The 57,671-nt window shown below is 69.8% G+C and carries 51 protein-coding genes and 1 pseudogene (2 of these 52 only partly in view); 38 read left to right on the top strand and 14 right to left on the bottom strand.

The features are described from left to right. A protein-coding gene (locus ACZ6JY_RS29715) for an ABC transporter ATP-binding protein (RefSeq protein ID WP_469200653.1) crosses the window boundary here: on the top strand, nt 1–284 show its 3' end. Its footprint begins 529 nt before the window's first position; the window shows 284 of its 813 coding nt (coding positions 530–813); the start codon falls outside the window, past its left edge; its stop codon occupies nt 282–284. Nucleotides 285–1,072: 788 nt separating this feature from the next. On the opposite strand, the gene ACZ6JY_RS29710 is transcribed toward ACZ6JY_RS29715, so the two are convergent. Next, on the bottom strand, nt 1,073–1,276 hold the full coding sequence (locus tag ACZ6JY_RS29710; protein ID WP_006138897.1) for a cold-shock protein: 204 nt from the start codon (nt 1,274–1,276) through the stop codon (nt 1,073–1,075). 336 nt (nt 1,277–1,612) lie between these two features. Here ACZ6JY_RS29710 and ACZ6JY_RS29705 point away from each other — a divergent pair, with 336 nt between their 5' ends. The 3 genes from ACZ6JY_RS29705 (at nt 1,613) to ACZ6JY_RS29695 (ending at nt 4,962) form a co-directional block, all read left to right on the top strand. Next, the gene (locus ACZ6JY_RS29705) at nt 1,613–2,467 is read left to right on the top strand and encodes a menaquinone biosynthetic enzyme MqnA/MqnD family protein (RefSeq protein ID WP_469200846.1); all 855 of its coding nucleotides are present in this window, start codon (nt 1,613–1,615) and stop codon (nt 2,465–2,467) included. A 383-nt stretch (nt 2,468–2,850) separates the two neighbouring features. Further along, entirely contained in the window at nt 2,851–4,521 is a 1,671-nt protein-coding gene (locus ACZ6JY_RS29700; protein WP_469200650.1) for a serine/threonine-protein kinase, read from the top strand. Nucleotides 4,522–4,686: 165 nt separating this feature from the next. Next, nucleotides 4,687–4,962 (top strand): WXG100 family type VII secretion target, encoded by a 276-nt coding sequence (locus tag ACZ6JY_RS29695; RefSeq protein ID WP_469200648.1) that lies wholly within the window; start codon nt 4,687–4,689, stop codon nt 4,960–4,962. A 64-nt stretch (nt 4,963–5,026) separates the two neighbouring features. On the opposite strand, the gene ACZ6JY_RS29690 is transcribed toward ACZ6JY_RS29695, so the two are convergent. The 5 genes from ACZ6JY_RS29690 to ACZ6JY_RS29670 all read right to left on the bottom strand — a co-directional run bounded on the left by ACZ6JY_RS29690 (nt 5,027) and on the right by ACZ6JY_RS29670 (nt 12,328). Continuing rightward, nucleotides 5,027–9,502, bottom strand: a complete 4,476-nt coding sequence (locus tag ACZ6JY_RS29690; protein ID WP_469200646.1) for an FtsK/SpoIIIE domain-containing protein — start codon at nt 9,500–9,502, stop codon at nt 5,027–5,029. A 51-nt stretch (nt 9,503–9,553) separates the two neighbouring features. Next, nucleotides 9,554–10,006, bottom strand: a complete 453-nt coding sequence (locus ACZ6JY_RS29685; RefSeq protein WP_469200644.1) for a hypothetical protein — start codon at nt 10,004–10,006, stop codon at nt 9,554–9,556. 47 nt (nt 10,007–10,053) lie between these two features. Beyond that, entirely contained in the window at nt 10,054–10,317 is a 264-nt protein-coding gene (locus ACZ6JY_RS29680) for a hypothetical protein (protein ID WP_469200642.1), read from the bottom strand. 30 nt (nt 10,318–10,347) lie between these two features. Next, the gene (locus ACZ6JY_RS29675; RefSeq protein WP_469200640.1) at nt 10,348–11,190 is read right to left on the bottom strand and encodes a hypothetical protein; all 843 of its coding nucleotides are present in this window, start codon (nt 11,188–11,190) and stop codon (nt 10,348–10,350) included. A gap of 79 nt (nt 11,191–11,269) precedes the next feature. Then, the gene (locus tag ACZ6JY_RS29670) at nt 11,270–12,328 is read right to left on the bottom strand and encodes a hypothetical protein (RefSeq protein WP_469200638.1); all 1,059 of its coding nucleotides are present in this window, start codon (nt 12,326–12,328) and stop codon (nt 11,270–11,272) included. A gap of 323 nt (nt 12,329–12,651) precedes the next feature. Here ACZ6JY_RS29670 and ACZ6JY_RS29665 point away from each other — a divergent pair, with 323 nt between their 5' ends. Beyond that, the gene (locus tag ACZ6JY_RS29665; RefSeq protein WP_469200636.1) at nt 12,652–13,239 is read left to right on the top strand and encodes a hypothetical protein; all 588 of its coding nucleotides are present in this window, start codon (nt 12,652–12,654) and stop codon (nt 13,237–13,239) included. Between the two features lie 66 nt (nt 13,240–13,305). On the opposite strand, the gene ACZ6JY_RS29660 is transcribed toward ACZ6JY_RS29665, so the two are convergent. From ACZ6JY_RS29660 to ACZ6JY_RS29640, 5 genes are all read right to left on the bottom strand, one after another. Continuing rightward, nucleotides 13,306–13,560 carry a hypothetical protein gene (locus tag ACZ6JY_RS29660; protein WP_469200634.1) on the bottom strand — a complete coding sequence of 85 codons (255 nt, stop codon included), beginning with the start codon at nt 13,558–13,560 and terminating at the stop codon, nt 13,306–13,308. A gap of 87 nt (nt 13,561–13,647) precedes the next feature. Further along, nucleotides 13,648–14,232 (bottom strand): hypothetical protein, encoded by a 585-nt coding sequence (locus ACZ6JY_RS29655; RefSeq protein ID WP_469200632.1) that lies wholly within the window; start codon nt 14,230–14,232, stop codon nt 13,648–13,650. Between the two features lie 17 nt (nt 14,233–14,249). After that, the gene (locus ACZ6JY_RS29650; protein WP_469200630.1) at nt 14,250–15,074 is read right to left on the bottom strand and encodes a hypothetical protein; all 825 of its coding nucleotides are present in this window, start codon (nt 15,072–15,074) and stop codon (nt 14,250–14,252) included. Between the two features lie 264 nt (nt 15,075–15,338). Beyond that, nucleotides 15,339–16,379 carry a hypothetical protein gene (locus ACZ6JY_RS29645; RefSeq protein WP_469200628.1) on the bottom strand — a complete coding sequence of 347 codons (1,041 nt, stop codon included), beginning with the start codon at nt 16,377–16,379 and terminating at the stop codon, nt 15,339–15,341. Continuing rightward, the gene (locus ACZ6JY_RS29640; RefSeq protein WP_469200626.1) at nt 16,376–17,050 is read right to left on the bottom strand and encodes a hypothetical protein; all 675 of its coding nucleotides are present in this window, start codon (nt 17,048–17,050) and stop codon (nt 16,376–16,378) included. Before ACZ6JY_RS29640 ends, ACZ6JY_RS29645 begins: the two co-directional genes overlap by 4 nt. Before the next feature lie 605 nt (nt 17,051–17,655). Between ACZ6JY_RS29640 and ACZ6JY_RS29635 the strand changes: the two genes are divergently transcribed. From ACZ6JY_RS29635 to ACZ6JY_RS29560, 16 genes and pseudogenes are all read left to right on the top strand, one after another. Continuing rightward, nucleotides 17,656–18,378: a CpaB family protein gene (locus ACZ6JY_RS29635; protein ID WP_469200624.1), complete on the top strand. Its 723-nt coding sequence runs from the start codon at nt 17,656–17,658 to the stop codon at nt 18,376–18,378. Between the two features lie 17 nt (nt 18,379–18,395). Next, nucleotides 18,396–19,232 (top strand): hypothetical protein, encoded by an 837-nt coding sequence (locus ACZ6JY_RS29630; RefSeq protein ID WP_469200622.1) that lies wholly within the window; start codon nt 18,396–18,398, stop codon nt 19,230–19,232. After that, nucleotides 19,229–20,539, top strand: coding sequence for a CpaF family protein (locus ACZ6JY_RS29625; RefSeq protein ID WP_469200620.1), 1,311 nt, complete (start codon nt 19,229–19,231; stop codon nt 20,537–20,539). The genes ACZ6JY_RS29630 and ACZ6JY_RS29625 overlap by 4 nt, the downstream gene beginning before the upstream one ends. Nucleotides 20,540–20,696: 157 nt before the next feature. After that, nucleotides 20,697–21,692: a type II secretion system F family protein gene (locus tag ACZ6JY_RS29620; RefSeq protein WP_469200844.1), complete on the top strand. Its 996-nt coding sequence runs from the start codon at nt 20,697–20,699 to the stop codon at nt 21,690–21,692. Further along, entirely contained in the window at nt 21,689–22,618 is a 930-nt protein-coding gene (locus ACZ6JY_RS29615; protein ID WP_469200617.1) for a type II secretion system F family protein, read from the top strand. The genes ACZ6JY_RS29620 and ACZ6JY_RS29615 overlap by 4 nt, the downstream gene beginning before the upstream one ends. Before the next feature lie 108 nt (nt 22,619–22,726). Continuing rightward, the gene (locus ACZ6JY_RS29610) at nt 22,727–22,978 is read left to right on the top strand and encodes a hypothetical protein (RefSeq protein WP_447042037.1); all 252 of its coding nucleotides are present in this window, start codon (nt 22,727–22,729) and stop codon (nt 22,976–22,978) included. 139 nt (nt 22,979–23,117) lie between these two features. Next, entirely contained in the window at nt 23,118–23,495 is a 378-nt protein-coding gene (locus ACZ6JY_RS29605; RefSeq protein WP_469200615.1) for a TadE family protein, read from the top strand. Then, complete coding sequence (locus ACZ6JY_RS29600; protein WP_469200613.1) at nt 23,495–23,938, top strand: TadE/TadG family type IV pilus assembly protein; 444 nt, start codon at nt 23,495–23,497, stop codon at nt 23,936–23,938. Before ACZ6JY_RS29605 ends, ACZ6JY_RS29600 begins: the two co-directional genes overlap by 1 nt. After that, entirely contained in the window at nt 23,935–24,399 is a 465-nt protein-coding gene (locus ACZ6JY_RS29595; protein ID WP_469200611.1) for a TadE/TadG family type IV pilus assembly protein, read from the top strand. The genes ACZ6JY_RS29600 and ACZ6JY_RS29595 overlap by 4 nt, the downstream gene beginning before the upstream one ends. A gap of 139 nt (nt 24,400–24,538) precedes the next feature. Further along, the gene (locus ACZ6JY_RS29590) at nt 24,539–27,550 is read left to right on the top strand and encodes a BTAD domain-containing putative transcriptional regulator (protein WP_469200609.1); all 3,012 of its coding nucleotides are present in this window, start codon (nt 24,539–24,541) and stop codon (nt 27,548–27,550) included. Nucleotides 27,551–27,622: 72 nt separating this feature from the next. Further along, nucleotides 27,623–28,351: a prepilin peptidase gene (locus ACZ6JY_RS29585; protein WP_469200607.1), complete on the top strand. Its 729-nt coding sequence runs from the start codon at nt 27,623–27,625 to the stop codon at nt 28,349–28,351. Nucleotides 28,352–28,422: 71 nt separating this feature from the next. Further along, nucleotides 28,423–29,622 (top strand): cyclic dehypoxanthinyl futalosine synthase, encoded by a 1,200-nt coding sequence (mqnC, locus tag ACZ6JY_RS29580; RefSeq protein WP_469200605.1) that lies wholly within the window; start codon nt 28,423–28,425, stop codon nt 29,620–29,622. A gap of 7 nt (nt 29,623–29,629) precedes the next feature. Next, the gene (locus ACZ6JY_RS29575) at nt 29,630–30,229 is read left to right on the top strand and encodes an imidazolonepropionase-like domain-containing protein (RefSeq protein ID WP_469200603.1); all 600 of its coding nucleotides are present in this window, start codon (nt 29,630–29,632) and stop codon (nt 30,227–30,229) included. A 233-nt stretch (nt 30,230–30,462) separates the two neighbouring features. Further along, nucleotides 30,463–31,158 (top strand): demethylmenaquinone methyltransferase, encoded by a 696-nt coding sequence (locus tag ACZ6JY_RS29570; protein ID WP_469200601.1) that lies wholly within the window; start codon nt 30,463–30,465, stop codon nt 31,156–31,158. 208 nt (nt 31,159–31,366) lie between these two features. Then, nucleotides 31,367–31,435 (top strand): annotated as a pseudogene (locus ACZ6JY_RS29565) (zinc-ribbon domain-containing protein); the annotation flags it as partial. A 216-nt stretch (nt 31,436–31,651) separates the two neighbouring features. After that, entirely contained in the window at nt 31,652–33,967 is a 2,316-nt protein-coding gene (locus tag ACZ6JY_RS29560; protein WP_469200855.1) for a hypothetical protein, read from the top strand. Between the two features lie 27 nt (nt 33,968–33,994). Here the strand turns inward: ACZ6JY_RS29560 and ACZ6JY_RS29555 are convergent, their stop codons facing one another. Then, nucleotides 33,995–34,543, bottom strand: coding sequence for a GNAT family N-acetyltransferase (locus ACZ6JY_RS29555; RefSeq protein WP_469200599.1), 549 nt, complete (start codon nt 34,541–34,543; stop codon nt 33,995–33,997). Nucleotides 34,544–34,639: 96 nt separating this feature from the next. Here ACZ6JY_RS29555 and ACZ6JY_RS29550 point away from each other — a divergent pair, with 96 nt between their 5' ends. Together ACZ6JY_RS29550 and ACZ6JY_RS29545 are read left to right on the top strand one after the other, a co-directional pair. Continuing rightward, the gene (locus ACZ6JY_RS29550) at nt 34,640–35,923 is read left to right on the top strand and encodes a geranylgeranyl reductase family protein (protein WP_469200597.1); all 1,284 of its coding nucleotides are present in this window, start codon (nt 34,640–34,642) and stop codon (nt 35,921–35,923) included. 69 nt (nt 35,924–35,992) lie between these two features. After that, nucleotides 35,993–36,319 (top strand): putative quinol monooxygenase, encoded by a 327-nt coding sequence (locus ACZ6JY_RS29545; protein WP_469200595.1) that lies wholly within the window; start codon nt 35,993–35,995, stop codon nt 36,317–36,319. Between the two features lie 113 nt (nt 36,320–36,432). Here ACZ6JY_RS29545 and ACZ6JY_RS29540 read toward each other — a convergent pair whose 3' ends face one another. Continuing rightward, a complete protein-coding gene (locus ACZ6JY_RS29540) occupies nt 36,433–37,260 on the bottom strand; it encodes a C40 family peptidase (RefSeq protein ID WP_469200593.1) in 828 nt (275 codons plus the stop codon). 806 nt (nt 37,261–38,066) lie between these two features. Between ACZ6JY_RS29540 and ACZ6JY_RS29535 the strand changes: the two genes are divergently transcribed. The 15 genes from ACZ6JY_RS29535 to recQ all read left to right on the top strand — a co-directional run bounded on the left by ACZ6JY_RS29535 (nt 38,067) and on the right by recQ (nt 56,466). Further along, on the top strand, nt 38,067–38,426 hold the full coding sequence (locus ACZ6JY_RS29535; protein WP_003992243.1) for an NADH-quinone oxidoreductase subunit A: 360 nt from the start codon (nt 38,067–38,069) through the stop codon (nt 38,424–38,426). 21 nt (nt 38,427–38,447) lie between these two features. Beyond that, on the top strand, nt 38,448–39,002 hold the full coding sequence (locus tag ACZ6JY_RS29530; protein WP_106412977.1) for a NuoB/complex I 20 kDa subunit family protein: 555 nt from the start codon (nt 38,448–38,450) through the stop codon (nt 39,000–39,002). Next, nucleotides 38,999–39,718, top strand: a complete 720-nt coding sequence (locus ACZ6JY_RS29525; RefSeq protein ID WP_469200590.1) for an NADH-quinone oxidoreductase subunit C — start codon at nt 38,999–39,001, stop codon at nt 39,716–39,718. Before ACZ6JY_RS29530 ends, ACZ6JY_RS29525 begins: the two co-directional genes overlap by 4 nt. Beyond that, complete coding sequence (locus tag ACZ6JY_RS29520) at nt 39,718–41,064, top strand: NADH-quinone oxidoreductase subunit D (RefSeq protein ID WP_469200588.1); 1,347 nt, start codon at nt 39,718–39,720, stop codon at nt 41,062–41,064. Before ACZ6JY_RS29525 ends, ACZ6JY_RS29520 begins: the two co-directional genes overlap by 1 nt. Before the next feature lie 44 nt (nt 41,065–41,108). Continuing rightward, nucleotides 41,109–41,915 carry an NADH-quinone oxidoreductase subunit NuoE gene (gene nuoE / locus ACZ6JY_RS29515; RefSeq protein ID WP_469200842.1) on the top strand — a complete coding sequence of 269 codons (807 nt, stop codon included), beginning with the start codon at nt 41,109–41,111 and terminating at the stop codon, nt 41,913–41,915. Beyond that, nucleotides 41,915–43,276, top strand: a complete 1,362-nt coding sequence (nuoF, locus tag ACZ6JY_RS29510) for an NADH-quinone oxidoreductase subunit NuoF (RefSeq protein ID WP_469200585.1) — start codon at nt 41,915–41,917, stop codon at nt 43,274–43,276. Before nuoE ends, nuoF begins: the two co-directional genes overlap by 1 nt. Further along, the gene (locus ACZ6JY_RS29505) at nt 43,273–45,786 is read left to right on the top strand and encodes an NADH-quinone oxidoreductase subunit G (RefSeq protein WP_469200583.1); all 2,514 of its coding nucleotides are present in this window, start codon (nt 43,273–43,275) and stop codon (nt 45,784–45,786) included. The genes nuoF and ACZ6JY_RS29505 overlap by 4 nt, the downstream gene beginning before the upstream one ends. Next, on the top strand, nt 45,786–47,159 hold the full coding sequence (nuoH, locus tag ACZ6JY_RS29500; protein ID WP_469200840.1) for an NADH-quinone oxidoreductase subunit NuoH: 1,374 nt from the start codon (nt 45,786–45,788) through the stop codon (nt 47,157–47,159). Before ACZ6JY_RS29505 ends, nuoH begins: the two co-directional genes overlap by 1 nt. After that, nucleotides 47,152–47,835, top strand: coding sequence for an NADH-quinone oxidoreductase subunit NuoI (gene nuoI, locus ACZ6JY_RS29495; protein WP_469200581.1), 684 nt, complete (start codon nt 47,152–47,154; stop codon nt 47,833–47,835). The genes nuoH and nuoI overlap by 8 nt, the downstream gene beginning before the upstream one ends. Then, nucleotides 47,832–48,701, top strand: a complete 870-nt coding sequence (locus ACZ6JY_RS29490; protein WP_469200579.1) for an NADH-quinone oxidoreductase subunit J — start codon at nt 47,832–47,834, stop codon at nt 48,699–48,701. Before nuoI ends, ACZ6JY_RS29490 begins: the two co-directional genes overlap by 4 nt. After that, nucleotides 48,698–48,997: an NADH-quinone oxidoreductase subunit NuoK gene (nuoK, locus tag ACZ6JY_RS29485; RefSeq protein WP_469200577.1), complete on the top strand. Its 300-nt coding sequence runs from the start codon at nt 48,698–48,700 to the stop codon at nt 48,995–48,997. Before ACZ6JY_RS29490 ends, nuoK begins: the two co-directional genes overlap by 4 nt. Before the next feature lie 13 nt (nt 48,998–49,010). Next, on the top strand, nt 49,011–50,957 hold the full coding sequence (gene nuoL, locus ACZ6JY_RS29480) for an NADH-quinone oxidoreductase subunit L (protein WP_469200575.1): 1,947 nt from the start codon (nt 49,011–49,013) through the stop codon (nt 50,955–50,957). A gap of 5 nt (nt 50,958–50,962) precedes the next feature. Then, the gene (locus ACZ6JY_RS29475; RefSeq protein WP_469200573.1) at nt 50,963–52,534 is read left to right on the top strand and encodes an NADH-quinone oxidoreductase subunit M; all 1,572 of its coding nucleotides are present in this window, start codon (nt 50,963–50,965) and stop codon (nt 52,532–52,534) included. After that, nucleotides 52,531–54,180 carry an NADH-quinone oxidoreductase subunit NuoN gene (gene nuoN, locus ACZ6JY_RS29470; RefSeq protein ID WP_469200571.1) on the top strand — a complete coding sequence of 550 codons (1,650 nt, stop codon included), beginning with the start codon at nt 52,531–52,533 and terminating at the stop codon, nt 54,178–54,180. Before ACZ6JY_RS29475 ends, nuoN begins: the two co-directional genes overlap by 4 nt. Nucleotides 54,181–54,369: 189 nt before the next feature. Then, the gene (gene recQ, locus ACZ6JY_RS29465; protein WP_469200839.1) at nt 54,370–56,466 is read left to right on the top strand and encodes a DNA helicase RecQ; all 2,097 of its coding nucleotides are present in this window, start codon (nt 54,370–54,372) and stop codon (nt 56,464–56,466) included. Nucleotides 56,467–56,619: 153 nt separating this feature from the next. On the opposite strand, the gene fahA is transcribed toward recQ, so the two are convergent. Beyond that, a protein-coding gene (gene fahA, locus ACZ6JY_RS29460) for a fumarylacetoacetase (RefSeq protein ID WP_469200568.1) crosses the window boundary here: on the bottom strand, nt 56,620–57,671 show its 3' portion. The gene runs 265 nt beyond the window's last position; the window shows 1,052 of its 1,317 coding nt (coding positions 266–1,317); the start codon falls outside the window, past its right edge; it ends in the stop codon at nt 56,620–56,622.

Below are 57,671 nucleotides of genomic sequence, written 5' to 3'. Positions count from 1 at the left end.
CACTGGACGTGTCGATCCAGGCGCAGATCCTGAAGCTGCTGGACGAGATCCGCGGGGACACCGCGGTGGCGCTGGTCTTCGTCAGCCACGACCTGGCCGTGGTCCAGCACGTGACGGACGAGGTGCTGGTGATGCGCAGGGGCAAGGTGGTGGAGCAGGGCCCGACGAACGAGGTCCTGGCCTCACCGAAGGACCCCTACACAAAGCTGCTCCTGGCCTCGGTCCCCGGCGAGGGCTGGAACCCCGCAGACGCAACAAAAGCAAGACAGAACCTGCCGACCTGACGCCCCCCCGAAGCCGCCCCCGGCCAAGCGCGGACTCCACAACCCCGACAGACACCAACCAGCGCACCGGCCCGCCAGCCAAGACGGGCCACAGACCAAGGGGGGCCGCAGCCTCAGGCGGACCATCGGCCAAAGCGGCCCGCAGGCCAAAGCGGGCCGCAGAGGCGAGGCTGGGCCGCCAGCCAGGGTGGGCCGCAGCCCCAGGCTGGCCGCGGAGGCGAGGTTGGGCCCGCGGCCAAGGCGGGCCGGAGCCCCCAGGCCGGCCGCAGCCCCAGGCAAGCCGCAGCCCCAAGCGGGTCGCAGCCTCAGGCGGGCCGCAGGCCTAGGCGGGCCGCAGAGGGTATGGCTGGCCGCAGAGGCGAGGCTGGGCCACCGGCCTAGGCGGGCCGCAGCCTCAGGTGGGCCGCAGCCCCAGGCAGGCCGCAGGCCAAAGCGGGCCGCAGCCCCCGGGCGGGCCGCAGGCCCAGGCGGGCCACAGAGGACAAGGCTGGCCGTCGGTCAAGGCGGGCCGCAGAGGCGAGGCTGGGCCGCAGCCCCAGGCAGGCCGCAGGCCAAGGCGGCCCGCAGGCCAAAGCGGGCCGCAGGCCCAAGCGGGCCGCAGGTCCAGGCCAGCCGCGGAGGCAAGGCCGGCCGCAGGCCTAGGTGGGCAGGTAGGCCCAGGGGCCAGGAAAAGGCAGGAGCCCCGCTTCCCCCGTTCGCACGGAGGAGCAGGGCTCCTTGGGTACTGCATCCATGTCCGGATCAAGTCACCGGAGGAATCACACGCCCCACTCACGTGGGACGTCCGATCACATCGGGGTGACGTTCTCCGCCTGCGGACCCTTCGGGCCCTGCGTCACGTCGAAGGAAACGGCCTGGTTCTCCTCAAGGGAGCGGAAGCCGTTCGCGTTGATCGCGGAGTAGTGGACGAAGACGTCCGGGCCGCCGCCTTCCTGGGCGATAAAGCCAAAGCCCTTTTCAGCGTTGAACCACTTCACGGTTCCGGTAGCCATAAGCCCTCCTTGGGCCAAAGGGTTGCCCTGCTCCAGAACCAGCGATTGTTTAAACAACTGCATAAGTCTGAAAACGACGAGAGCCCACGGAGTTACATGCTCCGCAGGCTCTGTACTGCAAGGGAAACCAAACTGCAACTTGCGGCGAGCTTAGCACGCAGACCGGGGAATGCAATAGGGGGCAAGATCACGTCACCCGGATGTTTGACAGGACTCCCAGCAGTGTTGACGAGACCCGCGAGGGACCCGGCGGCCACCCCGTACCGCAGTGGGGCTAGCCTCCCCGATGTGGACAATTCTCCCCTGGACGCCTTTGCGGGGGCAGGCGCCGAACAGCTGCCCGACTCCCGCCGCACCCCTCGGCCGCGCGTCGGCCACATCCAGTTCCTGAACTGCATGCCCCTCTACTGGGGGCTCGCACGGACCGGAACCCTACTCGACTTCGAGCTGACGAAGGACACCCCCGAGAAGCTCAGCGAACAGCTGGTGCGCGGCGAGCTCGACATCGCTCCCGTCACCCTGGTCGAGTTCCTGAAGGCCGCCGACGACCTGGTCGCCTTCCCCGACCTGGCGGTCGGCTGCGACGGCCCCGTCATGTCGTGCGTGATCGTCTCGCAGGTCCCCCTCGACCAGCTCGACGGCGCCCGCGTCGCGCTCGGCTCGACCTCGCGCACCTCGGTCCGGCTCGCGCAGCTCCTGCTCGCCGAGCGGTACGGCGTGCGGCCCGACTACTACACCTGCCCCCCTGACCTGGGCCTGATGATGCAGGAGGCGGACGCGGCCGTCCTGATCGGGGACGCGGCACTGCGCGCGAACCTCATCGACGCCCCGCGCCTCGGCCTGGACGTCTACGACCTGGGCGCCATGTGGAAGGAGTGGACGGGCCTGCCGTTCGTCTTCGCGGTCTGGGCCGCGCGGCGCGATTACACGGCGCGTGAGCCGGAGGTGGTGCGCCAGGTGCACCAGGCCTTCCTCTCGTCCCGTGATCTCTCGCTGGCGGAGGTCACGAAGGTCGCCGAGCAGGCCGCGCGCTGGGAGGCCTTCGACGCGGAGATCCTGGAGCGGTACTTCACGACGCTGGACTTCCGCTTCGGCCCGGCGCAACTGGAGGGCGTCACGGAGTTCGCCCGCCGGGTGGGGCCGACGACGGGCTTCCCCGCGGACGTACATGTGGAGCTGCTGGGCTCCTGAGGCCCGCTCGACCCCTTCTCGGAACCCGTTGTTCCGTTATGCCCGGCCGCGGCTCTCACCGAATTGAGGCGACGGCCCGGGGATATCGCGATAACCCTTCGGGCGTAATAGTTCTCGGCGTCCGTATTGCGTACGAACGTCATCACGGTGAACGGCAGCCACTCCCGAATTGCGCGCCCTGCTGCAAGGCGAATACCGGCCCGCTATTGGCGCCCCCGGAAGGCGACGGACCGGTGGGCGGACGGGCGGCAAGGACCACCCCGCGCACCGGTTCCGCACTACGCTGATCCGCAGGGGTCCGCAGGGGTCCGCAGGGGTCCGCAGGGGTCCGCAGGGGTACGACGCGCCGGTGGCCCGAGGCGCGTCCGGGGGAGGCCAACGTCATGCGTCCGCTCGAAGCCGACGAGCCCACCACGATCGGTCCCTACCGCCTGCTCGGCCTGCTCGGCGCCGGCGGCATGGGCCGGGTCTACCTCGGCCGCAACGAGGGCGGCCGTACGGTCGCGGTGAAGATCGTGCATCCGCACTTCGCGCTCGACGAGGAGTTCCGCGCCCGCTTCCGCCGAGAGGTGGACGCGGCGCGGCGGGTCGGCGGCGACTGGACGGCGCCCGTGCTTGACGCGGACCCGGACGCCGCCGTTCCGTGGGTCGCCACGGGGTACGCGGTCGGCCCCTCGCTCACCGAGGCGGTGCGGGAGAGCGGTCCGCTGCCCGCCCACTCCGTACGCGTACTGGGCGCGGGCCTCGCCGAGGCGCTGGCGCACGTACACGCCCTGGGCCTGGTGCACCGTGACGTGAAGCCGTCGAACGTCCTGCTCACCCTCGACGGGCCGCGCCTCATCGACTTCGGCATCGCGCGCGCCACGGACGGCACGGCATCGCTGACCGCCACGGGCTCCTCCATCGGCTCGCCCGGCTACATGGCGCCGGAGCAGGTCCTCGGCAAGGGCGTCACGGGAGCGGCGGACGTCTTCTCGCTGGGGGCGGTCCTCGTCCACGGGGCGACGGGGGAGTCGCCCTTCCCCGGTGACTCGTCGGCCGCGCTGCTCTACAAGGTCGTCCACGAGGAGCCCGACCTGGGGGCGCTCAGCGGTGACCTGCGGGACCTCGCGGCAGCGTGCCTCGCGAAGGACCCGGCCCTGCGGCCCGCCCCGGGGGAGGTGGCCCGCCGCCTGGCCCCCGGGGGCGCGGCGGCCCTGGTGGCGGCGGGGTGGCTGCCGGGCCCCGTGGTGGAACGGGTGAGCCGCGGCGCGGTGCGGCTCCTGGACCTGGAAACGGGGACGGGCGCCGCCGCCGGTACGGGCGCCGGTATGGGCGCGGGAACGGCTTCGGCGGACGCGCCGTCGGGTCCCGTGGCCTTCGACGCCCCGTCGGTGGAGGGCACGTTCGGGCCCCCGGACCCCTCGTACGCCGCTCGCCCGGAGCACGCACCCGCCGCCGCTCACGAACAACCCACCCGCGAACCCGGCAGGCTCTCGGTCTCCGTGGCCGCGACCTCCGTGCCGGAGGGCCCGAACGGCCGCGGCCGCAGGGTGAGCTGCACGGTCGCGCTCGCCGTGGCGGGAGCGCTGGCCGCCGTCACGGTGGGTTCGGCGTTCGTCTTCGACCTGCTGCCGAAGAACGACGACAAGGCGGCCGGAAACGACGGACAGCCTCCCGCGGCGACGGGCGCCCCCGAGCCCACCGACGGGGCGGACTCCGGCAAGGTCCCCGCGGCCTACCTCGGCAAGTGGAGCGGCAAGGCGGACGCGAACGGCGGCACGGTCCCGCTGGGCACCTTCGAGGTGACCCTGCACCAGGCGAAGCCGGGCGCCCGCCTCGGCAAGGTCGTACAGCACGACCCGATCGGCAACACCTGCACCGACGTACTCACCCTCAAGTCGGCGACCCCCCAGCGCCTCGTCGCCACGGGCAAGGGCGCCGACACGAACGGCGCCCAGTGCGCCCAGACCCCCCACACGATCTACCTCACCCCCTCGGGCAACCACCTCACCTACACATCGAAGGACCCGTCGGCGGGCAACCCGAAGGCACGGCTTTCGCGGGTGAAGTGACGGCGTGGAACGGGGCGTTCGCGTCGCCCGTGAGCTGGGGCCATTGCCGCTCGCATCGTTGCAAGGGTGCGACAAAGGAACCACTTTCCGCGGCCGGATCCGGTGCGGTAGCGTCCCGTGTGACACATGAGTCTGTTTGCGTTAGCGACACGGGGAGGAAGCCAGATGGCGGACATCGACCGCGGTGCAAAACTTGAGAAGCTTCAGAAGCTCTACGAAGCCTTCCAGAAGAAGGAGACCGAGGTCCGCGACCTGATCTCGCTTCTGGACGGTCAGGCCAACGACAGCCACGGCTTCTGGGCGGGCCCCGGCGCCAACCGGTTCCGTGACGAATGGCGTGACTTCAAGCCGCAGGTCAACAAGCTGGCTGACTCGCTGCACGACGCGTACAAGTCGGCCAAGAACAGCCACGACAGGATCGAACAGGCCACGAACGTCTGATTCTTGCGTGCGTGTGAGCCGGTGCGACCGTTGATCGGTCGCACCGGCTCCTCTTTGTGCCGGGTCAGTCGTCGAGAATCGCCTGGACCGGCGTCATCTGGCCGCTCTGGATGAGGAGTCCACGGCCCACGGGACCGCCGCCGTCGATGGAGAGACGTACGTTGAACAGCTCTCCGTCCGAGGCGCTCTGCGGGGCCAGGATCATGCCCTGGCGCGAACGCCTGGCCTCCACGACGAACCCCCGGTACTGGGAGCTCAGCGTGTCCGTGGCGCCGGCCACGACGATGCCGATGCCGCCGTCCCTGCCGCTCTGCGCGACCTCCTCCAGCGCGCGGTCCAGCGACGTGTCGTAGAGCATGTCGGCGTCGTCCGCCACCACGGCGTACTTTCCGCCCTCCGCGCCCTCGATCAACTCGGTCAGCTCACGCTCGGAGCTGTCCGCGTTGAGCACGCCGAGGACGCCCGGCTCACCCTCCAGATCGCGCAGGGGCGAGCGCCGGGGGGTGACGAGGACCAGCGGCACCTGGTTGGCCAGCAGGCTTCGCGCGGCGACCACCAGGGCCGTCGAGCGACCGGACTTGGGCGGCCCCGCGATGACGAAGCCGGGCCCCGACTCGTCCAGATCGACACCGATCGGCGTCAGTTCGTCGCCACCGACGCAGAGCAGCGTCCACAGCGGGGACGGCGGTGTGAACGTGGGGTCGAGCGCGCGGGCCTGGCTCGCGGTCACCCGCATCGGCAGTTCGTCCACCCGCAGCGGTCGGCGGTTGCGCGGCGGAACCGGATGACGGCTGCGCGCCTCCTCCGCGATCCTGCGCAGCGCGGCCACCTGCGCCTGACCGGAGGGGTCGGCATCGAGCAGCGCGATCTGACTCTCCTGCGCACCCGCGTCCGTGATCCGCAGCGCACGCCCGGCGGGCATCGTCTTCGGCACATCGCGGGCGGAGAGCCCTGCCAGCGAGTACTCATTGGCATCCGTGAGCCGCAGAATCAGCTTGTCGGCGAAGGACGGCGATACCTGGCCGCTGAACCCGCTCCGGTCCGCCGTCATGACGACCTTCAGGCCGACCGCGGCGCCTTCCCTGAAGATCTTGACGATCATCTCGACGAGACGGCCGTAGTCGATGCCTTCGAGAGCCGACGTGTAACCCTCCCAGCCGTCGAGAAGGAGCACCATCCAGGGCAGCCGGTCCTCCGGCGCGGCCGTGGCGCGCTGCTCCGTGGCGCTGGACAACCCCTCCATGGCCAGCATTTGCTGACGGCGTGAGACCTCGGCCGCCAGCCGGTCAAGCAGGCGGCGCACCCGGTCCGGCTGGTCCCGGGTGACCACGGCCCCGCAGTGCGGGAGGTTGGTCAGGGGCAGCAGGGCGTTGGCACCGCAGTCGATGCCGTACAGGTGCACGTCAGCGGGGGAGGTGCTGCTCGCCAGTGCGCCCGCGAGGGTGCGCAAGGCGGTCGAACGGCCGGAGCGGGGACCGCCCGCCAGCATGATGTGATCGCCGTGCACCAGGTCGAGAGCCAGTGGCGCGCGGCTCTGCCGGGCGGGGAGGTCGGTGAGGCCGATGTGGATCGGTGCGACCTCGTCGGCCGTCGGCGGCACGGGGTCCGGCAGATCGGCGACCGACAGCGAATCGGTCAGCGGCTCCAGCCAGGGGCTTCGCTGAGGCCCGAACCGCATCAGTTCCGCCCCTTCGCGGATGGCGCCGACGAGGACGCTGAGGTCGGTCACCAGCGTCCCGTCATCACCGTCCTCCGCGACGCGGGGGGCCGGTCGGCCGTACGAACCCCAGGACACGGGAGTCGCGACGGCCCGGGGGCGGTGGGAACCGACGCTGGGCCGGCGTCCGCCGATGCGCGCCGACTGCACGGCGACGAGCGACTGCGCGCCCGAGCGGACGTAGGCGCGTCCGGGCGTCGACTTCGCGATGGAACCGGCGTCGGGCGCGTCGATGACGTCCGAGGACTCGGATCCGTCCGTGACGCGCAGGGCGATACGGAGGTTGGTGTTGGCCCGGATGTCCGCGCTCACCACACCGGCGGGGCGCTGGGTGGCGAGGATGAGGTGGACCCCCAGGGAGCGGCCTCGCCGCGCGATGTCCACGAGGCCCGCGATGAAGTCCGGAAGCTCCGCGACGAGGGAGGCGAACTCGTCGATGACCAGCACGAGCCGGGGCATGGGCGCCAGTTCGGGCCGCACCTTCCTCGTGTCGTTGTAGTCCTCGATGTCCTTCGCGGCCGTGTCGAAGAGGATCTCCTCCCGCCGCTTGAGTTCGGCGGCGAGTGACGCGAGTGCCCGCTCCGTGAGGTGGGCGTCGAGGTCGCTGACCATGCCGACGGTGTGCGGCAGTTGCGCGCAGTCCAGGAACGCGCTGCCGCCCTTGTAGTCGATGAGGACGAAGTTGAGGGCGTCCGGACGGTTGGCGAGAGCCAGCGAGGTGATGATGGTCTGGAGCAACTCGGACTTACCGGCGCCGGTCGTACCGGCGATCAGCGCGTGCGGACCGTCCCTGCGGATGTCCAGCAGGAAGGCTCCGTCACCGGCGATGCCGATCGGTACTTCCGTGGTGGAGCCGCCCCGCTGCCAGATGCCGGCGACGTCGGCGCCCGTGGGGTCCGGCATGTCCAGGAGGGACAGCAGCCGCGCGGACGTGGGCAGCGCGGCGTCGGCGTCATCCAGGCTCACATCGCGTACGGGAGCGAGCGAACGGGCCACCAGTTCACACCAGCCGGGTGACACCTGGTCGGCGAGGACGTCTCCGACCGACTCGAGACCGCCACCCCCGATCCCGACGTGGTTCGGCCGGTCGGCGAGGCCACTGATCGCGGCCTTGCACTCCTCGGGCAGGAGCCGCTCGTCCTCGTCGATACAGATGGCGAAGATGCCGTGGCCGGGGCCTTCCTGGAGCAGTTGGGGAACACCGGGCATGCGCCGCAGCAGCCGGGCGCCGTCCAGGACGATCAGGGTGAAGGGGTCGGGGCGCAGGGTCTTGGACGCCCCGAAGTCCTTGGCGCCGGCCTTCCTGCGTTCCAGCTCGGTGAGGAGCTCGTGGACGCGGCGGCCCACGACCTCCGGTTCCGACCCGATCAACGAGATGCAGTCCTGGCCAAGCTGCGGGACCGTGTGCGGAAGCCAGTGGGCCCAGTCCCAGGCGGCCTGGGCGTCACCGGCCGATGACAGGACCACGAGAGACAGGTCCCGCGGACTGTGCAGCACCGTCGCCTGCGTGACCAGCCAGTGGGCCATGGCCAGGCTCATCCGCCGGTTGCCGGCCACACCGATGACGCCCAGCTCGGCCAGGGGGACCACGGCCGGGACGTCGGACACCACGGGGGGCTCCGGCGGATCGTCGAAGGCGCCGGTCTTGACGGCACGCATCTCGACGTCGACGGGCAGGTCCGCCATTCCGACGCGCAACTGAAGCACGTCGGGATCGACGAGTCTGCGCTCCCACAGGCGACGGCGCGGACCGGTGGCGAAGAGGAGCACCTGCGCCGGATCGGGATGCGCCTCACGCCGGGCCAGCTGGTCGGCCTTGGCCAACTCGACCAGCTTGACGTCGTATTCGACGAGCGCCTTCTTGTACTCCTTGACGGCCTTCTTGTGCCGCTTGCGCTCGTGCCGCGCCTCGCTCACCCAGTAGCCGATCATCATCAGCGGGCTCATGGCGCAGAAGAGCAGCGTGTAGATCTGCTTGGTCATGAAGTACATGCCCAGGCCGAAGACCGCCGGGATGAAGGAGGCGAGCAGCTGAAGGCGGGGGCCTTCTCCCTTGACCGGCTCGGCGGGCAGAACGAGGCGGGGCCGCTGCCGCAGCGGTGACAGCCGCGGCGGCCGGTTGTACGCGTAGCCACCGTCGTCCGTGGCCGCCAGGTGGGCGTCGGGTTCTTCCGCCTCGCGAAGGACGATCAGTGAGTCGCCGGCCTTGAGGAAGGCGCCGACAGGCCAGGCGCCATCCGATTCGACGGGCTCCTCATTGAGCGTCAGAGGTCCGGCTCCGGGCTGCGGATGGAGCGTCACGCTGCCGTCGACGTTGACGGAGAGCTTGGCGGCAAGCGGGGCAAGGGCCGAGTCGGCGACGGTGAGGGAGCAGGCCGGACCGGACCCGAGGGTCGCCACGCCGACCTGCACACGGGCGATCCGCCCGGCGTCGGGCCCCCCGCAGACCCGCAGCTCGAACCGGCCCGTCGGCTCTCCGGCCCGCATGAACGGCCCGATGGCCTCATCGGTGGTGACGCGCACGCCGTCGCGGAGGACGGATGAGGCGGGGGCCGAGGGGTCGCAGCGCCGTCCGTCGACCCAGAGGGAGGAGGCGGCGGTGGCCTGCGGGAAGGGGGACTTCGAAGCGGCGAAGCCTGCTCCGGCTGCGGCGGCGGACCGGATCGCGGAGGGCAGCCGCCCGACCGCGAGGTGGGGCGAGGAGGCCAGGCTCGCGCCGGCCAGACAACCCGCCACGTCACCGGCCGTAGCCCCTTCCTCCAGGGTGACCACGACGTCCTGCGGGGCTATGCCCTCCCGCACGACTGTCACCAGGACTCGCATCGTTGTCTTCCTTCCGACCCGCGTGGGGCGATCTCGAATCGCTGAGGTTTGCTACTGATCCGTCTGTTGATAGACCAGCACGGGAACGTCGGGCGCGAACGCGTCGACCGCTGCTAGGACCTTCTCGTGGTCAACACGCCAGAGATTAATCGGTCGACTGTCGAGGAGAAGGTCGTATTCCACATGTGGGGCGACTCGTGCGGCTGATTGCGGCGTCATATTTCTGTTTGGCCCAGCGAGTCGAGGAGCCCCCGGTCGCCGTCGGAGGCCGACGTGATTAATCCCTTGAGCAGACGTTTTCTGATGCCAGAAAACCACGGAACGAATATCTTCCCACGGGGCAAAGGCTGTTTGCTTGTAGTATTGAGCCGGGGCGCCGCCGAGCAGCACGCCTTCGCTGTCCACGCGGAGGGCCACCAGTTTCTTCCATCCTGCACCCGAGAGCAGTTGGAAAGGGGTGCGAAGGAAGTTCGCTTCGTATACTCGCGGATCACTGTCAGGCATGGGAATCCAATCGGTATGGTGCCGGGTGGGCGGTGCGTATCCACCGCCTACTTGTTATTGGATTTCTTTTTTGCCTCTTCCTCCTGGACGCGTTGAAGGATTTTTGTGCGCTGTCCCCGCGCGGCGTCGAGGGCGTCGTGCAGCTTCTTGCGCTTCCGCCCCCACTCTTCCCGGAAGTTGTCGGCCGCCGGTCCCTTCCACACGTCATGACCGGAGGTTGCGTCAACAGCATCCAGGGTCCGGTCGATCTCGTCGGCGAACCGCTTCAGGTTCACCAGGTCTCTTCTGCATTCTTCGACGCGGTCGCTCATGAGTGGTCCCCCTTTATGGTTTTCGAGACGTTACTGGGTCTGCATCGTAATCAGATGAGTGATCTCGGAATTGAGGGAACGTTCACTGATGGACCTTGCCTGCACACCGGTTGGCGCCTGAGGCTTGTCGACACGCACAGTCCACACGGCGTTCTCGGTCGCATACGTGGTCACCAGCGGCCCGGGTTCGTCTCCGAGTACGATCAACTGGCTCACCACCAAGGCGTTGTTGATCGCCTCGCCGAGTGGACCGTCCACCTGACCGCTTGTCATGGCCGTCGCGTCGAGCTGTCGCGTCTTGCTGTCCTTGTCCGCGACGCCGAACGGGTCGACCAGGACCTGCATCATCTTCGCGGCGTCCGCCGCCGAGTCGGCAAGGGTGAAGATGTGCATGCCTCCACCGGTGACCTGCTCGATGAGCATGAGCTCCGGGGAGTGCACATAGACGAATCCATGCACGCTTCCCCTGGACGTCTGCTGTTCAACGGCGAGGACGCTGTTCGCGGTTCGCCGTAGAACCAGAGCCAGGTCGACATCAGGGCTGATCCTCATGTCGACATCCGCTGTGCCTCCCTTCTCGAACTGCCCCTCGGACCGCATCAGAGCGTCGAGTTCAGGGATATTGGCGATCTCTATGGCGCCGCGGGAGGAGAGCGAGCGAATAGCGGTCGCGAGCACCCATTCGCGCTGTTCGGCCTCCAGGGTGGCCAAATGAGGTGTGGGCGCTACGACCTCGTCCAGTGCGCTCGGGTCCAATACGGCCAGCTCTTCGTCCGTAAGCTGGATCAGAGGCTGGGTCCCTCCTTCGGACAGGGCCTCTCCGAGGAACTCGCGGAATTTCTCCAGCTCGATCCCCAACTCAGGATGCGGCACTCGGTACTCCTAGCATTCTGTTCAACAGGCGAATGATGACGGTCGGGATTCTCGCAACATGACGACGTGCGGGTACTGCTCACCAGAAACCAAATTTTCTCACGGTACTGGGTACGAGATTCGTCACGGCATGTTTGGCGCCGTTCACGATTTCCTTACCCTTGTCCACTGAGTCCCCAGCCCACTTCTTCGTTGCGTTCCAGGCTTTCTTCGTGTTCCTCTTGATGGCTTCCCTGTTGTCGTAGGCGTAGGTTCCAAGGAAATAGGCCCCTGCCACGCCTAGGGCTACCCAACCGACTACGGGCACGGCAGCGGCAACGCTCGCACTCGCGCCGAGAGCGAGTGCAGTTCCTTGGCCCGCCATGACGGCGCCCGCACCGGCCAGCTCCAGGCCGCCCATTCCGCGATCGAATCCTCCCAGGACGCCCTTGTGGCTGGGGAGGATGAGCTGCTTCGTGCCATGAAGGGCAGCCAAGGGGAGGCTTACCCGGTCCAGGATGCTGAGCCCTGGTGCCTGGTTGAGCAGCGTTGCGGGGAGAGGGATCTTCAGTTTCGTCGTGATGAATGTCCGGGCCACTTGCTGCCACTTCCATGGCTGCTGGTACAGACCCTCGATGCGCTTGAGCTTGAGAACCTCTCGAATATACTCGATATTCTTCAGTTTCAGTCGATCGCCCGTTACACCGAAGTACTTGTTCAAATCGAGAACAGCTTTTGCGGCTTGGACGTTCTTTCCCTGCTGCCATCGCTGGAAGAGCTGTAGCGAGGCTTCAATGCCGGATGCGATTTTGGTGAGCTTGAGGGGAGCGGTGACGTGCGCCTTCAGCTCATTGAGTTCGTCGACGTACTCGCCGACTTCCCCCTTCTTGTCCTTCACGCTCTGCCAGGTGTCAAGGACTCCGGTCATGCCGATGAGCATGAGCTCGGCCTTGGGATCGGAATCCAGGATGCCGATACGTCGCCGGATGTCCTTCGCCTGGTCCTGCGACCAAGTGGATTGTGTCGGGAACTTCCCGAGGTCCCCTTGATCCCCGTCCCACTTGGCGAGGATGCCGGAGACGAGAGGGCCCTGGATGGAGAGGGCGCCACCCGCGACATCAAGCGCGGCTGCGAGTTTGCGCGCCTTCTCCTTCTTCATTCCTCGGAATTCGTCCGCCATATGATTCCCCCGTTGCAAGCGATTGCCGTACTGGTGTGCTCAGATCCCGCCCGGGACAGCTCGCCGCCGTCACCGGCTCTGGCCGTCAGACTACGTATACAAGGTTGACGCTATCGACGAGGCTCTTGGTTCGCCAGTGCGAAGCGGCCTGCTGGATAGGGCATTTGCTTCGATAGATCGACGAACCGGATGTATGGATCGTCACGTCCAGCTCAAGCCCGCCCCCTCCGGCCGGCAGGGCGGTGGTGAGAAGCTCTGGGGCGACCTGAACCCATGCGGACGGCGAGGCGATAGGAACAGATATGCAGAGTCGGACCTTCGAGCTTCACCACAGGCACTCCACCGGGCATGTGCACCCCGGAGACCGCATCTCCTTCTGGGGCGGCGAGGTGGGCGGCCTGGGCATCGTGGAGCTTGTCCTCCCCGCACTGGAGGTCGTTCCCGTCCGCGACCGCGGAACCCACATCGGCGCGATGGTCACGGGTGAGAGCATCCCGCCGTCGACGTTCAAGGGCTGGCCCTACTCCGGCAGACCGCGACTCGCCGAAGGCGAACTGACTGTCGCTGGGCAGCAGGCCGCCTTCTCGCGAAGCTCTTGGAGGGCGAGTAAGGGGGAACGCGCGCTTCGCATCAGGGCCGTTGGGCGCGAGTACACCTACCGGGAGGGCCAGAGCAAACTGCATCACGCGCTGGCGCGCAACGGCGCGGCCGTCATGACGCAGCGGTCCGGATGGCGAGAGCCGAGGGTCATCTCCGGGCGCACGGACGGTGCGGTCGACTCGGTGGACATGAGCCTCGCCATCCTGTTCGCGGGCGTCTACACGCGCGATCTCTCACTTCGCGGGGCGCTGCTGTCGGCTCCCGGCAGGTTCATGGACCGACTGAGCTGAGCGATCACCGATCACCGGTCGACGAGGAACACGAGGGCGCAAGGAGGCGGGGAAGCTGCCTGCGGGCTAGGGCTTCTTGGCGTCCTTGACCGTCTTGTCGCACTCGCGAGCTTCCTTGCGGAGTTCCTCCGCCACGGTGTGGCATTTCGTCTGCCACTTCTTCAGCTCGCCACGCGTGTGATCCGCGTGCGGGCCCGCCCACTTCTTCATGGTGACGGTGGCGTACTTGTGGGGAGAGTCCGCGAGACCGTCGATGTGGTCCGCCAGGCCTCGAAGTTGAGTAGCCCGCTTGCTGAGCGCTTGCAGCTCGGGGTCCGCCACGTCCGCTGTCCCTCCGTCTCGCCGGTGCCGCACGACGTCCTACGGGTACGGCCGGTGATATGAGCGTACTCAGAGACGTGGGCCCGGTCATTCCGTGGGGGTTTCGTTCGCGCGGGGGTTGAGGATTCTGTTCAAGGCGTGGGATGCCGCCCCGGATGTAGTCAACTCGACGGTGTCCACTTCCTCGAACAGGATGGAAAGTGCGATCGCGACGGGGTCTGCGTCACCGGTGACGATGCCGACCGTGCTCATGCCCTTTCCAGTGCTGTTCTTCCTGCGGGTGAGGGAGACGACGGTGCCGGGGCCGTGCAGGACGGCGCCCTTGTCGAACCCCGTCACCGTGTACTCGTAGGACTGGTCCTGGTGCCTGAGCTGTAGCGCCCGCGAGGCGTTGCTGATCCCTCGGCCGTTGAATCCGAGCTGGACCGCTTGGCCGTCGACGGCCAGGGTGGCGTTCCGCAGCGTGGGTCGCCCTGGCCCGATCGTCCGGTATACGACCCCCGGCACTCGCTCACCTTGCAGGCGTACTTCGAGCTGTCGGCTTGCCGTCCTGATGGACCGCTTCCTGTACTCAGCCTCGACGGTGACGTTGCCGAGCGCACCCACGACACCCTGGCGTCCGCGCCTCGACTTCTGGAACAGGGGGCTGAGCTCGAACTCGAATTCCGTCATGACTCCCTCCGGCGGCCTCACATGTGGAACATCTCTTCCTTGTCCGGGAGCAAGTCCGTGATCTTCTCCCAGATCTTCCCGGTCCGCGTGCGTACGAGGACCAGTTCGCTGTCGGGTCCGACCTGGCCCTCCGCGATGGGCTCCTCGGGCTTCTCCCTGACCCAGTAGCCGCGCGGGCCGCAGTCCCATACAGCCAGGGCTCGGACCATGCCCGCCCGCTCTCCCTCGTGCTTGCCGTCCCAGGCGGTGGTGATGCGCCACATCGCGTTCATGGCCAGGACCAGCTCGGTGAGTTCGGTCAGCTCCGGTTCCTCGGGCGTGCCTGCCTCGGTCAGAGCCTTGCGGACGAGTTCCCTGGTCGTGGTCTCGTCGCCCTGGCCCTGGTCGAGTGCGGAGAGAGCCGCGTCGAGCGCACCCATGGTCGTCCCGATACGGGCGACCTCCGAGTCCGCCTCGTCGTCGGCCTGCAAGTTGACGGTGCGAGCCAGCTCCCAGACCAGACTGTGCGGGGCGATCGGGGTGTACTCCGACTCCTCCTCGCCGGGCCAGGCCGAATGCGCGATCATGGCGTCCTGGCCGACGATGACGCCGTGGTTGAGCGTTCCGTGCTCACCGGTGACCTCCACGGTCACCAGCAGCAGCGGGGCGGCCAGAGCGCCGAGGAGGTCCCGGAGGACCGGCGCCAGCTCACCCTCCTCGCCGACCAGGCCGATCTGCATGAGGTCGCCCAGCGAGGGCCAGAGCTCGTCGGGCGGGTTCTCACCGTCCAGGAGGTGGGCGAGCACGGCGATGTGGCGATCGGCCAGCCGGAACCGCGCCCGCGAGCTGTCGTAGGAAGGCATGGAAGGTGAATACCTCAGTCTTTCGTGGCGACGGGGCCGACGGGGGCCACCGGAACGAACTCCGCCGGTACGCCGGTACGGCGGTACGGCGGTGCGGCGGTACCTGGTCGGCGCCGCGCAGTGGCGACTGATCTGGTCAGTCGTGTGCCTGACCTGCTCGGCCGTGAGGCTGACTCGTTCAGTCCTGGGGCTCACAAGCGCAGCGCCGTAGCCACCGTATGGCACGTCGAATCCGGGGCCTCAGGGAGCAGCAGCGTTGCCTGCTCAACGGTTGATGGACTGGATCTCCTCCACCTTCACCGGCTGGTCGTTGCCGTACTCGCCGTTCGGCAGCGTGCCCTGCGCTCCGCCCGTGCCCTCCCAGGTGATTTCCCAGGTCGCGGTGGCCTGGAGGTCGTATGTGCCCTGGCCCGATGAGCGCTCGTAGACGACTCCGCACGCCGGCGTCCGGCCGGCCTTGCCCTTCGCGTACGGTTCGCCGATCGAACCGTCGTCGTTGATCTCGCACGTGCCGGAAGCGGGCAGCAGCTTGGCGTCGTCGGTGCCCGGTTTGATCGTGAGCGATACGGGCTTCGCGGTCGTGGTCGCCTCGATGTGCAGCCCCGGAGCGTCCAGGGAGGCCGTGACGGACACGGGCTTGAACTCCCCCTTGTCGAGCCAGGCCCAGGTGGGGAGGTTCACCTTGGAGGCGCCTTCGGGGGCGAGGCTGACCTTGGTGCCGGGGACGGTGATCTGGTTGTAGGCGAGGCCCGCGAGGATCTCGGGGCTGATGACGTTCGGGACGTCAGGGGTCTCGCCGTTCTCGACCCAGAAAGCGGGCTTGTTGCACTCCTGCTGTTCCTCGAGTGTGGCGTCGGGACTGAACTGGGCGTCCCACCACATCCCGTCCTTTTCCTTGTCTATGTTGTAGTCGTCCTCGGCGTATTTCCGGTTCTCGTCCGACATGTCCTTCAGTGCGTCGCCCGGGGCGTCGGGGTCGTGCCGGGCGGTGAAGTACATCCGGTTGCGGAAGTCGCGGAACTCGGTGGCCTTCCATTCCGGTGCGTACCAGCACGGCGGCGGCTTCCAGTTGGGGTCGACGGACGTGATGGTGCCGGCGCCCGCCCCGCCCTTCCCCGACGACGTGTAGCTGACCTTCGCCACGGCGCCGATGGCGTTGCCCTTCTTCGTGGCCGACGTACTGCTGTCGCTGATCCCGGGGTCCTCACCGGCCGACGCCGGGCTCACGGACGCGAACAGCAGAGCCGTGCCGACGCCCAACAGGACGGATGTCCGACGCGTCGTCGCCGCTACTCGTGTGGTCACCGGCATTCCTGCGCCTTCTCCTTCACCTGGACCTTCTGGGCCCGCCAAAGACCCTCAGCGTTCTTCGAGGGCTTCATGAGTACTTGCCAGGAGTAGTAGTCGCTCAGGCTCGGTTCCGTGTGGTGGACCTTCTCGGTCTTCACTTCCTTGCTGTAGAGCTTCGTGCTGTCGGAACAGAAGCTGACGACGGCCGACTCCTTGTTCTCCGCCGACGTCACCTTGGTCCGCGAGAACCGCATCGTTCCGCTGATCGTCAGGCCCCTGTCGACCCGCTGCTCGATCTGGTCCTTCGCGTACACCTGAGCCTGGCTCTTGAACTCCGAGTAGAACTTGTACGCCGCGTCGTTCACGTCCTGCTCGACGATCCCGTACCGGATGGCCCGTACGAAGTTCTGCGCGTCACCCATGGCGGCGGCCTGATCCGGGTCGGACACGTTGGCATCGGCGAAGGCGAGGTCGACGTCCGAGGGGAACGTCATCTTGGGGCGGTCGATGCCGTCGGGGGCCTTGCTCTTCTCGCCTGCCGGTGACGCGCTCTTCTTGCCGCCCTCGTCGGCGCCCGCGATCTTGTCCTTCTCCGAGCCGCCGTCGTCACCTCCGCACGCCGTGAGCAAGAGGGTGGCGGCGACCGTGAGCGAGACGGCTACGGGCCGGATGTACCTGCGGTTCACGTGTGACTCCCGGTGGGACGACGGTTCCTCAAGCCATCAGAAGGTACTGAAGCGCGCAATGCGTTCGCCAGGGACATGTCCGGCGAGTGGTGAACGCCTCGCCGGATCTACGTCGCTGGTGCCCCGATGCGGAGGAGTCGGTAGAGAGTCGCCGCAGGCGGGAACCGGCCATGCCTGCCGTGGCGTCGTCCTGGGGGCCGGCGGGTCATGGTGCGGCTGTTGCGGGGGCGGCATGTGAACCCCACCGCCCCGCCCTGCCAAGCCCGTTGCAAGGCGCCGCCATGTTCCCGTACTCGGTCAATGCGTTCGCGTACGCACATAAATGTCCGTCACCGTGGCCCGGCCGAGAGGGGGGAACGGTGGCGGAACCGAGGGGTGTGGATTGCGCGTGGATAACGATGGGGCGCAGGGGCTTCGCGATTTTTGACGCGCCTTGAGGGGCTTATGTGCTGCTGATACGGTGCGATGGCTTGACACTGCGCCTGTGGCTGATTAGGCGGGAAACTGTCGCTGATGGGCCGGGGGCTGGGCGGGGCGAACGAGTCGCGCGTGTCACGAATGACGAAAATTGACCGAATCTTCTTGGGTGTGCGGGGAGCAGTTGCGTGAAGATCCAGGAGCGTATGGGGGCGGGCAGCAACCGTTCCGCCGCGCCGGCTCAGCCAGGCGTCGGTGAGCGCCTTCCCTCACCGCCTCGCGAGCGCAAACCGGCACTGGCCGCACTGGCCGTCCTGCTGATCCTGGTGGGCGCCCTCGGCGCCACCGTGCTCGTGCTGCGCGCGGGTGACCGCATCGAGGTCGTCAAGGTGACGAAGGAGATCCCCGCCGGGGAGGCCGTCACCGACGACAACCACACGACCGTGATGGTCAACGACGACAGCTCCGCCCACTTCATCAAGAAGGACCAGCTCGGCCAGCTCAAGACCCTCAAAGCCAAGAGCACCATCTACCCGGGCACCGTCGTCGTCGGCGAGATGTTCGGCGCCAAGGCCTCGCTGCCCGCGGGCAAGGCCTCCGTCGGGCTCTCCCTCAAGGAGGGGCAGTACCCCTCCGACGTGAAGTCCGGTGACACCGTCGCCGCCTACCCCGTCGTCTCGGGCACCTCCTCCGGCAAGGGCTCCACCGGCAGCGGCGGCAGCTCCACGGGCGGTACGCCGCTCGTCGCCGCGGCCAAGGTGAGCACGGTCGCCGCCGACAGCGACGCCACTGTCAGCACCGGCAACCAGAACGTCACCCTGCTCGTCCCGCAGGAGGATGTCGCGGGCCTGGCCAGCGCGGCCTCCGAGGGCAAGGTCGTCATCGTCCGCGTCCCGTCCAACGGCAACTAGAGGCGAGTAGAAGAGACATGGCGCTCATCGCTCTCGCCGCCGACAAAGGGTCGCCCGGCGTCACCACCGCTGCCGTGGCGCTCGCCGCCGTCTGGCCGCGCCGGGTCCTGGTCGCGGAGACCGACCCCGCGGGGGGCGACCTGGTCTACCGCAGCGCCGCCGCGCACGGTGGTCCGCTCAACCCCAACACCGGCATGCTGTCCATCGCCGCCACCGCGCGGCGTGGCCTCGTACCGGACCAACTCTGGGACCACACCCAGCCGTTGAGCGGCGGGCTCGAAGTGCTCGTCGGGCTCGGGGTCGCCGAGCAGGCCGCCGGGCTCGCCGGGTTGTGGCCCACCCTCGGCCGCGCCTTCTCCCAGCTCGCCGACTCGCCGCACGCGCCCGCCGACGTCATAGCCGACTGCGGGCGCATCAGTGGGGACACCCCCGCCGTCGAACTCTTTCCGCAGGCCGCCCTCGTCCTGCTCGTCGCGCGCACGGAGCCGGAAGGCATCGCCCGCGTGCGTGACCGCGCCGCCGCCCTCGCCGCCAAGCTGCACGGCGGCGCGCGGGGCGCCGCCTCGCTCGCGACGCCGCTCATCGGCGTACTGCTCATCGCGGACCCCTCGACATCGGCCAAGCTCGTCAATCAGGTCAACGACATGCTGATGGCCGCGCAGACCGGCGCCCGCGTCGTGGGCACCCTCGCCGACGACCCGGCGGGCGCCGACCAGTTGGCCGGACGCAGGCGCGGACGGCTCGACAAGTCGCTGCTCATCCGGTCCGCGCGCAAGGTGACCGTCGACCTGTACCAGCAGTACGGCGCCGCCTGGGCCAACCCCGTCGCGCAGCATCCCGGGGCGGGCCGATGAGCACGCCCGTCGATCACCAGCTCGTGAAGCGGTTCCGGCAGGACGCCGGTGACCGCATCGCCGAGCAGCGCCGCGTCGACCAGGTCTCCGGCGTCACCCCGATGTCGGGCGAGGACGAGCGGCACTACGCCCGCGCCGTCATCGCGCAGATCCTGGAGGACTACGCACGCGCGGAGATCAACGCCGGGCGCACCCCCCTCGACGCGGAGACCGAGGAGCAGTACGCGGCCGCCGTGCACGCCGCGCTCTTCGGTGTCGGACGGCTTCAGCCGCTGCTCGACGACCCCGAGGTCGAGAACATCGACATCAACGGCTGCGACCAGGTCTTCGTCGGATACGCCGACGGCCGCGAGGCCAAGGCCGACCCGGTGGCCGAGACCGACGAGGAGCTCGTCGAGCTCATCCAGGTGCTCGGCGCCTACTCGGGCCTGTCATCGCGCCCGTTCGACTCCGCCAACCCGCAGCTCGACCTGCGGCTGCCCGACGGCTCACGTCTGTCGGCGGTCATGGACGTCACGCGCCGCCCCGCCCTCTCCATCCGCCGCGCCCGCATGGGCAAGGTCTTCATGTCCGACCTCGTCGGCAACGGCACGATCACCCCGGAGATCGGCCACTTCCTGGCGTGCGCGGTCCGGGCCCGCAAGAACATCATGATCGCGGGCGCGACCAACGCCGGCAAGACCACGCTGCTCAGGGCCCTCGCCAACGAGATCCCGCCGCACGAGCGCCTGGTGACCGTCGAGCGTGCCCTTGAGCTCGGCCTCGACCAGTTCGCCGACCTGCACCCGAACGTCGTCGCCTTCGAGGAGCGCCTGCCCAACTCCGAGGGCCAGGGCGAGATCTCGATGGCCGAGCTGGTCCGGCGTTCGCTGCGCATGAACCCCTCCCGCGTCATCGTCGGTGAGGTTCTCGGCGACGAGATCGTGACGATGCTGAACGCGATGTCGCAGGGCAACGACGGCTCGCTCTCCACGATCCACGCCAACAGCTCCAGCGAGGTCTTCAACCGTATTTCCACCTACGCGCTCCAGGCCGCCGAACGCCTCCCCATAGAGGCGAGCCAGATGCTGGTCGCGGGCGCGGTCAACTTCGTCGTCTTCATCCAGCGGCGCAACAACTACCAGTCCGGCGGCAAGCTCCAGCGCATGGTGACCTCGGTCCGCGAGGTCAACGGCGTCGACGGACGCGTCCTGTCCAGCGAGGTCTTCGCGGAGGCCGCCGACGGGCGGATCGTCGCGCACGCGCCGATCGCCTGCATGGACGACCTGGCCGCGTTCGGCTACCGCCCCGCCGGGCAATGGGGGTGAGCACGACATGAACGCACCGATACCGGTATCAGCGGCCTCGCGGCACGACGTGGCCTCGTACGACACGGTCGCGCACGGCCTGGCCTCGCACGGCACAGTGGCGCACGACGTCGCCTCGTACGACGCCGTCCCGCTCGCCGTGGGTGACCTCGGCTCGATGGGCGGGCTCTTCTCGATGCCCGTCCTGTACGCGCTGGGCTGCGGCATCGCCGCGGGCGGCGGTCTCGCGCTCCTCGTACTCGCGATCCGCGGGCTGCCCGTCAAGCCCGCGCACGAGAAGCACCGGGCGAGCGAGCGGGCCAGTGAGTTCATCCGGTTCGTGGGGCAGCGCGGTTCGCTCGCCGCGGGCGTCGGTCTCGTCGTCCTGCTCCTGACCCGCTGGGCGGTGGCGGGCATCGCCGCCGGCATCCTCGTCTTCTTCTGGGACAAGCTCTTCGGCGGCGCCGCCGAGGAACGCGCGCAGATGAAGCGCGTCGAGGCACTCGCCGCCTGGACGGAGTCGCTGCGCGACACCATCGCGGGCGCGGTCGGCCTCGAACAGGCCATCCCCGCGTCGGCGCGCGCCGCCGCCCCGGTCCTGCGCCCGCACCTGGACGCCCTGGTGGACCGGCTGCGCGCGCGTACGCCGCTCCCCGAGGCGCTACAGATCCTCGCCGACGAGATCGACGACGCGTCGGCGGACATCATCGTCGCCGCGCTCATCCTCAACTCCAAGCTGCGCGGCCCCGGCCTGCGGCAGGTGCTCGGGGCGCTCGCGAAGTCCGCGCGCGAGGAGGTCGACATGCGCCAGCGCGTCATGTCGCAGCGCGCCTCGACCCGCCGCTCGGTGCAGATCGTGGTGGCGGTCTCGGTCGCCTTCGTGCTCGGTCTGGCCATCTTCAACCGCGAGTTCGTCGAGCCCTACGGCACACCGGTCGGCCAGTTGGTGCTCGCCATGGTCTGCGCCCTGTTCGCGCTGGGCTTCTGGTGGCTGCGGAAGCTGTCGACGGTGGAGACGCCGGACCGCTTCCTGGTCAGGGACGAGCCGGGCGTGCAGTTCGTGCGCCCGCGCGGCCCGGCCGCCCCTGCCCCGATGCAACAGGGCCAGCAGGGTCAGCACACCCAGCAGGGCCTGCCCGGGTACGCCAGCCCGACCGAGGGGGTACGTCGATGAACCTGACGATGCCGATAGTGATCGGCGCGGCGTTCGGGCTCGGCGTCTTCGCCCTCGTACGCGCCCTGATGCCGTCCAAGCGCAGCGCGATCGCCACGGTCGCGCGGATCGACGCGATGCGGGCACGCGGAGCGGCGTACGAGTCGCATCGGGTGTCCTCGGACACGGAGAAGCCCGGCCGCATCGGTTCCCTGCGGACCCGCGTGGGCATGCGCGTCGCCGACTTGTACCTCCAGCAGGGCTGGGAGCTGCGGTCGCTCCGCGCGGACCTGGCGGTGCTCGACCGGAGCTGGGAGAAGTTCCTGGCGACGAAGGTGCTGCTCGCCGGGGCGGGGGTGTTCTTCGGGCCGTTCCTCTTCGCCATCATCTGGACGCTCGGCGTCGGCCGCAGCCCGATCATCCCGGTCTGGCTGGCGCTGATGTTCGGCGCGCTCTTCTTCTTCCTGCCGGACCTGGAGGTGCGCAGAGACGCGGCGGACAAGCGGCGCGACCTGCGCCGCGTCATCGGCGCCTATCTGGACCTGGTGTCGATGAGCCTCGCGGGCGGCCGCGGCCTCCCCGAGGCGCTCATGGCGGCGGCGGAGGTCTCCGACGGCTGGGCGACGCAGCGCATCCGCAGCGCGCTGGCGGACGCCCGCATCACCGGTGTCAGCCAGTGGCAGGCGCTCGGCGCGCTCGGCGAGGAGCTGGGCGTCGAGGAGCTGAAGGACCTGTCGGCGTCCTTGGCGCTGGTCGCGGACGACGGCGCGAAGGTGCGCGAGTCCCTCGCCTCCCGCGCGGAGACGATGCGGCACCGTGAACTCGCCGAGATCGAGGGCAGCGCGGGCGAGAAGTCGCAGTCGATGCTGGTCGCGCAGCTCCTGCTGTGCGCGGGTTTCCTGGTCTTCCTCATCTTCCCGGCGGCGATGCGCGTGTTCCAGGTCTAGCGGCAGCGGCCCCACGACGACGGTGCCGGACATACGGGGCCCGGCACCCCTCCCCCCACCACTCCTGAGAGGACAACCATCATGAACGGACCGAACGGCCTGAACGACCTGAACCGGCGGGACTTCAGCACCGGTAACGCGGGCCTGGACTTCGTCATCACCTTCCTTCAGGGCCGCGTTCAGCGCGCCCGCTCCGGTGAGCTCGACCGCGGTGCGTCGGCGGTCGAGTGGGTCATCATCTCGGCGGTCGTCGTGGCGATCGTGGGTGTGGTGGCCGCGGTCATCAACGCCGCGCTGAAGGGCGGCGCGGACAAGGTCGGCAAGTGCATCGAGGGCGCCGACGCGGGCAAGACCTGCTGACGCCCGGCGACGGCAGCGGGGGACGGGCGAGGCATACGGCGGCGTGAGGGGCGACGGGGTGCGGGTGCGAGGGACGCGGGGGACGCGGGGATTCGTGCGCCGCCGGGTGGAGGCCGCCTCCACCCGCGGTGAATCCGGCATGACCGCGATCGAGTTCGTGCTGCTCACCCCGGTGCTGTTCTTCATGATCTTCGCGACGGTGCAGTTCGCGCTGTACTTCTTCGCGGACCACGTGGCCCAGGCGGCGGCGCAGGCGGGCGCGCGCAAGGCCCGCGCCACGGCCGACGAGAACGCGGGCGGCTGGCGCGGAGAGGCCCGTGACGTCGCCGACGCCTACATCCGCCAGCTCGGCCCGCAGCTCGTGATCGACCCGGACGTGCGGACGATCCAGCCCGAGCCGACCACCGTCGGCGTGGAGATCACCGCGAAGGTGCCGATGGTCTTCCCCGGGATGAACTTCACCGTGCACGCCCAGTCGTCGGGGCCCGTGGAGCGGTTCGTCGAGGAGAACGAGTGATGCGGACGCTGCGGTTGCTGCGAATGCCGCGGACGCTGCGGATGGCCGGCGACCGCGGGCTTTCGACCATCGAGGTCGTGATCCTCGCCCCGGTGATGATCCTGTTCATCCTGGTGCTGGTGGCCTTCGGCCAGCTCGTCGACGGCCGGGGGGCCATCGACGGGGCGGCGCGGGACGCGGCGCGCGCGGGGTCGATCCAGAAGGAGCACGGCACGGCGCTGGCCGAGGCGGAGAAGGCGGCGAGGGCCGACCTCGCGGACGTCTGCTCGGGCCCCGTTTCGGTGGTCCAGAAGAGCACCGGCTTCGACGAGGACGTCGACCCGTTCTTCACCGTGGAAGTGAGCTGTCAGGTGAAGGGGTTGGCGATGCTCGGCCTGGACGTCCCGACGACACTGAAGGCCAGCTTCAGCTCGCCGCTCGACCCGTACCGGAGGTCGGCGTGAGACGTCACCCCTCGCCGCGCGCGTGGCTCGCGTCCCGCCGCGAGCGCCTGGACGACCGGGGCTCGGGCGCGGGCGCCGTCATCATCTTCGCGATCGTCTTCCTCACGCTCTCGGCGTTCGTCATCGACGGCGGGCTCTCCATCTCCAAGCGGGAGCGCGCCGCGGACATCGCGGAACAGGCCGCCCGTTACGCGGCGCAGGACCTCGACACCGAGGGCCTCTACGAAGGTGCCGAGGGCGCTCCCATCAACTACGAGAACTGCGGCGCGAGGGCCCAGGCGTTCGTCCGCGAGGCGGGCCTCACCGGCGCGGACGCCACGGCGACGCGCTGCGTGACCGCGAACGCCCAGCAGGTGGAGGTCGAGGTGCAGATGACCTACAGCCCCGTCTTCACCGGCATGTTCTACGGCGGCGACGTCACGGTGACGGGCACCGCGATCGCGGAGAACCAGGTCGGCTGACGGGCGGCCGTCCGGGCGGATTCCCTGTCTGCGCTCCGGCACCTTCCGTACCATCACCTCAGTGGCCTCGGGATCAACTCCCGCAGCCACGACGACCCGCCCACCCACTCCCTTCCCACAGGACACCAGGACACCCGCCATGGCGCGCACCACCTCACGCTCGACGAGCCCGCCGAACCCGCAGCCGCCGCGGAACCGTACGCCGCAGGCGCTGCCCGGGCGCCGGCGTACCGTCGGAGACTTCGTCAAGGCCTTCCTCGCCTTCGCCGCCCTGGCCGTGCTCCTGGTCGGTGTGCCCGGCGCGCTCGTCGTCTTCGTGGGGTGGCCGCTGCCGGGCGGCGCGCCTTCGCTGAGCTGGTTGCAGCAGGAGATCACCGTCAGCACGTTCATCAACGTGCTGACCGTCGTCGTCTGGTTCGCCTGGGCCCAGTTCACCGCCTGTGTGCTCGTCGAGATGAAGGCCGCGCTCTCCGGCGTCGGCATCCCGGGGCGCGTGCCCGGCGCGGGCGGCAGCCAGATGCTCGCCCGTCAGCTCGTGGCCGCACTGCTCCTGGTGGGCGCCACCGCGGCCAGCTTCGCGCCAGGGCTCTCGCAGTTCGGGCAGTCCCTCGAAGGCAACGAGAAGCCGTCGTCCGCCGCGAGCGCCCAGCAGACGCCCGGCCTCTTCGGCCCCGAGCGGCAGGCGGCCGGTGCCGCCGACGCCCTCGCCATGCAGGCCGATCAGGCCGCGGCGCACGCGGGGGGCGCCGAGGACGGGGACACGAAGTTCTACCGGATCCAGCCCCCTGAGGGGCGCCACCACGACTCGCTCTGGGAGGTCGCCGAGCGGCACCTGGGCGACGGGCGGCGGTACAAGGAGATCTACCAGCTCAACAAGGACCGCGAGCAGCCCGACGGCTCCAAGCTCTCCGAGGCGAGCCTCATCAGGCCCGGCTGGATCATGGAGATGCCCGGCGACGCGCACGGCGGCGAGCTGGTCGAGATGCCCGACGAGGCACCGAAGATCTCGCAGGACGTCAAGGAGCAGATCTCCGACTACGCCAAGACCGGCGACCACCGGCAGGGCGGCGGTCAGCAGGGCAGCGGCCGGCAGGGGGGCGGTCAGCAGGGCGGCGGCCACTCCGTGGACCGCGACACCGCCCACATCACCCTCCCCGAACAGCGCCCCGGCACCCCCGCGATGCCCATCGCCCCCGACGCCCCGCAGACGCCCGCCGCCACCGAGGGCGAGACCTCCGACAGCTCCGGCTTCGGGCTGCCCGAGGCGCTCATCGGCGCGCCCCTGCTGGCCGCCGGGCTGCTCGGCGCGCTCGGCCGCCGCCGCAGGCAGGCCCTGTGGCAGTCGGCCATGGGCGCGGTCACGGGCCGCCGCGGCATGCAGCTGCCGACGCCGACCGGGGACGCCGCCGACGTGCACGACGCGCTCCTCGTGGGCGCCGACCCCGAGGGCGTACGCCTGCTCGACCTCGCGCTGCGCGGCCTCGCCGCCTCGCTGGCCGAGGAGAACCGCGCGCTGCCGACCGTGTACGCGGCCTGGCTGACCAACGGCGACCTGCACCTCCAGCTCGCCACGCCCGCGGGCCGCCCGCCGGCGCCCTGGCAGCCCGGGCAGGACCAGACGTTCTGGGTCCTCGCCCGCACCGACGCCGAGCGGTACGAGGACGTGGACACCGCCGCGCCCTACCCCGGCCTCGTCAGCCTCGGCACCCTCGACGACTCACGGCTCCTGCTCAACCTGGAGTCGGTGCCGGGCATCGTCTCGCTGAGCGGCAGCGAGGCCGACCGCGCCGCCGTCTTCGCCTCGGTCGCCGCCGAACTCGCCACCAACGGCTGGTCGGACCGCATGACCATCACCCTCGTCGGCTTCGGCGAGGACCTCACCCCGCTCGCGCCCAACCGGCTGCGGCACCTGGAGGACGTGGACGCCCTCCTGGAGACCATGGAGGCCGAGACCCGGCAGCGGCGCGGCGCGCTCGGCGCCGCAGGGCACGACTCCGTGCTCACCGGCCGCACAGGACCCGCCCAGCACACCCGCTGGGCCCCGCACCTGGTGCTGCTCGCCGCCCAGCCGAGCGGCGAGGACGCCGTCAAGCTCGCCGAGCTGGCGTCCGACGCCGGGCGCCTCGGCATCGGCTACCTCGTCGGTACGGACTCCGGTGACCTGCCCGGCGCCGCCTGGGAGATGGAGATCACCCGCGAGGGCACACTGCTCGCCCCGCTGCTCGGCCTGGAACTGGCGGCCCAGACGCTGCCCGAGGCGCAGCGGCGGGCCGTGGTCCGCCTCTTCACCGAGGCCGACCCGGACGGTGAGGACGGCCCGGGGCCCGACGACGGCTCCGCCGCCGCGGCACCGCCGTTCCTCGTCGACGTCACCGAGCAGGGGCGGCCCGCGGTCTACGCCCGCCTCGTCGGCACGTACGAGATCATCGGCCTCGACACGCCCGACGGCGAGCGCAGCCCGCTGATGCACGAGGCCCTCGCCCTGCTGCTCCTGCACCGTGAGGGTGTGCACCCCCGGGTGCTCGCCTCCGCGCTCTGGCCGCGCGGCGTCACCGAGGACGTACGGGACGCGCTCGTCGACCGGCTGCGCGAGTGGCTCGGCACCGACCCCGACGGGTCGCCGCGGCTGCGGGCCGACGGGAACGGACGGCTCACCCTCGCCAAGTCCGTCGTCTCCGACCTCGACGTGCTGCGCTCGCTCTACCACGAGGCGACGCAGGGCCGCGGCGCGGGCAACCGCGCGGTGCGCGGCCGGATGCTGACCGACGCGCTGGTGCTCGTACGGGGGCCGCTGCTCGCCGACCGCCAGCAGGGCCGTTACGCGTGGCTCACGCACGAGATCATCGACGCGCAGCTGCCGCTCCTGGTCGCCGACATCGGGCTCGCCCTGTCGGAGTTCCACCTGGAGAAGGGGCGGGCGGAGAAGGCGATCGAGGCGCTGAACGCGGCGCTCGGCTCCGCGCCGCGCGATGAGCGGCTCTGGAACGAACTGCTGCGGGCGACGCACGCGCTGGACGACCCGGCCCGGCTTCAGCGGGTCGCCGCGGACCTCCTGGCCCGGAGCGGGGCCCGGGGGCTGCCGCCGCGGACCGAGGCCCTGCTGGACGAGTTGCTGCCCGCCTGGCGGGAGGGGCTCTCCGCCGCGGGGTGACCCTCCTTGCCGCACCGCCGCTTCCCGGCGGATGCCTCCCGCCCACCCGTCCATTTCCCCGCATCGCAGGAGGTGACCGTGATCCCTGTCCTCGCCCTCATCGGCGCCCTCTGGGGCGCCCTCGCCGGACTCCTCGTGCCGCGCGCCGCCTACCGGCTCTCCGTGCCGCCCGAGGAGAGCTGGCGGGCCGAGAGCCCCGAGGGGCATCCCCTGGGGAGCTGGCTGGGGCTCGCGCGGGCCGGCGGGGACGGGCGCTGGTTCGGGCCGCGGACCTGGGTGGTCGTCCCTGCCGCCGCCCTCGTCTGCGCGGCCCTCGCCGCCGCCACCGGGGCACGGCCCGAGCTCGGCGTCTGGCTGCTGCTCGCGCCCTTCGGGGTGCTGCTCGCCGTCGTCGACTTCACCGTGCACCGGCTGCCCGACGTGCTGACGCTGCCGCTCGGCGGGGCCGCGCTCGTGCTGCTCGGGGGCGCCGCGCTGCTGCCCGAGCACGGCGGCTCGTGGTTCGGGGCGCTGTACGGGGCGTTCGCGCTGGCCGGGGCGTACTTCGTGCTGTTCCTCATCAGCCCCGACGGCATGGGCTTCGGTGACGTGAAGCTCGCGCTGTCGCTGGGGGCGGTGCTCGGCTGGTACGGGTGGGGCGTGCTGCTGCTCGGGGCCTTCGCCGGGTTCGTGCTCGCCTCGGTGTACGGGGTGGGGCTCGTCATCGCCCGCCGCGCGGGCCGCAGGACGGCGATCCCCTTCGGGCCCTTCCTGATCGGCGGCGCCTTCGTGGGGCTCGTGCTCGGGGCGTACTCCGCCTGACGTCGGGGCTTCCGGGGGGCTGGCGTACGCTGGCTTGGTCCGTCCACAACCCTTACGAAAGGGACGCCCCGGTGACCGAGAAGGCCGAGCTTCAGTCCGTCCTCGACCGCGCCGCCGCAGGTGGCCGGATCACTCCGGAAGAGGCGCTCGTCCTCTACCGCGACGCCCCGCTGCACGCGCTCGGCGCCGCCGCCGACGCCGTGCGCCGACGCCGCTACGCGGGTACGGAGCACATCGCGACGTACATCATCGAGCGGAACATCAACTACACGAACGTCTGCGTGACGGCGTGCAAGTTCTGCGCCTTCTACGCCGCCCCGAAGGACACCAAGAAGGGCTGGACGAGGGACCTCGACGACATCCTGCGCCGCTGCGCGGAGACCGTCGAGCTCGGCGGGACGCAGATCATGTTCCAGGGCGGCCACCACCCGGACTTCGGCGTCGAGTACTACGAAGAGCACTTCGCGGCGATCAAGAAGAACTTCCCGCAGCTCGTCATCCACTCCCTCGGAGCCTCCGAGGTCGAGCACATGGCGCGCATCTCCAAGGTCTCCGTGGAGGAGGCCATCCAGCGCATCAACGCAGCCGGGCTCGACTCCTTCGCGGGCGCAGGCGCCGAACTGCTGCCCGCGCGCCCGCGCAAGGCCATCGCCCCCCTCAAGGAGAGCGGCGAGCGCTGGCTGGAGATCATGGAGATCTCCCACAACCTGGGCGTCGAGTCCACGTCGACCATGCTCATGGGCACCGGCGAGACCAACGCCGAGCGCATCGAGCACCTGCGGATGATCCGCGACGTGCAGGACAGGACCGGAGGCTTCCGGGCCTTCATCCCGTACACGTACCAGGCCGAGAACAACCACCTCAAGGGCCGCACCCAGGCGACGATCTTCGAGTACATCCGCATGATCGCGATCGCGCGGATCTTCCTCGACAACGTGGCGCACATCCAGGGCTCCTGGCTGACCACCGGCAAGGAGGCGGGCCAGCTGACGCTGCACTACGGAGCGGACGACCTCGGCTCGGTCATGCTGGAGGAGAACGTCGTCTCCTCGGCCGGTGCCAAGCACCGCAACAACCTGCGCGAGATGATCGAGATGATCCGCACGGCCGAGCGTGTCCCCGCGCAGCGCGCCACCACGTACGAGCACCTCGTGGTGCACGACGACCCGGCGAACGACCCGGTCGACGACCGTGTCGCCTCGCACATCTCGTCCGTCGCGATCGAGGGCGGCACGGCGCACCCGGAGCTGAAGCTCCTCAGTGCCAACTGAGCGCGCCTTGCTGACCCTTCACGTAGCCGAGCTTTCACCGGGGACGGCGGTACTGGTCGACGGCGCGTCCGTCGCCGCCGTCGGCCCGTACGAGGAGCTGGCCGCGGCGCACCCCGACGCCCGCGTCCGGCGCTGGCCCGGCATCCTCACGCCGGGCCTGCTCAACCCGTACGGGCCCGAACTCCTGGAGGCCACCTACCACCCCGACCCCCGGGAGGCCGACTGGCTCGGCACCGAGCCGATCGGCGGTGAGAAGGCCGGGGCCCTCTTCCGCGCCAACCCCGCCCGAACCGGCGCCAGCGCCCGCCGCGGCGTACAGCGGCTCCTGGCCCACGGCACGGTGGCCGTGGCGGGCGAGCTGCGGTCCCGCCCGGCGGTGGACGCGGTCCGGCGCGCGGGCCTGGCAGTGGGCCACCGCCCCCCAAGACTCCCCGGCCCACCGTCCCTCTCCCCGACCCCCCTGATCCTGCTCCCCCCACTGACGGCGGGCTCTCCGGCCCGCTTCGCGGTCTTCGACGTGGAGGACAGAGCGGCCCTGGTCCTCCGGGGCGCGTCCACGTGCGTGGCAACGGTGGTGAACGGCAGGTTGGTGTACAGGGCGCGGTAGCGCCCCGTAAGGGGCGCGGGGCTGTGTCTGTCTGCGGCTCCGCCGCGGGGCGCGAGCAACGCCAGGGGGCGCCGGGAGGCGCCCGTAAGGGGCGCGGGGAACTGCGCGAGCAACCACAAGGCACCCGCACCCGCCAAAGAGACGGCCGACGGCAGACGCGCCGGCGAGAAAGCCCGCCGCAGGCGAAAGAACCCGCAGTAAAGAGAGAAGCCCCGGCTGACACAATAGGCCGAGTGACCCGAGCCTCCTTGGAAAAGCAGCCCCACGACGTCGCAACGATGTTCGACGACGTCGCGGAACGATACGACCTCACCAACGACGTGCTCTCCCTCGGCCAGGCCCGCCTCTGGCGCAAGGAGGTCGCGAAGGCGGTGGCCGCGCGCCCCGCGCAGAAGGTCCTCGACCTGGCCGCAGGCACCGCCACCTCCTCGCAGCCCTTCGCACGGGCCGGCGCGTACGTCGTGCCCTGCGACTTCTCCCTCGGCATGCTGCGGGTCGGCAAGCGGCGCCACCCGTGGATGCCGTTCACCGCGGGCGACGGGACGAAGCTGCCGTTCAGGGACGACACCTTCGACGCCGTCACGATCTCCTTCGGGCTGCGCAACATCCAGGACACCGGCGCCGCGCTGCGCGAGCTGTACCGCGTGACGAGGCCCGGCGGACGCGTCGTGATCTGCGAGTTCTCGCACGCGACGTGGGCGCCGTTCCGGACGGTCTACGAGGAGTACCTGATGCGCGCGCTGCCGCCGGTCGCGCGCGCCGTGTCCTCCAACCCCGACGCGTACGTCTACCTCGCCGAGTCGATCCGCTCCTGGCCCGACCAGCCCGCGCTCGCCGGGCTGCTGAAGGACGCGGGCTGGTCGAAGGTGGCGTGGCGGAACCTCACGGGCGGCGTCGTGGCGCTGCACCGGGGCTTCAAGCAGGGCTGACGCTCCGTCGCTTCGGGCGGGGCGGCCGAACCCCGCCGCATAACGCTTGAGTTGAGAACAGGGATCTGGGACCGGCGGGGAACCGGTCACCGGGCAAGATGTGTCCGTTGATACGACCCCGCCAAAACTTATGCGGCGCTTATGGCGCTCATGGGGTCGGTCCTTTCCCGCTCGCGGGAGATCGCCTGGACTATGACGGAGCGTTCTGATGGCGTCGTACTGCCCACACTGCGGGGCCGCTGCCCCCGACGAGGCCCGCTTCTGCATGAAGTGCGGCAAGGAACGCCTTCCGGAACCCGAGACTCCCGAAGCCCCGCCCACACCGGAGGCATCCCCAGCACCGGAGGCACCCCCGGCACCAGAGGCACCTCCGGCACCGAAAGCCCCGCCGGCACCGGAAGCACCCCCGGTCCCGGCACCGGCCGCTCCCGCGGCCCCGCCCCCGCCGGCCTTCACCCCCGCCCCGGCCGCCCCCGCAGGCCCCGCAGGCCCCGTGGCCCCCGCCGCTCCCTCACCGGTCGGCGCCTTCCTCGGACGGACGTTCCGCGGGGACTGGGCCGGGTCCGCGCAGGCCGCGCTCTGGCCCTTCGCGATGATGCTCCTGAGCGGCATCGCGCTCGCCATCCCGTCGTACGGCCAGGACGACGACGTGGTGGTCGGCTTCACCGACCGGCTGCGGACCGGCCTCGCGCTGCTGCTCCAGTCGGTGGGCGGCGGCTTCGAGCTGACGGGACACGAGACACGCCCCGGCACGGACGGCTTCGGTGACTCGGACGGTTTCGGCGACTCCGGTGGCTTCGGCGACTCGGACGGCTTCGGCGGCTCCGGCGGCTTCGGCGGCTTCGGCGGCTTCGGCGATTCCGGTGGCTTCGGCTCGGGCTCCGACTCGGCGTCCGGGATGGAGGGTGCGATCTCCCTGCACTTCATCCCGCTCACGATGACCGTGCTGTGGCTCGTGGCGCTCCTCATCGGCGTACGCGTCCTGCGCAACCGCCTCGTCGCACGGCAGTTCGTCCAGGGCGGCCTCCCCGCGGGTGGCACGGCCGGTCCGGAGGCGGCCGTCCGCGTCGCGCTCCTGGTGGCCGTCAGCACGCTCGGCCTCGCGCTCTTCGCGCAGCCGGAGATCGAGGGCATCGAGCTTTCCTCGTCCCCGGCGCTCTCCACGCTCGGGGCACTGGTGCTCGCCCTCGTCGTGGCCGGCGCGGTGCTGCGCCGTGACGGCGTGAACTGGAGCGTGGGCGGCGCCCCGCGCCCCGGCGCGCAGGCTCTGCTGCGTGCCACCGGGACCGCCGTGCGCGCCCTCGCCGTGGTCCTCGTGCTCTGTTCGGTCGTCGCCTACATCAGCCTGGCCCAGATCGACGACCTGAACCGGACCACCGATCTGGACGACGACGACATCTCACCGCTCCTCGTCGCCCTGCTCTTCCTGCCGAACCTCGCGATCACCGCGCTCGGCATCGGCTGGGGCGCGGCATCGGAGATCGTCGTGCGTGGCAGCAACTCGCTGTACGGCGGCGGCGCGAGGAGCGAGACCTTCGGCCTCTCCGAGCTGGGTGACGTCACCAACGACTGGGCCGTCGTGGGCGCCCTCGCGCTCGGCCTGGTCTGCGCGCTGACCATCGGCGTCCTGGCCGCGCGGCGCTGCGTGGGCCGAGGCGAACAACTGCTGGCGGGCGGTGTCTTCTTCGGGCTCGTCCTGCTGCTGGCCGGTGTCGGCGGCTTCAGCGTGGACCTGTCCGGCGCGGCCACCGGCCGCATCGGATCCGGCGGCTCGCGGGGCGAGGGCAGCGTGGACATCGGGCTCAGCGTGCCCGAGGTGCTGCTCTTCGGGCTGCTCTGGATCTTCGCCGCCGTGCTGATCGGGCCCTACCTGACGCGGATGACGGGGCAGAGCGGTGGCCCGCCCGCGCCCGCGTACGCGCCCGGCACGCCCCCGATGCCCAGCGCCCCCGCGAGCGCCCCCGCTTACGGCCACGGGGCGGCCCCGGCCCCGTACGAGCGGACCGTCACCGCGTACGACCCGCACGCGGTGCGGATCGGGCAGCAGCAGCCCCCGGGCGTCAAGCCGCGTGGCAGCGCCCGGGTCTGGGTGGCGACGCTCGCCGGGGCGCTCCTCATCGGCGGTGGCGCGACGGCCGGAATCCTGATCTGGCAGGACGGCAAGGACGACAAGCCGGCGTCGACGTCGAAGGACGACAAGCCCTCGGCGGATCCCTCGGCGGAGCCCTCCCGGCAGCCGAGCGAGGAGTCGAGCGAGGGGTCGAGCCCCGTGGTCTCGGAGCAGCCGGGGACCGACACGGCGGTGCCGAGCGAGAGCGACGAGCCGGGAGCGGCCGACGAGGGCGAGGTCCCCGCGGGCTCGGAGCGGGTGACGGACGACGAGGGGTTCTCCTTCGCGGTCCCCGCGGGCTGGACCCGGCAGGCCGTGGACCCGGAGCGGCCGGGGCAGATCACGTACGCGGGCTCGGGGCGCGAGGAGTTCCTGGTCGGCGTGGTCACCTCCGCGCCCTACACCTCGTACGAGAACTTCATCAACATCGAGGAGCACACGGAGAAGGCGCCGGACAAGTCCGACTACCGGCGGATCCGCATGGAGGCGAACACCTTCAAGGGGCAGGACGGCGCGTTCTGGGAGTACACCTACACGGACAAGTCGGGCCGCAGGATTCACGCCCTCAACCAGAGTTACATCGCCGAGGACGGCACCGAGTACGCGATCCAGCTCTCCTGGCGCGAGAGCGCCTGGTCCACGGGCAAGGGCGCGAAGGCGCACGCGACCGCGCTGGACACCTGGCGGCTCACCGGCTGACGCCGCCAGGCGCCCGCGAAACGGCCGCTACAGGACGAGCCGGAAGCAGTGGGCCATCCGGCGTGAACCGTCCGCGCCCGGCGGCTCCGGCGTGGTGAACGTCTCCGCGAGCACCATGCCGAGCCGCCGGGTCACCGCGACCGAGCGTTCGTTGCCGGCGTCGACCATCGCCACGACCGTCGGCACGCCCGCCGCCCGCAGCCGCTCGACCGTGGCGCGCGCGGCGGCCGTCGCGTACCCCTTGCCCCAGGCGGCGCGGCCGAGCCGCCAGCCGATCTCGATCTCGCCTGTCGGCCCCCAGGGGCGGCTCCAGGGCTGGGCGCCCGTGAAGCCGATGGGGGCGCCCGCGGCGTCCAGCAGGGTCCAGAGGCAGTAGCCCCGTTCGGCGTCGTGTCTGCGCTGCCTGGCCGTCAGCTCCTCGTACACGGAGAGCTCCGCGGGTGAGCCGCCGTGGAACTCCATGACCTCGGGGTCGTCGAAGAGCCCGTGCCAGGTGAAGGCGTCCTCGTGGGTGGGGACGCGGAGCCGTACGTCGGGGAGCGGTGCGGCGGGCACGGTCTGGGTCTGCTCGGTCACGTGTGGCCCTTCGGCTGGTAGATCGGTACCGCCTCATAGACTGCCCATACCCGTGCCGGCCGGCACACAGTTTTCGATCCTTGGGGAGAACCCGCCGTGACCGAGCCCCTCTCCGAACACACCGCGGACGTCATCGTCGTCGGAGCCGGGCCCGCCGGTTCGACGACGGCCTACTACCTGGCGAAGGCCGGGCTCGACGTCCTCCTCCTTGAGAAGACCGCGTTTCCACGGGAGAAGGTCTGCGGCGACGGGCTCACGCCCCGCGCCACCAAGCAGCTGGTCTCCATGGGAATCGACATCTCCGAAGAGGCGGGCTGGCTGCGGAACAAGGGCCTCCGCATCATCGGCGGCGGCGTGCGGCTCCAGCTCGACTGGCCGGACCTGGCGTCGTACCCGGACTACGGCCTCGTACGCAAGCGCGACGACTTCGACGAGCAGCTCGCCCGGCAGGCGCAGAAGGCGGGCGCCCGGCTCCACGAGCGCTGCAACGTCGGCGCCCCGGTCATCGACGACCGCACCGGCCGCATCACCGGCGTGCACGCCAAGCTCGGCGAGGAGAAGACCCCGGTCACCTTCCACGCCCCGCTGGTCGTCGCGGCCGACGGCAACTCCTCGCGCATCTCCCTCGGCATGGGCCTGCACCGCCGCGAGGACCGGCCGATGGGCGTGGCCGTGCGGACGTACTTCACCTCGCCGCGCCACGACGACGACTACCTGGAGTCCTGGCTTGAGCTGTGGGACCGCCGCGGGGCCGAGGACCGGCTGCTGCCCGGCTACGGCTGGATCTTCGGCATGGGTGACGGCACGTCCAACGTCGGGCTCGGCATCCTCAACTCCTCCAAGGCCTTCCGCGAGCTCGACTGGCGCGAGGTCCTCAAGGCCTGGTGCGCCTCGATGCCGGAGGACTGGGGTTACACGCCGGACAACATGACGATGCCGATCCGCGGCGCCGCCCTGCCGATGGCCTTCAACCGCCAGCCGCACTACACCAAGGGGCTGCTCCTGGTGGGTGACGCGGGCGGCCTGGTGAACCCGTTCAACGGCGAGGGCATCGCGTACGCCATGGAGTCCGGCCAGATCGCGGCGGACGTCATCGTGCAGGCACACGCGCGTGCCACCCCCGCCCAGCGGGAACTGGCGCTGGAGAACTACCCCAAGACGCTCAAGGAGACCTACGGCGGCTACTACACGCTGGGCCGTGCCTTCGTGAAGCTCATCGGCAACCCGAAGGTCATGAAGATCGCGACGCAGCGCGGGCTGACCCACCCCATCCTCATGAAGTTCACGCTGAAGATGCTGGCGAACCTCACGGACCCGACGGGTGGCGACGCCATGGACCGCGTCATCAACGGCCTGAGCAAGGTGGCGCCGAAGGCGTAGCGCGTGGCTCGGTGCGCGCGCTGGACGGTTCGGTGCGCGCGCTGGACGGTTCGGTGCAAAAATGGACGCATGATATTTATTGCCGTCAAGTTCACCGTCCGCCCCGAGCACAGCGAGAGCTGGATCGAGCGGACCGCCGCATTCACCGCCGCCACGCGCGCGGAGCCGGGCAACGTCTTCTTCGAGTGGTCGAGGTCGGTCGATGACCCGAACCAGTTCGTGCTCCTTGAGGCCTTCGCCGACGGGGACGCCGGCGCCGCGCACGTCGGCTCCGACCACTTCAAGGCCGCCATGGACACGATGGCCGAGGCGATCGCCACGGTCCCGGAGATCGTGAACACGGATATTCCGGGCACGGGTTGGTCGCGCATGGCGGAGCTGTCGCCGAAGAACTGACTGACGCGCCGCACAGAAGCGCCTGAGGGCGTAACAGAAGCGCCTGAGGGCGTACGTGAGGGCCGGAACCTCCCCGAGGGGGTTCCGGCCCTTACGCGTGGTTCAGAAGGCCGTCAGAGGACGCGCACGGCGCCCGAGGCCGGGTAGCCCGACAGGTCCTGGATGACGACGCCCTTGCTGGGGTTGGCGGCGTCGAGGTACTGGCCGTTACCGATGTACACACCCACGTGGTACGCGGAGCCCGCGCCACCCCAGTAAAGGATGTCGCCGACCTGGACGTTGGAGAGCGAGACGGGGGTGCCGGCGACCGACTGGTCCTGCGAGACGCGCGGAAGGTCCACGCCCGCCTGCTTGAACGCGGCCTGCACCAGGCTGGAGCAGTCCCAGGCGTTGGGGCCCGAGGCGCCCATCACGTAGGCGTCGCCGAGCTGTGCCTTGAGGAAGCCGATGACCGCGCCGACGCTGCCGCTCGCCGGAGCGGGGGCCGAGTCGGAGGAGCCGGCCGAGGTGGTCTGCGTCGAGAGCGTGGTGCGCTCGGTGGTCCGGGAGGCGCGCTCCTCCTCGGCCTTCTTCTCCGCGGCGGCCTTGGCCTTGGCCTCGGCCTTGCGCTTGGCCTCGGCCTTCTTCTCGGCCTGCGCCTGGTCCTCGGCGGCCTGCTTGGCGGCCTTGGTGGCGGCGGCTTCCTGCTCGGCGCGGGACTCGTAGGTGTCGGCGGCCTGCTGGGTGGCGTCCGCCGACTGGGCGATCTGCGCGGACAGATCAGTGGTGAGCGTGGGCATTTCGATGGTCTCGGTCACCGGCTCGGCCGCGGTCGCCGTGCCGGCCGCCGCGGCCACTGCCAGGGTGCTGAGGACGCCACCGGCAACTCCGGCGCGCAGGGCGATCTTGGAGGCGCTGCGACGGGGCTTCCGGTGGCTGGGTATGTGAGCGGTGTGGGACATGAGAACAACCGCTATCAGGGACTCACGGTTCCCATCAAGAAACGTGTGGTGCGCCACAGTTGCCGTTTTCGGCCTTGAAGCCCGGGCGTGTCGTTCCTTATTGACGCCGTAACGGGCAATGCGGACAGTGGTGATCACGCCTGTGATCAAGGGTTTTCTGTGATACGCCCGAATTGCCCGTGGTCTACCACCGGTTGAGCCAGTTGGCCAAGCCCCGCGCTTTTGCCCAGGGGCCTCATGTGGCGCAGGTCACACACCTGCCCCCTCGGGGATCTCCCTGAGATCTTGCTGAGACCTCCCTGAGATCTCCCGTACTTTTCGGCTGCCCTCAGGGCGACTCCCGAACCGCCCGCCGGGTGACCGGGGGTCTCCTCGCGGTGTGGGCCCTTCCGCTCGTGAATCGGTGCACGTGTCCACTTTCGTCCATGCCGCTGCTGCCGAAGAGTGAAGGCGTTGCCTCTATCAAGTGATCACGTCCAGCACCAATTTGCCTGTAGCGGCAATCTCTTGATAGGGCAACACCCCCTCGACCAGCGATGACGCGTCAAGATGTCACCTCTAGTGATCACTCAGGCGCTTCGCGTACGAAGATCACCGCTCATCCGACTTCATGATCCTTCGTCAGGTGGTGGAGATCACAAAGCCGTTGTCGCACCCCGTGTCGCAGATCACAGACCGGCAGGCATAAGATGCGGGGCAGTTGGGCTTGTGACCTGCTTCACATGTGCGCGATCTTCAGATGAGAAGCAGGGCCCCGGTCCGACGCAACCGCCAACAGTCAGTGCCGACTGAGAGGAGCGAGGAGCGTGAACGCCTATGCGCCCATCCTCGTGCTGGGAGCCCTCGGGGCAGGCTTTGCGATCTTCTCCGTGGTCATGGCCACGCTTATCGGTCCAAAGCGGTACAACCGCGCAAAGCTCGAGGCCTACGAGTGCGGTATCGAGCCGACGCCGACGCCGGCCGGTGGTGGGCGATTTCCCATTAAGTACTACCTGACGGCGATGCTCTTCATCGTCTTCGACATCGAGATCGTCTTCCTCTACCCCTGGGCCGTCACGTTCGACGCCCTGGGGATTTTCGGGCTCGTGGAGATGCTGCTCTTCGTGCTCACCGTCTTCGTCGCGTACGCGTACGTATGGCGGCGCGGCGGCCTGGAATGGGACTAAAGGTCTGAGGGGCCAAAGAGCATGGGACTCGAAGAGAAACTGCCGAGCGGTTTTCTGCTGACCACCGTCGAACAAGCGGCGGGCTGGGTGCGCAAGTCATCCGTCTTCCCCGCCACGTTCGGACTCGCGTGCTGCGCCATCGAGATGATGACGACGGGCGCGGGCCGGTACGACCTGGCGCGCTTCGGCATGGAGGTCTTCCGCGGCTCGCCGCGCCAGGCCGATCTGATGATCGTGGCGGGCCGGGTGAGCCAGAAGATGGCGCCCGTCCTGCGGCAGGTCTATGACCAGATGCCCAACCCCAAGTGGGTGATCTCGATGGGGGTTTGCGCTTCATCGGGCGGGATGTTCAACAATTACGCGATTGTGCAAGGTGTGGACCATGTTGTCCCCGTTGACATCTATTTGCCCGGCTGTCCGCCGAGGCCCGAGATGCTGATCGACGCGATCCTCAAGCTCCACCAGAAAATCCAGGGCTCCAAGCTCGGCGTGAACGCGGAAGAAGCGGCGCGCGAGGCGGAGGAGGCGGCCCTCAAGGCGCTCCCCACCATCGAGATGAAGGGGCTGCTGCGGTGAGCGAGGAGAACGGAAACGGGACCGCGAACGGCGTCCCCGCCCCGCGCGACGACACCGGCGAGGTCATCGGCGTCCGCAAGGGCATGTTCGGCGCCGAGAACGGCGGCGACACCTCCGGCTACGGCGGGCTCGTCAGGACCATCTCCCTGCCCGGCGCGTCGCCGCGTCCGTACGGCGGCTGGTTCGACGAGGTCGCCGACGAGCTGGAAGGCGCCCTGGAGGAGCAGGACCTCCTCCCGGAGAACGCGATCGAGAAGACGGTCGTCGACCGCGGCGAGCTGACCTTCCACATCGCGCGCGAGCACCTCGTACGCGTGGCGCGGACGCTGCGGGACGACCCGGCCCTGCGCTTCGAGCTCTGCACGGGCGTCTCGGGGGTGCACTTCCTGGAGGACAAGGGCCGCGAGCTGCACGCCGTCTACCACCTGCGCTCGATCACCCACAACCGGCTGATCCGGCTCGAAGTCAGTGCCCCCGACGCCGATCCGCACGTCCCCTCGCTGGTCTCCGTCTATCCGACGAACGACTGGCACGAGCGCGAGACGTACGACTTCTTCGGCCTGATCTTCGACGGTCACCCGGCGTTGACGCGGATCATGATGCCGGACGACTGGCAGGGCTTCCCGCAGCGCAAGGACTATCCCCTCGGCGGCATCCCCGTCGAGTACAAGGGCGCCCAGATCCCGGCTCCGGACCAGCGGAGGTCGTACACCTGATGTCCACTTCTCACGCATCCGCGTCCGCTTCGCACGATTCCGGGGCCCGCGAGACGACCGAGGGGACCGTCTACACGGTCACCGGCGGCGACTGGGACGAGGTCGTCCAGTCCGCGGCCAAGGCCGACGACGAGCGCATCATCGTCAATATGGGTCCGCAGCACCCGTCCACGCACGGCGTGCTCCGCCTCATCCTGGAGATCGAGGGCGAGACGGTCTCCGAGGCCCGCTGCGGCATCGGCTATCTGCACACGGGCATCGAGAAGAACCTCGAATACCGCACGTGGACGCAGGGCACGACGTTCGTCACGCGCATGGACTACCTGACGCCGTTCTTCAACGAGACGGCGTACTGCCTCGGGGTCGAGAAACTGCTCGGCATCGAGGACCAGATCCCCGACCGCGCCTCGGTCATCCGCGTGCTCCTCATGGAGCTGAACCGGCTCTCCTCGCATCTGGTGTGCATCGCCACCGGCGGCATGGAACTCGGCGCGACCACGATCATGATCTACGGCTTCCGGGATCGTGAACTCGTTCTCGATCTGTTCGAACTCATCACCGGTCTGCGGATGAACCACGCATTCATCCGGCCCGGCGGCCTCGCCCAGGACCTGCCGCCCGGCGCGGTCGACCAGATCCGCGAGTTCGTGAAGAAGATGAGGAAGAACCTCCCGGAGTACGACAAGCTCGCCACCGGGAACCCCATCTTCAAGGCCCGCATGCAGAACGTCGGCCACCTCGACCTCACCGGCTGCATGGCGCTCGGCGCCACGGGCCCCGTCCTCCGCTCGGCGGGCCTGCCGCACGACCTGCGCAAGTCGCAGCCCTACTGCGGATACGAGAACTACGAGTTCGACGTACCGACCGCCGACACCTGCGACTCCTACGGCCGCTTCCTCATCCGCATCGAGGAGATGCGCCAGTCGCTGCGCATCGTCGAGCAGTGCCTGGACCGGCTCGCCCCCGGCCCGGTCATGGTCGCCGACAAGAAGATCGCCTGGCCCGCGCAGCTCGCGCTCGGCCCGGACGGTCTCGGCAACTCGCTCGACCACATCAAGAAGATCATGGGCACCTCCATGGAGTCCCTGATCCACCACTTCAAGCTGGTGACCGAGGGCTTCCGGGTCCCGGCCGGGCAGGCGTACACCGCGGTCGAGTCACCCAAGGGCGAGCTGGGCGTCCACGTCGTCTCCGACGGCGGCACCCGCCCCTACCGGGTCCACTTCCGCGACCCGTCCTTCACCAACCTGCAAGCCATGGCGGCGATGTGTGAGGGCGGCCAGGTCGCCGACGTCATCGTCGCCGTCGCGTCCATCGACCCCGTGATGGGAGGCGTCGACCGGTGACCACCACTCCCTCTTCGGAGCAGGGCACGGGCGTCAGCCTGGGCATGCCCCAACTCCCTGCCCCCGCCTACCCGGCCGACGTCCTGGCCAGGCTGGAGGCGGACGCCAAGGAGATCATCGCCCGCTACCCGGACTCACGGTCCGCGCTCCTTCCCCTGCTGCACCTGGTGCAGTCGGAGGAGGGGTACGTGACGCGCACCGGCATGCGGTTCTGCGCCGACGTGCTCGGTCTGACCACGGCCGAGGTCACGGCCGTCGCCACCTTCTACACCATGTACCGGCGCAAGCCCTCCGGCGACTACCAGGTCGGCGTCTGCACCAACACGCTCTGCGCGGTGATGGGCGGCGACGCGATCTTCGACGAACTCAAGCAGCACCTCGGCGTCGGCAACGACGAGACCACCGAGGACGGCAAGATCACGCTTGAGCACATCGAGTGCAACGCCGCCTGCGACTTCGCCCCCGTGGTGATGGTCAACTGGGAGTTCTTCGACAACCAGACGCCGGCGTCCGCCAAGCAGCTCGTGGACGACCTGCGCGCGGGCGTGCAGGTCGAGCCCACCCGCGGCGCGCCGATCTGCACGTACAAGGAGACCGCCCGGATCCTGGCGGGCTTCCCCGACGAGCGCCCCGGTGCCGTCGAGGCGAGCGGCGGCGCGGGCCCCGCCTCGCTGATCGGACTGCGCTTGGCCAAGGGCGAGGAGCCGCACGCGCGCGTCGTCCACCCACGCACGGGCGGACCCCAGGACGAAGCGCCCGCCGAGCACCTCAGCTCGCACGACGCACCGCAGCAGACCTCGGCATCCGACCCGGCCCACCCGGCCGGACCGACCGCCGAGGAGGGGGAGTGATGACCTTGGCAGCCGAGATCGACAACGAGACGAGCCCCGAGAAGCTCCTCGCACCGGTCCTCTCCGCCTTCTGGGACGAGGAGAAGTCCTGGACGCTGGAGACCTACCGGCGGCACGAGGGGTACGAGGGCCTGCGCAAGGCGCTCGCCATGGACCCCGACGACCTCATCGCGTACGTGAAGGACGCGGGCCTGCGGGGCCGCGGCGGCGCGGGCTTCCCCACCGGAATGAAGTGGCAGTTCATTCCGCAGGGCGACGGCAAGCCGCACTATCTAGTTGTCAACGCCGACGAGTCGGAGCCGGGGACCTGCAAGGACATCCCGCTCCTCTTCGCGAACCCGCATTCCCTCATCGAGGGGATCGTGATCGCGTGCTACGCGATCCGGTCTTCGCATGCCTTCATCTATCTGCGGGGCGAGGTCGTCCCCGTGCTGCGCAGGCTGCACGAGGCGGTCCGCGAGGCCCATGCGGCGGGCTACCTCGGCAAGGACATCCTGGGCAGCGGACTCGATCTGGAACTCACCGTGCACGCGGGCGCGGGCGCGTACATCTGCGGTGAGGAGACCGCGCTGCTCGACTCGCTCGAAGGCCGTCGAGGCCAACCGCGACTGCGTCCCCCTTTCCCTGCTGTCGCGGGTCTCTACGCATGCCCCACTGTGGTGAACAACGTCGAGTCCATCGCGTCGGTTCCCGCGATCCTCAACCGCGGGAAAGACTGGTTCAAGTCCATGGGGAGCGAGAAGTCCCCGGGCTTCACGCTCTACTCCCTGAGCGGCCACGTCACCAGCCCCGGCCAGTACGAGGCCCCGCTCGGCATCACGCTGCGCCAACTGCTCGACATGAGCGGCGGCATGCGCGCCGGACACCGGCTCAAGTTCTGGACGCCCGGCGGTTCGTCCACGCCGATGTTCACCGACGAGCACCTCGACGTCCCGCTCGACTACGAGGGCGTGGGCGCCGCAGGATCGATGCTCGGCACCAAGGCGCTCCAGTGCTTCGACGAGACGACGTGCGTCGTGCGGGCCGTGACCCGCTGGACGGAGTTCTACGCCCACGAGTCCTGCGGCAAGTGCACGCCCTGCCGTGAAGGAACGTACTGGCTCGTCCAGTTGCTCCGCGACATCGAGGCGGGCAAGGGCGTCATGGCCGACCTCGACAAGCTCAACGACATCGCCGACAACATCAACGGCAAGTCCTTCTGCGCCCTCGGCGACGGCGCCGCCTCGCCGATCTTCTCCTCACTGAAGTACTTCCGCGAGGAGTACGAGCAGCACATCACCGGCAAGGGCTGCCCCTTCGACCCGGCCAAGTCGACTCTCTGGAGCGACCGCGCCGACCAGCACACGGAGGTGAACGCATGACAGTGACCACCAACAGCGCTCCCTCCGGGGGCGGGGAGGCCGCGGTACCGCCGGAGGATCTCGTCTCGCTGACCATCGACGGCATCGAGATCAGCGTCCCCAAGGGCACGCTGGTCATCCGGGCCGCCGAACTGCTCGGCATCGAGATCCCCCGGTTCTGCGACCACCCGCTGCTCGACCCCGCGGGCGCCTGCCGCCAGTGCATCGTCGAGGTGGAGGGCCAGCGCAAGCCGATGGCGTCCTGCACCATCACATGCACCGACGGCATGGTCGTGAAGTCGCAGCTCACCTCGCCGGTCGCGGAGAAGTCGCAGCGCGGCGTGATGGAGCTGCTGCTCATCAACCACCCGCTGGACTGCCCGGTCTGCGACAAGGGCGGCGAGTGCCCGCTGCAGAACCAGGCGATGCAGGTCGGCGACACGGACACCCGCTTCGAGGGCAAGAAGCGGACCTACGAGAAGCCGGTGCCGATCTCCACGCAGGTGCTGCTCGACCGCGAGCGGTGCGTGCTGTGCGCGCGCTGCACCCGCTTCAGCAACCAGATCGCCGGCGACCCGATGATCGAGCTGATCGAGCGGGGCGCCCTCCAGCAGGTCGGCACCGGTGAGGGCGACCCCTTCGAGTCGTACTTCTCCGGGAACACCATCCAGATCTGTCCGGTCGGCGCGCTCACCTCCGCGGCGTACCGATTCCGCTCGCGCCCCTTCGACCTGGTGTCGTCGCCTTCGGTGTGCGAGCACTGCTCGGGCGGCTGCGCGAGCCGCACGGACCACCGGCGCGGCAAGGTCATGCGGCGCCTCGCGGCCGATGACCCCGAGGTCAACGAAGAGTGGATGTGCGACAAGGGGCGCTTCGGCTTCCGGTACGCGCAGCGGCCCGACCGGCTGACCACCCCTCTGGTGCGCAACGCCGCTTCGGGAGAACTCGAACCGGCGAGCTGGCCGGAGGCACTGGACGCCGCCGCCCGCGGTCTCGCCGCCGCGCGCGGCCGGGCCGCGGTCCTGACCGGCGGCCGGCTCACCGTGGAGGACGCCTACGCGTACAGCAAGTACGCGCGCGTGGCGCTCGATACGAATGACATCGACTTCCGCGCGCGCGTGCACAGCAGCGAGGAGGCCGACTTCCTCGCGGCACGGGTGGCGGGGCGTGGCAAGGACCTCGACGGGACCGGCGTCACGTACGCCGCCCTGGAGAAGGCTCCCGCCGTCCTGCTCGCCGGCTTCGAGTCCGAGGAGGAGGCGCCCGGCGTCTTCCTGCGGCTGCGCAAGGCCTGGCGCAAGCACGGCCAGCGCGTCTTCTCCCTCGCGACCCACGTGACGAAGGGCCTGGAGAAGGCCGGCGGCACGCTGCTGCCCGCGGCTCCCGGCACCGAGACGGAGTGGCTTGACGCGCTCGCCGCCGGGGTGGGCCTGGCGGAGGACGGGACCAGGGCCGCCGAGGCGCTGCGTACCCCGGGAGCGGTCATCATCGTCGGCGAGCGGCTCGCGGCCGTGCCCGGCGGGCTCACCGCCGCCGTACGGACCGCCGCGGCGACCGGCGCCCGGCTGGTGTGGATTCCGCGCCGGGCAGGGGAGCGGGCCGCCGTCGAGGTGGGCGCGCTGCCCTCGCTGCTGCCCGGCGGCCGTCCGGCCACCGACCCGCGCGCGCGGGACGAGGTCGCCGCCGCCTGGGGCGTCGCCGAACTCCCGCACCGCTACGGCCGCGACACCGGGCAGATCATCGAGGCCGCCGCGACCGGTGAGCTCGGGGCGTTGCTCGTCGCGGGCGTCGAGGTCGCCGACCTGCCCGATCCGCGGCGCGCGCGTGAGGCGCTCGACGCGGTCGGCTTCCTGGTCTCGCTGGAGCTGCGGCCCAGCGAGGTGACGGAGCGGGCGGACGTCGTCCTCCCGGTCGCCGCGGTCGCGGAGAAGCCGGGCACCTTCCTCAACTGGGAGGGGCGTGCGCGGATGTTCGACGCGGCGCTCAAGCCCGACCAGATGACGCGGAGGCTGGCGCCCACCGACGCGCGCGTGCTGCACATGCTGGCGGACGCCGGGGACGTGCACCTGGGCCTGCCGGACCTGGTGACCCTCCGCCGCGAGCTGGACCGGCTCGGTGCCTGGGACGGGCCGTACGCGACCGAGCCCCTGGAGACGTCGGCGCAGCCGCCGAGGCCCGCTTCCGGAGAGGCCGTCCTCGCGGGGCACCGGCTGCTGCTCGACCAGGGCCGCCTCCAGGACGGCGACGAGGCGCTCGCCGGTACGCGGCACGCGGCCCACGCGCGCGTGTCGGCGGCCACGGCGGTCGAGGCCGGCGTGAAGGACGGCGACCTCCTGGCCGTGACGGGGCCCGCGGGCACCACCGCGCTGCCGCTCCAGGTCACCGAGATGCCGGACCGCGTGGTCTGGCTGCCGCTGAACTCGACCGGGGGAGGCGTCGCTTCGGACACCGGCGCGCACCCCGGCGACCTCGTCCGCATCGGCCCGGCGGTCCTGCCGGAGCCCTCTGAGGCCCCGGAGGTGACGTCGTGATGCACACCGTGGTGCCGCTTGCGGCGGAAGACCTGTCCATGTTCGGCCGTGACCCCTGGTGGCTGGTCGCCGTCAAGGCGGTCTTCTGCTTCGCCTTCCTGATGGTGACGGTCCTCTTCTCCATCGTGTGGGAGCGCAAGGTCGTCGCCTGGATGCAGTTGCGCATCGGGCCCAACCGGCACGGCCCCTGGGGCATGCTGCAGTCCCTCGCGGACGGCATCAAGCTCATGCTCAAGGAGGACGTGATCGTCAAGCGGGCGGACAAGGTGGTCTACGTCCTCGCCCCGATCATCGCGGCGATCCCGGCCTTCATGGCGATCGCGGTGATCCCCTTCGGGCCCGCGGGCAACGAGGTCTCGATCTTCGGCCAGCGCACCACGATGCAGCTCACCGACCTGCCGATCGCGATGCTCTACATCCTCGCGGTCGCCTCCGTCGGCATCTACGGCATCGTGCTCGCCGGCTGGAGCTCCGGCTCGACGTACCCGCTCCTCGGCGGTCTGCGCTCCTGCGCGCAGATGATCTCGTACGAGATCGCGATGGGCGCGGCGTTCGCCTCGGTGTTCCTCTACTCCGGGTCGATGTCGACCTCGGCGATCGTGGAGGCGCAGGCCGACCGCTGGTACATCCTGCTGCTGCCCGTCTCGTTCCTGATCTACATCGTGACGATGATCGGTGAGACCAACCGCGCGCCGTTCGACATGCCGGAGTCCGAGGGCGACCTCGTCGGTGGCTTCAACACCGAGTACTCCTCCATCAAGTTCGCGCTGTTCATGCTCGCCGAGTACGTCAACATGGTCACCGTCTCGGCGGTCTCGGTCACCCTCTTCCTGGGCGGCTGGCGGGCCCCGTACCCGGTCAGCACCTTCTGGGAGGGCGCGAACCACGGCTGGTGGCCGATGCTCTGGTTCGTGATCAAGGTCCAGCTGCTGCTGTTCTTCTTCATCTGGCTGCGCGGCACGCTGCCACGCGTCCGCTACGACCAGCTGATGAAGCTCGGCTGGAAGGTCCTCATCCCGATCTCGGTCCTGTGGCTGATGCTCGTCGCCACGGTCAGGGCGATGCGGAACGAGAACTACGACTTCACCTCGATCGCGCTCTACGTCTGCGGCGGGGTCATCTCGCTGCTGTTGCTCTCGGTGCTCGTCGACATCTTCCGCGACAAGCGGGAGAAGGAGGCCGCCCCTGAGGAGCAGCCGGTCGCATTCGACCCGATGGCGGGCGGATTCCCCGTGCCGCCGCTGCCCGGCCAGAGCCTGCCGCCGGTCCCGCGCCGACGCTCGCGCCAGGAGCGGGAGCTGATTGTCAGTGGCGGACCGGATACTCAAAGTGACGGAACCCGAAGTGACGGAAAGGAGGCGTCCGATGGCTGAGTCGAACGAGGAAACACCGCACGAGTCGAACCAGGGATCGTCCGAGTCGAACCAATCGAAGCAGGGGTTCCAGAACCCCGTCGCGGGCTTCGGCGTGACCTTCAAGGCCATGTTCAAGAAGCGGCTGACCGAGCAGTATCCGGAGCAGCAGAAGACCACCGCTCCCCGCTTCCACGGCAGGCACCAGCTGAACCGCCATCCGGACGGCCTGGAGAAGTGCATCGGCTGTGAACTCTGCGCCTGGGCCTGCCCCGCGGACGCCATCTATGTGGAGGGCGCGGACAACACGGAGGAGGAGCGGTACTCACCGGGCGAGCGGTACGGCCGCGTCTACCAGATCAACTACGCCCGCTGCATCCTGTGTGGCCTGTGCATCGAGGCGTGCCCCACGCGCGCGCTGACGATGACGAACGAGTTCGAGCTGGCCGACAGCAGCCGTGAGAGCCTCATCTACACCAAGGAGCAGTTGCTCGCCGGCCTGGAAGAGGGCATGGTCGACAGCCCGCACTCGATCTTCCCCGGCACGGACGAGCAGGACTACTACCGGGGCCTGGTCACCGAGGCCGCCCCCGGGACGGTGCCCCAGGCCACCCGCTCCAAGGACGAGGCGCCCCAGGAGGCGGCCTCCGACTTCGGGGACGGCGAACCGGCGTCGGAGAAGGTGATCGGCCGATGACGCAGCTCGCCGCCTACTCCACCTCCACCGGCGAGGCCTTCCAGTTCTGGGTGCTCGGCACGGTCGCCGTCATCGGCGCCCTGTGCACGATCCTCATGAAGAAGGCCGTGCACAGCGCGCTGTGCCTCGCCGGAACCATGATCATCCTTGCGGTCTTCTACCTCGCCAACGGCGCGTACTTCCTGGGCATCGTCCAGATCGTCGTCTACACCGGCGCGATCATGATGCTCTTCCTCTTCGTGGTCATGCTCGTCGGCGTCACCGCGGCCGACTCCCTGAAGGAGACCATCAAGGGCCAGCGCTGGCTGGCCCTCCTGTGCGGTCTCGGCTTCGCGGTGCTGCTCTTCGCGGGCATCGGCAACGCCTCGGTGCAGGAGTTCAACGGCCTCGGCAAGGCGAACTCCGGCGGCAACGTGGAGGGCCTCGCGGGCCTCATCTTCACGAAGTACGTCTTCGCCTTCGAGATCACCGGTGCCCTGCTCATCACGGCCACGGTCGGCGCGATGCTGCTGACCCACCGCGAGCGCACGGAGCGCCCCAAGACCCAGCGCGAGATGGCCGAGGAGCGCGTGCGCGAGGGCAAGCACCTGCCGCCCCTGCCCGCCCCGGGTGTGTACGCCCGGCACAACGCCGTGGACGTCGCGGGCCTGCTCCCCGACGGCACCCCCTCGGAGCTCACGGTCAACAGGACGCTGCGCGAGCGCGGCCAGATCCGTGACGTGTCGAGCGAGGCCCTGGACGATCTGCGGGCGCTGGAGCAGCGCTCCGCCGACCGTCTGGAGCGGCCCGACACGCGCAGGACCGACATCGGGCGCCCCGAAAACGGACGGGCCGACACCGAGCGGACCGAGGAGGCGTCGAAATGAACCCGGTCAACTACCTCTACCTCGCTTCCCTGTTGTTCGCGATCGGCGCGACCGGCGTGCTCATCAGGCGGAACGCGATCGTGGTGTTCATGTGCATCGAGCTCATGCTCAACGCCTGCAACCTCACCCTCGTGGCCTTCTCCCGGATGCACGGCAATCTCGACGGCCAGATCATCGCCTTCTTCACGATGGTCGTCGCCGCCGCGGAGGTCGTGGTCGGGCTCGCGATCATCGTGTCGCTCTTCCGTTCCCGCCACTCGGCCTCGGTCGACGACGCCAGCCTGATGAAGTTGTAAGGGGTCGCTCAAAGTGGAGAACCTGATTGCGCTGCTCGTCGCGGCGCCACTGCTCGGAGCGGCCGTACTGCTGTGCGGTGGGCGGGCGTTGGACCGCGTGGGCCACTGGCTCGGCACGCTGCTCGCGGCCGCCTCCTTCGTCATCGCCGCCGTGCTGTTCACCGACATGCTGGGCAAGGGCGCCGAGGAGCGCACGCTGTCGCAGCACCTGTTCAGCTGGATCCCCGTCGAGGGCTTCCAGGCGGACGTCGCCTTCCAGCTCGACCAGCTGTCGATGACGTTCGTCCTGCTCATCTCCGGCGTCGGCACCCTGATCCACGTCTACTCGATCGGGTACATGGAGCACGACGAGCGGCGCCGCCGCTTCTTCGGCTACCTGAACCTCTTCCTCGCGGCGATGCTCCTCCTGGTGCTCGCCGACAACTACCTGCTGCTCTACGTCGGCTGGGAGGGCGTCGGCCTCGCCTCGTACCTCCTGATCGGCTTCTGGCAGCACAAGCCCAGCGCGGCCACCGCCGCGAAGAAGGCCTTCCTGGTCAACCGGGTCGGCGACATGGGTCTTTCGATCGCGATCATGCTGATGTTCACCACGTTCGGGACGTTCGCCTTCGGGCCGGTCCTGGAGGCCACGGGTGAGACGTCGGAGGGCAAGCTGACCGCCATCGGCCTGATGCTGCTGCTCGCCGCGTGCGGCAAGTCCGCCCAGGTGCCGCTCCAGTCCTGGCTCGGCGACGCGATGGAGGGCCCGACCCCGGTCTCGGCCCTGATCCACGCCGCGACGATGGTGACCGCGGGCGTCTACTTGATCGTCCGCTCCGGAGCGATCTTCAACGGCGCGCCGGACGCCCAGCTCGTCGTCACGATCGTCGGAGCGGTCACGCTCCTCTTCGGTGCGATCGTCGGTTGCGCGAAGGACGACATCAAGAAGGCCCTGGCCGGTTCGACGATGTCCCAGATCGGCTACATGATCCTGGCCGCCGGCCTGGGCCCCATCGGCTACGTCTTCGCGATCATGCACCTGGTGACGCACGGCTTCTTCAAGGCCGGGCTCTTCCTCGGCGCCGGTTCGGTCATGCACGGCATGAACGACGAGGTCGACATGCGCAAGTACGGCGGCCTCCGGAAGTACATGCCGGTCACCTTCGTGACCTTCGGGCTCGGCTATCTGGCCATCATCGGATTCCCCGGCCTCTCCGGCTTCTTCTCCAAGGACAAGATCATCGAGGCGGCGTTCGCCAAGGGCGGCACGGAGGGCTGGATCCTCGGCTCGGTGGCGCTCCTGGGCGCGGCCATCACCGCGTACTACATGACACGCGTGATGATCATGACCTTCTTCGGGGAGGAGCGCTGGCGCCACCGCGCGACGGCGTCCCCGGACCAGCCGAGCGCGGAGCCCGCGGCGCAGACCGAGGGCGCGCACGACGAACCGCACCCGCACGAGTCCCCGAAGTCCATGACGATCCCGATGATCGTGCTCGCCTTCGGATCGGTCTTCGCGGGCGGCTTCTTCAGCATCGGCGACCGGTTCACGCACTGGCTGGAGCCGGTCACCCACCACGACCACGGCGACTCGCCGCTCAGCGCCGCCACGGTCACGGGCGCCACCATGGTGGTCCTCGTCATCGGCGTCGCCCTGGCCTACGTGCAGTACGGACGCAGGCCCGTCCCGGTCACCGCCCCGCGCGGCTCGCTGCTCACCCGGGCCGCCCGCCGCGACCTCCTCCAGGATGACTTCAACCACGTCGTCCTGGTGCGCGGCGGCGAACACCTCACACGGTCCCTGGTCTACGTCGACCACTCCCTGGTCGACGGAGTCGTCAACGGCACGGCGGCCTCGATGGGCGGCCTCTCCGGGCGGCTGCGCAAACTGCAGAACGGCTATGCCCGCTCCTACGCGGTCTCGATGTTCGGCGGCGCTGCGGTACTCATCGCCGCGACCCTGCTGATGAGGGCGGTCTGATACCGATGTCCTTTCCTCTGCTGACAGCGACGGCGGCCCTGCCCGCGGTCGGCGCGATCGTCACGGCAGCCGTTCCGGCCGCCCGGCGGTCCGCCGCCAAGTGGCTCGCGCTGCTCGTCTCGCTCGCGACGTTCGCGCTCGCCGTGACCGTGCTGGTGCGGTTCGATCCGGACGGCGACCGCTATCAACTGACCGAATCGCGTTCCTGGATCGCGGAGTTCGGCGTGCGGTACGAACTGGGGGTCGACGGCATCGGTGTCGCCCTCATCGCGCTCACGGCCCTGCTGATCCCCTTCATCATCCTGGCGGGCTGGCACGACGCCGATCCCCTGGGGACCACATCGTCGCGCTGGCGGCCGACCCAGGGCTTCTTCGCCCTGATCCTGGCCGTCGAGGCGATGGTGATCATGTCCTTCGAGGCCACCGACGTCTTCCTCTTCTACGTCTTCTTCGAAGCCATGCTCATCCCGATGTACTTCCTCATCGGCGGCTTCGGGGACCGCGCCCACGCGGGCAGCGACGAGAACGCCTCGGCGCAGCGCTCGTACGCGGCCGTGAAGTTCCTGCTCTACAACCTGGTCGGCGGCCTCATCATGCTGGCCGCGGTGATCGGTCTCTACGTAGTCGCCGGAAACTTCTCGCTCCAGGAGATCGCCGAGGCGCGGGCCAACGGCTCGCTCGACATGGCGACCAACACCGAGCGGCTGCTCTTCCTCGGCTTCTTCTTCGCCTTCGCGGTGAAGGCGCCGCTGTGGCCGCTGCACACCTGGCTGCCGAACGCGATGGGTGAGTCCACGGCCCCGGTCGCCGTCCTGATCACCGCGGTGGTCGACAAGGTCGGCACCTTCGCGATGCTGCGCTTCTGCCTCGGGCTCTTCCCCGAGGCGAGCGAGTGGGCGACGCCGGTCATCCTCGTACTCGCCCTGGTCAGCATCATCTACGGCGCGCTGCTCGCCGTCGGCCAGCGCGACATCAAGCGCCTGATCGCGTACGCGTCGATCTCGCACTTCGGCTTCATCGTCCTCGGCATCTTCGTGATGACCTCACAGGGCCAGTCCGGCGCGACGCTGTACATGGTCAACCACGGCATCTCGACCGCCGCGCTGATGCTGGTGGCCGGCTTCCTGATCTCGCGGCGCGGCTCGCGTCTGATCGCCGACTACGGAGGAGTGCAGAAGGTCGCCCCGGTGCTCGCGGGCACCTTCCTGATCGGCGGCCTGGCCACGCTGTCGCTGCCGGGTCTGGCGCCCTTCGTGAGCGAGTTCCTCGTCCTGGTCGGCGCCTTCGCGCGCTATCCGGTGGTGGGGATCATCGCGACGGTCGGCATCGTGCTGGCGGCGCTCTACACCCTCGTCCTCTACCAGCGGACGATGACGGGCCCCGTGAAGCCGGAGGTCTCGGCCATGCCCGACCTGCGGGTGCGTGAGCTGGTCGTCATCACCCCGCTGATCGCGCTCCTGATCGGCCTCGGGGTCTACCCGAAGCCGCTCACCGACCTGGTGAACCCGGCGGTCAAGCACACGATGTCCGACGTACAGAAGAAGGACCCCAAGCCCGAGGTGGAGGCGGCCAAGTGAGCGCATCAGCCGTCCACAGCCTGTGGACAATGGCCGCCGATCCGATCGACAAGATCGACGCGCCCAAGATCGAGTACGGGCAGCTCTCGCCGATGTTGATCGTCATCGGCGCGGCCGTCATCGGAGTGCTCATCGAAGCCTTCGTCCCGCGCAAGTCCCGTTACCACGTACAGCTGTTCGTGTCCGTGGTCGCCCTCACCGCGGCCTTCGCCGCGGTGATCGGGCTGGCGGCCCGCGGATTCGGCACGACGAAGGCGCACATCGCGGCGATGGGCGCGATCGCGGTCGACGGACCGGCCCTCTTCCTCCAGGGCACGATCCTGCTCACCGGACTCGTCGCGATCTTCACCTTCGCCGAGCGGCGCCTGGACCCCGAGGCGCACGGAAACCGCGTCGACTCGTTCGCGGCACAGGCCGGCTCCGTGCCGGGCAGCGAGAGCGAGAAGGCCGCCACCAAGGCCGGTTTCACCACCACCGAGGTGTTCCCGCTCGCGCTCTTCGCCATCGGCGGCATGCTCGTCTTCCCGGCGGCCAACGACCTCCTGACGCTCTTCATCGCGCTGGAAGTCTTCTCCCTGCCGCTGTACCTGCTCTGCGCGCTCGCCCGCCGCAAGCGCCTGATGTCGCAGGAAGCCGCCGTCAAGTACTTCCTGCTCGGCGCGTTCGCCTCCGCGTTCACGCTCTTCGGCATCGCCCTCCTGTACGGGTACGCGGGCTCGGTCTCGTACGCGACGATCGCGAACGTCGTCGAGGGCAACGTCAAGACCGTCGACCCGGCGCTCGCCGACACCATGGGCAATGACGCGCTGCTCCTCATCGGCGTCGCGATGGTGGTGATGGGGCTGCTCTTCAAGGTGGGCGCGGTGCCGTTCCACATGTGGACCCCGGACGTCTACCAGGGCGCTCCGACACCGGTCACCGGCTTCATGGCCGCGGCGACGAAGGTGGCCGCGTTCGGCGCCCTCCTGCGGCTCCTCTACGTGGTCCTGCCGGGGCTGCGCTGGGACTGGCGACCGGTCATGTGGGGCATCGCGATCATCACGATGCTGGGCGGCGCGATCGTCGCGATCACCCAGACCGACATCAAGCGGCTCCTGGCGTACTCGTCCATCGCGCACGCCGGGTTCATCCTCGCCGGTGTCATCGCCACCACCCAGGACGGCGTCTCCTCCGTCCTCTTCTACCTCGCTGCCTACTCCTTCGTGACGATCGGCGCCTTCGCCGTCGTCACGCTGGTGCGGGACGCGGGCGGGGAGGCCACACACCTGTCGAAGTGGGCTGGGCTCGGCCGGAGATCCCCGCTGGTCGCGGCGGTCTTCGCGGTCTTCCTGCTCGCCTTCGCCGGTATCCCGCTGACCTCCGGGTTCACGGGGAAGTTCGCGGTGTTCAAGGCGGCGGCGGACGGCGGCGCCGGCGCGCTGGTCGTCATCGGTGTGCTGTCGTCGGCGATCGCCGCGTTCTTCTACATCCGTGTGATCGTGCTGATGTTCTTCAGCGAGCCGAAGGCGGACGGCCCCACGGTGGCCGTTCCCTCGCCGCTGACGATGACGGCGATCGGCATGGGCGTGGCGGTGACGCTGGTGCTCGGCGTGGCCCCGCAGTACTTCCTGGACCTCGCGAGCCAGGCGGGAGTCTTCGTCCGGTAGTCGTTTTCCTCACACACCTGTCGCCGCCCGGCACCCGGATCACTGGGGTGCCGGGCGGCGGCCTGTGGATAACTCATCGGGCTGTCGGTGCGGAGCCCTATCGTGGGGGCAGTGGTCGAGGCAGTGACCGAAGCACCGACCGAGGCAGGACGTACGGCGGGGGACAGCGCGATGGATGGGACCAAGGACATGAGCGAGGTGACGGCGCCTTCAGCGGTGCCGGGCGCGGCGACCGGCACCGTGACGGAGAGCGACGCACTGCGCACACTCCACCGGGTCTTCGGGTACGACGCGTTCCGCGGTGAGCAGGAAGCGGTCATAGATCACGTGGTGGCCGGCGGTGACGCCGTCGTCCTCATGCCCACCGGCGGCGGAAAGTCCCTCTGCTACCAGATCCCGGCCCTGGTCCGCCCCGGCACGGGCGTCGTGGTCTCCCCGCTCATCGCCCTCATGCAGGACCAGGTGGACGCGTTGCGGGCGCTCGGCGTGCGGGCCGGCTTCATCAACTCCACGCAGGACTTCGACGAGCGGCGCGTGATGGAGGCGGAGTTCCTCGCGGGGGAGCTCGACGTGCTCTACCTCGCACCGGAGCGGCTGCGCCTCGACGCCACGCTGGACCTCCTGTCCCGCGGCAAGATCTCCGTCTTCGCCATCGACGAGGCGCACTGCGTGGCGCAGTGGGGCCACGACTTCCGGCCGGACTACCTGGCGCTCTCCGTGCTCGGGCAGCGCTGGCCCGACGTGCCGAGGATCGCCCTGACGGCGACGGCCACGCATGCCACGCACCGGGAGATCACGCAGCGGCTCGGCATGCCGGACGCCCGGCACTTCGTGGCGAGCTTCGACCGGCCCAACATCCAGTACCGCATCGTGCCGAAGGCCGAGCCGAAGAAGCAGCTCCTGTCCTTCCTGAAGGAGGAGCACGCGGGCGACGCGGGCATCGTCTACTGCCTCTCGCGGAACTCGGTCGAGAAGACCGCCGAGTTCCTCTGCCGGAACGGCATCGAGGCGGTGCCGTACCACGCGGGCCTGGACGGCGGCACGCGCGCGGCCCACCAGTCCCGCTTCCTGCGGGAGGAGGGCCTCATCGTCTGCGCCACGATCGCCTTCGGCATGGGCATCGACAAGCCGGACGTCCGCTTCGTCGCCCACCTCGACCTGCCCAAGTCGGTCGAGGGGTACTACCAGGAGACGGGCCGCGCGGGCCGTGACGGCCTGCCCTCCACGGCCTGGATGGCTTACGGCCTTCAGGACGTCGTCCAGCAGCGCAAGCTGATCCAGGGCAGCGAGGGCGACGAGGCGTTCCGGCGCAGGGCCGCGTCCCACCTGGACTCGATGCTGGCGCTCTGCGAGACCGCCCAGTGCCGCAGGGCCCAGCTCCTGACCTACTTCGGCCAGGAGGCCGGGGCGGAGCGCTGCGGCAACTGCGACACGTGCCTCACCCCGCCCGAGACCTGGGACGGCACGGTCGCCGCGCAGAAGGTGCTGTCCACGGTGGTGCGCCTTCAGCGGGAGCGCGGCCAGAAGTTCGGCGCGGGCCAGATCATCGACATCCTGATGGGCAAGAAGACCGCGAAGGTCATCCAGTTCGACCACGACCAGCTCTCCGTCTTCGGGATCGGCGAGGAGCTGGCGGAGGCCGAGTGGCGTGGCGTCGTGCGGCAGCTGCTCGCGCAGGGGCTGATCGCGGTCGAGGGGGAGTACGGCACGCTGGTGCTCACCGAGGAGAGCGGCACCGTCCTCGGACGGGAGCGCGAGGTGCGGCTGCGCAAGGAGCCGAAGCGGGCTCCGGCGGCGCGGGCCGCCAAGGGCGAGCGCAAGGCGAAGTCGGCGGCAGCGGTCGCGGAGCTGCCCCAGGAGGCGGTGCCGGTCTTCGAGGCACTCCGCGCCTGGCGCGCCGCCCAGGCCAAGGAGCAGGGCGTCCCCGCGTACGTCATCTTCCACGACGCCACGCTCCGCGAGATCGCCACGCTGCGGCCCACGTCCGTGGGGGACCTGGCGGGCATCAGCGGGGTGGGCGAGAAGAAGCGGGCCACGTACGGGGAGGGCGTGGTCGGTGTCGTGACTGAGCTCGCGGCGGGCGAGGGCGCGGGCGGGGGACCGGGGAGCGGGAGTGCTTCGGCCACGGCCGACAAGGCCGATGCCAACGCTTCGCAGGTGGCCGGGGCGGCCGGGGTGGCTGCGGAGGGCCGGGTGGACACGGGGGCGAGTGTGGCTGCCGGTGCTGCGGCTGCCGGTGACGGGGGGCTGGACTGGGAGACGGATCTGGAGGAGCCGGACTGGTAGGGGGGCCGGGGCGGGTTGCTTCGGGGGGCGCTGCGGAAAAGTCCCGCGACACGCCGCTGTTCGGGCGTCGTGAGCGGAACTTTCCCGCAACGCATCAGCTTGGCCGCGGGCGCGGCCGCGCGCGCCGCACCGCAGCCCGTCCGGCCTATCCCCTCATCGCACCGCCGCCGTGATCCGGCCTGTCACCTCGCCGAGGCCGATCCTTGTGCCGCCTGCGCCGGGGGCCCAGGCCGAGAGGGTTACCTCGTCGCCGTCTTCCAGGAAGGTGCGCTTGCCGTCGGGGAGTTCGAGGGGGTCGCGGCCGTTCCAGGTGATCTCGATCAGGGAGCCGTACTGGCCGGCGTGCGGGCCGCTGACCGTGCCCGATCCGTAGAGGTCGCCGGTGCGCAGGGAGGCGCCGTTGACCGTCATGTGGGCCAGCTGCTGCGCGGCCGTCCAGTACACCGTGGAGAAGGGCGGCTCGGAGATGACGTGGCCGTTGAGGGTGACCGTCATGCGGAGGTCGTAGCCGCCGGGTTCGTCCGCGGCGGACTCCGCCGAGTCGTCGAGGTAGGGCAGGAGCTGGTGCGTGCGCTCCGGGGGCGCGACCCGGGCCGCGTCCAGGGCCTCCAGCGGGGTGATCCAGGCCGACACCGACGTGGCGAAGGACTTGCCGAGGAACGGGCCGAGGGGCACGTACTCCCAGGCCTGGATGTCGCGCGCCGACCAGTCGTTGAGCAGCGTGAGCCCGAAGACGTGCTCGCGGAAGTCGGCCAGGGGGACGGGCGTTCCCTGCGTCGAGGGGGTGCCGACCACGAAGCCGACCTCGGCCTCGATGTCGAGGCGGACCGAGGGGCCGAAGACGGGGGCCGTGTCGGCGGGCGCCTTGCGCTGGCCCGTCGGGCGCACCACGTCTGTCCCGGAGACCACGACGGTGCCGGACCGGCCGTGGTAACCGATGGGCAGGTGCTTCCAGTTGGGTGTCAGCGGGGTCGGTGAGTCAGGGCGGAAGATCTTGCCCAGGTGGGTCGCGTGGTGCTCGGACGCGTAGAAGTCGACGTAGTCCGCGACCTCGAACGGCAGGTGCAGGGTCGCTTCCGAGAGGGGGTGCAGCAGGGGCCGCACGGCCTCGCGATGGGACGGGACGGTCACCCACGCGGTCAGGGCGCGCCGCACGTCGGACCAGGCGATGCGGCCCGCGGCGAGCAGCGGGTTCAGCGTCGGGC

The sequence above is a fragment of the Streptomyces sp. NPDC046335 genome, assembly GCF_055587985.1.
The sequence above is the reverse complement of the archived record's forward strand: the minus strand, read 5'-3'. Positions and strand labels throughout refer to the sequence as shown.

Coding starts and splice junctions, on each gene's coding strand:
- ACZ6JY_RS29710 (WP_006138897.1), bottom strand. CDS start 1,276: ATGGCTACCGGAACCGTGAAGTGGTTCAACGCTGAAAAGGGCTTTGGC.
- ACZ6JY_RS29700 (WP_469200650.1), top strand. CDS start 2,851: ATGCGTCCGCTCGAAGCCGACGAGCCCACCACGATCGGTCCCTACCGC.
- ACZ6JY_RS29695 (WP_469200648.1), top strand. CDS start 4,687: ATGGCGGACATCGACCGCGGTGCAAAACTTGAGAAGCTTCAGAAGCTC.
- ACZ6JY_RS29690 (WP_469200646.1), bottom strand. CDS start 9,502: ATGCGAGTCCTGGTGACAGTCGTGCGGGAGGGCATAGCCCCGCAGGAC.
- ACZ6JY_RS29685 (WP_469200644.1), bottom strand. CDS start 10,006: ATGCCTGACAGTGATCCGCGAGTATACGAAGCGAACTTCCTTCGCACC.
- ACZ6JY_RS29680 (WP_469200642.1), bottom strand. CDS start 10,317: ATGAGCGACCGCGTCGAAGAATGCAGAAGAGACCTGGTGAACCTGAAG.
- ACZ6JY_RS29670 (WP_469200638.1), bottom strand. CDS start 12,328: ATGAAGAAGGAGAAGGCGCGCAAACTCGCAGCCGCGCTTGATGTCGCG.
- ACZ6JY_RS29665 (WP_469200636.1), top strand. CDS start 12,652: ATGCAGAGTCGGACCTTCGAGCTTCACCACAGGCACTCCACCGGGCAT.
- ACZ6JY_RS29655 (WP_469200632.1), bottom strand. CDS start 14,232: ATGACGGAATTCGAGTTCGAGCTCAGCCCCCTGTTCCAGAAGTCGAGG.
- ACZ6JY_RS29650 (WP_469200630.1), bottom strand. CDS start 15,074: ATGCCTTCCTACGACAGCTCGCGGGCGCGGTTCCGGCTGGCCGATCGC.
- ACZ6JY_RS29630 (WP_469200622.1), top strand. CDS start 18,396: ATGGCGCTCATCGCTCTCGCCGCCGACAAAGGGTCGCCCGGCGTCACC.
- ACZ6JY_RS29625 (WP_469200620.1), top strand. CDS start 19,229: ATGAGCACGCCCGTCGATCACCAGCTCGTGAAGCGGTTCCGGCAGGAC.
- ACZ6JY_RS29620 (WP_469200844.1), top strand. CDS start 20,697: ATGGGCGGGCTCTTCTCGATGCCCGTCCTGTACGCGCTGGGCTGCGGC.
- ACZ6JY_RS29615 (WP_469200617.1), top strand. CDS start 21,689: ATGAACCTGACGATGCCGATAGTGATCGGCGCGGCGTTCGGGCTCGGC.
- ACZ6JY_RS29605 (WP_469200615.1), top strand. CDS start 23,118: ATGACCGCGATCGAGTTCGTGCTGCTCACCCCGGTGCTGTTCTTCATG.
- ACZ6JY_RS29600 (WP_469200613.1), top strand. CDS start 23,495: ATGCGGACGCTGCGGTTGCTGCGAATGCCGCGGACGCTGCGGATGGCC.
- ACZ6JY_RS29590 (WP_469200609.1), top strand. CDS start 24,539: ATGGCGCGCACCACCTCACGCTCGACGAGCCCGCCGAACCCGCAGCCG.
- ACZ6JY_RS29545 (WP_469200595.1), top strand. CDS start 35,993: ATGATATTTATTGCCGTCAAGTTCACCGTCCGCCCCGAGCACAGCGAG.
- ACZ6JY_RS29540 (WP_469200593.1), bottom strand. CDS start 37,260: ATGTCCCACACCGCTCACATACCCAGCCACCGGAAGCCCCGTCGCAGC.
- ACZ6JY_RS29530 (WP_106412977.1), top strand. CDS start 38,448: ATGGGACTCGAAGAGAAACTGCCGAGCGGTTTTCTGCTGACCACCGTC.
- ACZ6JY_RS29520 (WP_469200588.1), top strand. CDS start 39,718: ATGTCCACTTCTCACGCATCCGCGTCCGCTTCGCACGATTCCGGGGCC.
- nuoE (WP_469200842.1), top strand. CDS start 41,109: ATGCCCCAACTCCCTGCCCCCGCCTACCCGGCCGACGTCCTGGCCAGG.
- nuoF (WP_469200585.1), top strand. CDS start 41,915: ATGACCTTGGCAGCCGAGATCGACAACGAGACGAGCCCCGAGAAGCTC.
- ACZ6JY_RS29505 (WP_469200583.1), top strand. CDS start 43,273: ATGACAGTGACCACCAACAGCGCTCCCTCCGGGGGCGGGGAGGCCGCG.
- nuoH (WP_469200840.1), top strand. CDS start 45,786: ATGCACACCGTGGTGCCGCTTGCGGCGGAAGACCTGTCCATGTTCGGC.
- nuoI (WP_469200581.1), top strand. CDS start 47,152: ATGGCTGAGTCGAACGAGGAAACACCGCACGAGTCGAACCAGGGATCG.
- ACZ6JY_RS29490 (WP_469200579.1), top strand. CDS start 47,832: ATGACGCAGCTCGCCGCCTACTCCACCTCCACCGGCGAGGCCTTCCAG.
- nuoK (WP_469200577.1), top strand. CDS start 48,698: ATGAACCCGGTCAACTACCTCTACCTCGCTTCCCTGTTGTTCGCGATC.
- ACZ6JY_RS29475 (WP_469200573.1), top strand. CDS start 50,963: ATGTCCTTTCCTCTGCTGACAGCGACGGCGGCCCTGCCCGCGGTCGGC.
- recQ (WP_469200839.1), top strand. CDS start 54,370: ATGAGCGAGGTGACGGCGCCTTCAGCGGTGCCGGGCGCGGCGACCGGC.